Origin of the sequence: Catelliglobosispora koreensis DSM 44566 (assembly GCF_000379685.1) — a bacterium.
GTDB lineage: Bacteria > Actinomycetota > Actinomycetes > Mycobacteriales > Micromonosporaceae > Catelliglobosispora > Catelliglobosispora koreensis.
This window is the reverse complement of the sequence record NZ_KB903249.1, coordinates 1,141,204-1,198,874: the sequence shown is the minus strand read 5'-3', so window position 1 is coordinate 1,198,874 and position 57,671 is coordinate 1,141,204. Positions and strand designations below refer to the sequence as shown.

Genomic DNA, 57,671 nt, shown 5'->3' with positions numbered 1-57,671 from the left:
CTGTGGAGGTTCGTTCCAGGTCAGCGAAACGTGCGGCAAGGTGCCTGATTCCACGGATCTGAAGATCTTAAAGAAGGAGTTGGTGTCTTCCCAGGCCGCCTTCAAACCGACGGTGAAGAACTGCCAGCCCTGGTCGGCCGCGTACTGGTAGTTGCCGCGGATATCGATCTCAACCCAGCCGCCGCAGGAGTATTGGGTCGACGTGCCGTCATATGCCGCGATCCCCGGCTGGTTGGACCACCGCGTGCCCGAGTAGGCACTGGCCGTCGGCCTAAACGATTGCCAGCCACCAACACTCCCGCTGCAAACGCCGCCGGTCTGCCAAAGCTTGAGAGAAGCGGCTTGGATAACAGAACCATGCAGCCCACCGGCATGCACGTCAACATAAGACCGTGTTTGCGTCACTCCGCTGTTCTGTGAGCCGATGCGCAGTTCGCTCGACGAAGACAGGTCATAGTTGATGCCGTTTTGGGTGTAGGTGTCAAAACCGTAGAACGTTGGCACCTGATAGGGGTCGATCGTGACCGGGAACTGACGGGCCGGATCTCTCAGCCACAGCATGTCCGGGCTCAGCTTCACCTCGGGTTTGCCGCCACGGGCCTTCGCCGTGGTGACGTCGATGCCGACCTGCTTCACGTTGACCGGGTCGCCGGTCAGCGGGTCTTTGACCGCGTCCCACATCAGCGGCGCCGGGGTCCGCCCCACCACCTTGCCAGATTCATCCTTGTACGACAGGCCACCCTCCGCATCACGGACAGGCGCAGGGCCATCGAGCTTCAACGCTGCACGAACACCCTCAACATGTGGTACCGCATCAGCGTTCTTTACGATGAACAGCTGCTCGAAACCGGTCCGCGTAGTCTCAATCACCAGATCAATACCGGGCCTGACGTCCGCGTAGGTCGCCTTCGTGCCTTCGAGCACCGGCTTCGGCAGGTTCCCCGCCCAGCTCATCCCCAGGCGTTTGCCCGGATCACCAACGGCGGCAAGAGAATGCGTCCCCGCGCCAGCGGCTCCCGCGAGCTTCAAGTCCTTCGGATGCGCCTTGGGCGCCACCGTGCCATCCGGCTTGTGCTCCAGCGTCAGGTCGACATCGACCCACTTGCCATCGCGCCGGAACCGGGCGATCCCAAGACCTTGATCCGCACTCATCGAACCGTTCGGCTCCGCCCAGACCCGGGTCGTCTCCGACAACTCGCCAGCGACTTCGACACGGTTGCCGCAAAGCTTCGCCGCAATGCTGGCCGAAACACGGTCGGGCCGCGAGGCCGGGCACGGGGGGCTTGGAGGCAGGCACGGCGGACGCTAACGCCTTGGGAACGCTGAACAGCGTCAGCACCAAGACACCAGAGAGCATGAATGAGAACGCACGCGATCGACGCGACACGAAAACCCCCGTGAAGAAACTGAATGTTGAAGGGCAAAGCCACGGGAGTTTAAGACAGCCAGTCCAGCCGTTCAATAGGCCAAAACGGACCTGGGCCTTTCCCTGCGAATAGCCGTTTACGCAACCACGTCATCCCCGCCGGGGCAATTGCCGGTTTCTAACCGGGGGTGCGTCCGTGACTTAAGCTGGCGAATGTGAATCCGGTGGAGATGCTGGACGCTGCGCTCGCCGTTGCCGCCGAGGCCCTGCAGCTAGGTGAACTGCCCATAGCCGCGGTCGTGTTCGCGGGCGATGAGCTGATCGCCAAGGCCTATACGCAGGAGCGGGCGCTCAACCGCCGGCTTGTGCACGCGGAGCTGCTCGCGCTCACGGATGCCGATCATCAGTTGCGATGGCAGAAGCGGGACAAGCTGCTGCGCATGGCGACGACGCTGGAGCCGTGCCTCATGTGCCTTGGCGCGGCGGCAACCCTTGGCGTTTCGGCGATCTACTACGGGCTGGAGTCGCCGGGCGATGGCGCTGCGGGGATCGCGGCGACCTGGCAGCCCGCGACCGCGGATCTGCCGGGCTACAAGATGCCTGTCATGGCCGGAGGCATCAATCGCGCCAAGTGCCGTGAGCTTTTCCAGCGCTTCTGCGAAACCGCACCCGACAACGGCATCCGCCGCTGGGCCCAAACTCTCGCGGGCCCAGCGGCAGCGTCTTAGGAGCGGGAGCGGTGTGACGCCATGAGGGTGTCGAAGCCCGCACGGTCGACTTTGAAGCCGCGCTCACGGGCGATTTCCTCGGTTAGCTCGACCGGGAAACCGTGTGTCTCATGGAGTTTGAACACCAACTCGACCGGAAGCGAACCCCGGTCTAGCGCCCGCTGAAGGATGTTCTGTCCCCTCACGAGGGTGCGCGTGAACGCCCGCTCCTCGCGGGAGACCAGCGGATGCCCGATGAGCTGCCCGAGCACGGGATCGGTGACGCCAAGCAGGTGAAGATGGCGCATCGCCCGGCGCAGAAGCCGTCGCAGCACGTAAGACCGTCCATCGTTGCCCGGCGCCACCCCCGCGTCCAGCAGGAGCAACGACGTCCGCAAGTGGTCCACCACGATGCGCACCGAGGGAGACGATGAGCCGGTCAGTTCACGAACTTTGGGCAGTAACGGATCCAGCTCCTGCACGTGCCGGCCCCCGGAGAGAACCAGCTGCAAACGTGACAGGCCAAGGCCCGTGTCCACATGACGTCCTGGCAACGGGCCAAGGATCTCCTCGTCGGAGTTTCCGCGCACGTCTTGCATGAAGACCAGATTCCACAGCTCCAAGTAACGCTCAGAGTTGACCGACGGCCCACCGGAACGCCCGAAAGACGGCCCGCGGTCATAGAACAGTTCTGAGTTGGGGCCGCCGGGACCTGGTACACCCATGGACCAGTAGTTGTCCTCGATGCCCAAGCGCTGAATGCGGTCCGTGGGGAAACCGAGCTTCTGCCACAGCACGAACGACTCATCATCAGTGCTGAAAACGGTGACCCACAAGCGATCCCGGTCCAGACCGAAGCCGTCGGTGAGTAACTTCAGCGCCCAGGACATCGACTCGAGTTTGAAATAGTCACTGAACGCGAAGTTGCCCAGCATCTCAAACGACGTCGAATGCCTTGTGGTGTAACCGATATTGTCGATGTCGACGGTCCGCACACAGGGCTGTGACGACATCAGGCGACGGTGTGGTGGTGGCCGCTCACCTAGGTAGTAAGGCCGGAATTGGTTCATGCCCGCGTTCGTGAACAGCAGCGAATCATCACTGGAGACGACCGAACTGGGAGGCAGCAAGAGGTGACCGCGGTCACCGAAGAAGTCGAAAAAGGTCGAACGGATCTCATCCGGATTCATGGGGAAGCCCTCGCGTGTCAGGAAAGGAAGGTGGCAACAGCGGACACGCCGGGCCAGCGCACAGACTTAGACCAGCCCGGCGCTGCTAGCTCGCTTCCCTACCACTGACATGCCGGCAAGACTACCACCGTTGCCAGTGGACCGCTTCCGAGATTGGCTTGCGCCCGCCCAGCCGCGCCACCTGATGGTCGGCCGACGGATAGCCAAGAGAAACAAGGGCCTGCAAAGACATATCAGCTGGTACTCCGAGGAGCTTCTTGGCTTCCGCAGGCTGATAGATGGCTCCCAGGCATGACCCCACGCCCAGTTCGAGCGCCGATAGCTGAAGATACGAAGCGCATTGACCCAGGTCGAAGTAGGTCCACGGGCTGTCGTCCGGGGCGGCCAGCACGACGCAGGCGCTGGCTCCGGCGAGGTAGCCCAGGAAGTCGCCCAGCTTCGACAGCTGGAGGAGCACCTGCCGGTCTTCGACCACGATCAGGTGCCACGGCTGGGTGTTCTTGGAGCTCTGTGCGCGTAAACCAGCGCGGAGGATCTTCTCCAGGACGTCGCGTGGAATGGGCTCATCAGTGAACTGACGGACCGCCCGCTTGGTTCTGATCGCCTCTAACACGTTCACAGGCTCAGTCTGTCACGGCGGCGGGCAGCCCGGTGCCGGACTGCCCGCCTTGAACGCTAGTTCTTGCCCGTGTATTCGAAGACGTAAAGGCCGAAGTCACGGTCGCTGGCCAGGACGTATTCCTTGCCACCGCGCTGGAAGACCTGCACGCCCCAGAAGTCGTTGCCGTTGACGTCGAGGTAGTGCCCGACTTCTTCGATCTTGCCGCCCTTGACGGAGATCACGCGGAACCCGGCGTCGTAGTAGGACAGGTAGGCCAGGTGCGGGTTCTTGGCCGACACCGCCACCTCGTGCACGGTCAGGCTGCCGAATCCGTTCTCGTAGCCCGGATCCATGCCTTCACGGACCGCGTACGTGTCCAGCTCTTGCAACTTTCCGTTGCCGTTACGGAACAAGTGCACGTAACCCCAGCCGTCGAAGGACGCCTTGAGCGAGACATTGTCGCCCACGGTGCCGATCGGCAGGTTCAGCGTGTCGGAACTGGCCAGACAGGCCGCCTCGTTGTATCCCGCGTCAGCGTCCAGAATGGACAGTCCAGATTTGCGATTGATGGAGAAGTAGGGTTTGCTCGCCGTCACGCCCGGTGCGGTGATCCCACCACAGCCTCCGGCACCTGTTCTGTTGAAGACGAGCGTCCCCGCGTACCCCCGGGATTCTATATTTATGGCCTTTTCGGTGAAGGTGCAGCCGCCGCGTTCGACGAGGGCGATCCACGGCCCACCGGTCGCCGGAGCGGACGGTGGCGGCGACGTGTTACATCCCAGGCCAACGAAAATGGTCGGGCCGTTAACCGAGCCGCCCGTGGGCAAAGAGCCCTCTCCGCCTTGCGCACCACGGAATTCGCTGCCGTCATCGGTCTTGACGACGACGCGCGTGGCCGCGAAGTCCTCGTCGGTCGTGATGATGTACTGGTTGTTGTGCACGAATTCGGCGTAGTGGCCGTTGCCTTCCGGCTGTAGCTCTTCTCCGATGGCCTGCTTGAGTTCCGGGTCGGGGAAGGTGAAGTCGGAGTCGGCGAGATAGACCGGGTTTGCCGGGTCGCTCACGTCGAGCTTGACGTAACCCGCGTCCCAGAACGACAGCAGCATGATCTGCTGGTTGCCGTGACGGCGCACGACGACGTCGTGGAAGAAGACGGTGTCGAGGCCGGAGTTGGGCTGCAGGATCTGGGGGTAGCGCTCGGCGAGGTTGATGTCGATGACTTGCACCGGGTTGCGTGGGTCGGTGATGTCAAAGATGGGCAGCATGGGCGTGCGGCTGTCGGGCAAGACGATGTAGGCCTTGCGGTTCGGGCCGTGGCCGGTCTGCCACATGTAGGTGCTGTGAACGGTGCGCGCCCGAGTGCTGACACCCGGCTCCACAGCACCGAATCCGTTAGCCAGCACGACGGGGTGCAGCGGGTCGCTGATGTCAACGAGCGTCGCGCCGCCAACGGCCGGCGGTGCCGAGGCTCCCGTGCACAGTTCGTTGCTGTAGGCCAGGAGGTCGCCGTCGAAGGCGGGGGTGCTGATGTGCAATGGGTGCACGCCTTCTCCCACAAACGATCCCTGCGACGAGGCGATGAACCCGACTTGCCGGGGCTGGCGGACGTCGGCTATGTCCATGATGTACACGCCGCCTTGGCACGGTGAGCTGTTGAACGCACCCAGATAGGCGTAATTGCCAAGCACACCAACGTCAGACACACGGTTCTCGCCGGGATTGTTGATCTGCCCGCGGCCCACGAGCGACACGTTGCTGCTCGCTGTATCAAGGCGCCCCGCCATGTCGCCGTGCACGTGGCCGTCATCAATCAGGACGCCGCCATCGTCAAACGGGGCGTCATTTGACACCGCGGCTGAGCCGCCGGTGAATAGCGCAGCGGCCGCTACGAGTGTTGCTACCGCGATCGTTCCTGCCAGGGGTCTCCTGCGCTTCATTGCGATCACTCCAAGCACATCTAGAGGTTTAGATGCATCGTAGTGTAAGACCGGCCTGTGACTGACAGCGTGACGCTGGATCTTGTCAGGATATGGCGCAGGCACGGGGACTGGCCGCCCGAGAGCGGTCCAGTCCCAGATTCACCCGAACGATCCTCACACTCAGCGTTTGGTGGCGGTGTAGCGCAGGTATTCCCAGTCCATCGCCCCGCCGCCGAGGTCGTGCTTGCGGCCGAGCTCGGCCAGCGCCTCGTCCAGCTTCTGTGTCTTGGCGGCGTCATCGGCGATGTTGCGGTAGACCGCGATCGTCGGTCCGTAGTTCTGCTTGAAGTAGTCGCGGAACTCCTCAGCGGTCGTGAAGTGTCCAATGCGGACCTTCTTACGTTCGGCCTTCACGTCGGTGACCCGGTCGCCGAACAAGGACGCGACGTGATCCGGGTTGCCCCACAACGGTGGCGGCTGCGCCCCGGGCGGCGGCGGTGCCGCGTATGGCTTCATGGCCGCGAACATCTGCCCGATAAAGCCCTCCGGCGTCCAGTTGATCAGGCCGATCGTGCCGCCTGACTTGGTGATGCGGACGAGTTCGTCAGCTCCGCGCTGATGGAAGGGCGCGAACATGACCCCGACGCACGACATGGTCACGTCGAAGGAACTGTCCGCAAAGGACAGTGCTTCGGCGTCCTCCGCTACCCAGTCCAGTTTCAGTCCCTGCTGTGCCGCGAGCTTCTCGCCCACCTCGAGCAGCTCTGGGGTGAGGTCGCTAGCCGTGACATGGGCGCCTGCGCGGGCGGCCGGGATGGCCGCGTTGCCCGAACCAGCCGCCACGTCCAGCACCCGCTGACCTTCGTGAATGCCGCACGCCGCGACGAGGTCCTCGCCCAGCGGGGCGATCAGGTCGCTAGCCACCGCTGAGTAGTTGCCCATCGCCCACATGGTGCGGTGTTTTGCCTTAAGTGCCGTGTCTTCTCCCATGCTTCAACGCTAGGAAGACCGCTAACTGTCTGCTAGTACACGATCTGTACCACCGGTGACCGGCCAAGACGTACCGTCAGGGAATGGGAGCTCCGTATCATCAGTTCTGTCCGGTCGCCAAAGCCATGGAACTGCTCGACGAGCGCTGGACACTGCTGGTGATCCGGGAACTCATTTCGGGTAGTCAGCATTTCAACGAGTTGCGGCGAGGCTTGCCCAAGATGTCGCCCACGCTGCTTTCCCGGCGCTTACAGCAGCTCACGGCGGCTGGAATCGTGGAACGGCGGCCCGTCGGGACCGAAGTTCACTACATCCTGACGCCCGCGGGACGGGAACTGGAACCGGTCGTCATGGGCCTGGGCATGTGGGGCATCCGCTGGATCGGCGAACTCGGCGACCAAGACCTGGACCCTAAGCTGCTGCTGTGGGACATGCACCGCCAGGTCGACTTGAGCGCTATCCCGCCTGGGCGGACGGTCGTGCACTTTCGCTTCCCTGAGGTGGCGCCCCAGCTGCGTACGTGGTGGCTCATCCTGACGCCAGCCGAGGTCGATGTGTGCGATGACGATCCCGGGCACGACGTCGCCGTCACGGTAGAGACCACGCTGCGGTGCCTGACGGAGATCTGGATCGGCCGCCAAAACTGGCAGCAGGCGCAAAAGGGCGGACAGCTCACGATCACCGGGCCAGCCGAGTTGCGGCGGTCCGTGCCGAGCTGGTTCAAGAGTTCGCCGTTCGCCAGCGTGCCCCGCCCTGAGGCCGCGCTAACGGGAGCTGTAAGCCCAAAATGACGGCACGGCTATCGCTACGGCGATGACCGCGGCCATGGTCAGTAGGCCGCCTCCGGCGATCGTCCACGACGGCCCGATCGCGGGACTGAGCGTGCCGTGCAACAGGTTGGCCAGCGATGGCCCGCCCATCGTGATGAGCGTCAGGGCACCCTGCGTCCGCCCGCGCATTTCATCGGTCGCGTAGGCCTGCGTCATCGCGTTACGGAACGTTGTCAGCAGGAAGTTCGCCGCTCCCCCGACGATCAGGAACGCCATCGCGAACGGGAGGGTGTAACTCAGCCCGAGGCCGACGAGCGTGGCGCCCCAAGCGGCCACCGCGACGGTGACGATAACGCCGTGCCGCTTGAAATGCGTGAACCGGCCCGAGATCAGGCCCATGGCGAAGATGCCGATCGGCAGTCCCGCGAAAAGAAGGCCAAGCGCGCGATCGCCGCCGAACCTGTGCTCAGCGAGCTCCGGGTAAAGCGCGACAGGCAGCCCGAACACCATCGCGATCAGATCGGCGGCGAGCAGAGCGACTAGTACCGGCTGCGCGGCGAGATAGCGCAGTCCATCCACGACATTGATCCGCCTTTTAGCTTGTGTGCCGGGCGGCATCGCGGGCAACCGCCAGACGGCCCAAACCGTTGCTGTCAAAGCGATAGCGTCCACGGCGTACAGCCACTGCAAACCCGTCAGCGGAATCAGCAGCACCGCCAGTAACGGGCCGGCGATCGGGCCCAGGCTGCGCACAAGCGAGCCAAGGCTGCTGGCCGCCGTCAGGAGTTCCGTAGGCACGAGACGGGGAATCGCCGCCCCGAACGCGGACAGATGCGCACCCATGAACATCGCGTTCAGCCCGATCAGCGTGAGCATCACCGGCACGGTCGCCACGGCATACAGCGCCCAGAACAGCACCGCGGTTGCGGCGATCCCGGAACTGGTCACGAGCAGCACACGGCGCCGGTCGTAGACATCCGCCAATGCCCCGCCCCACAACGCCGCCACCCCGAGACAGCACAGCGTGACCGCTCCCGCGATACCTATGTACCGTGAGCTGCCCGTCAGGTCGTATAGCTGCTTGGGCACCGCGATGAACGAGAACTGCCCGCCGACGGCCGTGACGACGCTCGCCAGCCACAATCGCCGGAACGGGGCGATGCGCAGCGGCCTGGTGTCAACGGAGATCGGCACCCGCCCGAGACTAGCCGCGGCAACTCTTTCCGGCCGTAGTCATTAGTACCTAACCGCTACCATGCCGGGCATGACTGGACCCGTCTTCGTGCCCCTCCACGGCGGCACCCTCGCCACGTCAGTTGGCCTCGAAACCAGTGGAGGGGTCTTCACGCCGCTGCTGTTTCGCGGCGACACCGTCCCGTGCGCGGTCACCGAGGGCTTCACCACCGCCGACGACAACCAGCCCAGCATCAAGATCCGTGTGTTCCATAGTCTCGAAGACCGCATCGCGCACGCGACGTTCCTGCGCGGCTACCAGGTGATCCTGCCCGGCAACGCGCCCCGGGGTGTGCCCAACGTCGCCGTCACGTTCGCGGTTACCGCCTCCGGCGAGTTCGAGCTGACGGCCGCCGACGCCGACCGTGATCTGCCGGTGGTGCTCAGCTAGCGGCCCGTGCCAGCTCGCGATACAGCGGCGACCCCATGAACGTGCTGATGACATAGCCGGACACTGGGGTGAACGTCCGTCCATTCTGGACCTCATCACCCGGCACAAACCTGGTCACGAAACCCTTATAACGGGCGATCTCTCCCGGTACCCCATCAATGGGTATGTCTTGGTCTGTAGCCGGAGTAGCCACAGCAAAGAGGTAAGCCACCGCAGAAAGCTCGTGGATCAGACCATTCCAGGCAAGCCGCAGTTTGGTCGGCTCGACCTTCAAACTGGTCTGCTCGCGCACGATCCGCACCGCGGCCAGCTCGGGCGTCTCGCCCGCTTCAGTGCCTCCACCAGGCAAACTCCACCGGTTCGAGCGCACCACCGATCGTTCATCACGCATGCGTAACAGCACCGCACCACGCCTATTGACGAGCGCGACGACAACGATTCGGTCAGGGGTCATAAACCAACGGTATCGTCCTGACACCAGCCCCCGTGTCCTGCCAGCCCCGCGCGCGTTAATGAACTACTCTCTGGCCTCGTGACTGAAGCCATCGCAGAGGACCTCGTCCTCGACTCAGAAGCAAATGTGCTGCACAGGGTTTACCTCTCCACGATCGACGAAGTAGTCGAGCACGCTCGCGCCGCAGACACCCTCGGCTTGGGCTTCCGCATCGAGTCCTACAACGTCAAGGGCGCCGACGACGCCGACGCCGCGGAGCAATCCGAGTTCGAATTCACGCTCATGGCCGAACCGCCGGTTCGCACCGAAACCGAATACTGAAATCCGGGTTGGCGGGTTAGGTCCTCAGTGCCCTGACCCGCCAGAACGGGAAGATCAGCGCCACTAGCAGTGACAGCACCGGTGCCGGAGCCCCAAACACGAAGCGCCAGAACACAAAGTCGAAGACCGGGATCGCGATCGCGGCCAAAAACATCCACGCCGGCAGATCGGGCTTCAGCCGTTTGCGCGTCCAGGGCGTCTGCCGCCACGGTTTAGCCACGGACAGCCACGCCTGAAACGCGAACGCCCCCGCCATGAGCGCCGACCCAACCACAAGCGTTGTCGTGTCGCCAGGCTCCGCAATGGACAGTCGCGGGCTCAACAGAAAGACACCCGCATAAAGCTGCCCGATCGTGATCGTGAACTTGGCGAGCACCCACCAGTAGCGGAAGTACCCCCACTGCGTCAGCGCCGAAAGCATCAGCCCGGAAAACGCACCCGACGTCCCGAGGTGCTGCAGCAACTTAACGTCAAGAATCTCAGCGGCCGCAATACTTTCCGCCGTGCTCGTCGCGAGCAATGTGCACAAGCAGAGCGCCAGCGTCAGCCACCCGATCGACGTGATCGCGTGAAACCAGACGAGCAACTGCCGGGCTGTCCGTGCCACACCGTGCAGCCTGCCTCGGCGAGCCCCACGACAACATCCGGCCCAACCCCCAAATCAACCCTGAACTGACCCTGCGTCACGCCGGAAGTCAACGTCATACTGTCCGCTTAGGTAGCAGAACGGACGCTTCCTGCCAGTTTCGGCGTCCAAGACGGACAGACGCATCGTTGTGCCGGTCTGCTTCACGGTAATGAGATCCTCCGCCCAGACCCCGATTGGACCCTCGCGCTGGGCGGTAATGTCGTGCCGCACCAATACCCGCCCAGTGCCGAGATCCACTGCGATCATCGCGGTCGGGATAATCGACAGCGCATCAGGCGACTGCTGCCCAAGCCAAAGCCACATGATGGGTTTGTCACCGGACACGAAGAACGCCTCAGACCGCTCGCCTGGCTTGATCGCCGCTACAAGCTCGGTAAGAGGCATAGCGCTAACCGTTGCCTCGTATAGGTTCACGATTTTGACTTGCTTCCAAGCCATCCTCCCTGCCGCGTTGGCCTCGGTCGTGATCACGCGGCCGTCCGGGAGAACCGCGACAACAGGTTCTCCTTCCACTGGCTGGTAACGCGATTGGACTCTGCTGCCGTCGATGAGGCTCAACATGACGTACCTGCTGGGGCCTTCATCGAGAACTGGCTGGAACAAGGCCCATTTTGAATCTGGCGACCAGCCGTGGAAGTACGCGTCGCTGACTGCCAGCACTTCGCTGCTTGCCAGATCCCTGATCGAATAGCTAAACAGGTGAGGGCTTTCCCGGCGCAGCAGCCATCGCCCATCGGGCGATATCTCTATTCCATCGCCGGTCGGGTGGCGAGGTTGCGGAGTCACGCCAATGCTGTAGAACTCACCGCGCTCCGTCACCATGATCTTTATACCGGCATCAGAGTGATACTCGAACAACCCCGGCCCGACCGCCCGGTCACTGGGCAGCTCCGGGGCAGTCGCAGGCAGCACGATCGGCTCGACCGACGCAACGCGATCTGGCCGGCAGAACACGCCAGTCTCATGTGGAGGCCGGTGGGCGACAACATCCCCGCAACCGCCAAGCAGCAGCCCACTAAGCACGATGCCCATCCGCCGCACGCGCGCTCCCATACCCGGTGACGATACGCCTCGCCTTCCCACCCTGCGGACCTCAAAGCCTGCGCGCTATGACCCTTCCGGCAGCTCCAGATCGTCCCGCTCGTCTTCAAGTCAGCCGCCTGGCACACTCACTTCGTCCTGAATGGACAAACCCGCTCCGATGGGCATATCAACACCGACTAATGGCCCCATTGTGTGACCGACCGACTATTGTCCGTAGTGGAGCGCTCTGCTGAGCTAGTCGACATGAACCGGCTTCGATTCGCGAAGGCTGGGTTTCCGGGCGGTCTTAACGAATGAAGTGGTCGGAAATTCCTGCTGGTCAAGTCACCTTTCTCGACGGTGCACCGACCGAAGCCATCGAGCTTGCCTTAGAGCCCCTGCCGGACGAAGCACCCCTTGTCGTCACGTACTACGCACCCGCTGGCCATTCCCGGACCGCCCTTGTGGACTCAATCCTTCGCCAGCTTGAAGAGGGTGCGATCAAGCTCTTCCCGGCCTGGCTACCCGAGGCGGCAGATCTTGAGGGGCCAGGTGGCGCTGGCGTTGCCGCCGTGCGACTGCTTGCCAAACGCCGTGCCGCCGAGACAAACCATTTCGGACCGTTTCTGGCCGACCTTGCCGAACAGGCCCTTCGCGGCGGAAGCCATAGCACCGCCCGCTTCGCGCCAGAGGTCCGGGCCTCCGAACTGTCTAAAGTGTTGGCTGCCAGCTACGCCCGCACTAAGGCCGCGATACTCATCGACGTTCCGGGCGGGCTCGATCCCGCCGCGGAACGCGTCCTAAGCTCAGTCAGCGAATGGTTTGCGGCACAAGGAAACTTCGCGGTCTGGCTCGCCGGGCACAAGCTCGCCACCGCTGAGCGGATCAGCACAATCCACATTGATCTGCCGCCGCATGTCGAGCAGATCATCAAGGTCCCGCCTCCCCCGGAAGCTCCACCCACAGAACGAAACCTTGTGGTGTTCCCGCCATTACAGGGCACTCCACGCTGGAACAGCAAAGCCGAGAAACTGCTCGAATCGGAACTGAGGAAGCTCCCTTGGGCTGCCGGGCGCATTTGGAACCGGCCATATAAGCTGCTTCCCCAATACATCATCGATCTCACCTGGCTCGACGATTGGTGTGCCGTAGAAATCGACGGCGACGAACACCGGAACCCGTACCACTTCGAACGTGATCACCGGCGTGACGTGGCATTGGCAACTCAGGGGTTCCACGTTCTCCGGTTCACAAACAACGAAGTGCTCCAGGACGTCGCTGATGTCATCCGCCGAATCGAACAGTTTCTCTTGATGAAGAGAGCTCAACCGCAAGAAGGGCCAAAATGACCACCGAGAAGCAACTCACCGCCGCTCAATTCGCTTACCTCGCCCTGTTAATGGCCGAGGCCCGCGAAGTGTCCAATACAGAACTGACCGCGAAGTACGGCGTTTCCATCACCGGCAAGGACAGCACCGCACTCGTCGACAACAAGCTGGCTACCCTCACAAAGTCGGGCCGGGTGTCAGTCCACGAACTGACCGACGAGGGCTGGGCAGAGGCAAAGAAAGCAATGGCCGCCCCGTATGTGAAGGCACAGGGCGCCGCTCCAGCGAATGCCGCGCTGCACGCTGTTCTCGCTGCCGTCCATCGCTACCTCGAACGCGCCGACGTCAGCGCCGCCGATTTCTTCGCCCCTACCGAAGCACCGCCAGCACCCGTTGCTGAGGCAAAGTCGGCCGCCGGCAAGTCCAAAGCAGGTAAGGGAACCAACGTTTCACTGCGAATTTCAAATGCCTACAAACGCCTGACCAAGGAAACAGGACCTCGGTGGCTGAGCTTGACCCTCCTTCGTCGCGGCATCGATATGAAGGGCATCTCCCACGAAGAGGTCGACACCGCTCTGCTCGAAATGGTTACCAAGAAGAAGATTCGCCTCATCCCTGAGGAAAACCGAAAGATGATCACCGAAGCTGATCGCTCGGCCGCCATTTACGTAAGCGGTGAGGAGAAGCATTTGATTGGAATTGGGGTGGCATGAACGGTCTGGAAAAACATGCACTGTCGTCTCTCCGATTCGACGTAGCACCCATACCCGATGACGTCTGGCGCCCGTCGCCGTTCCATGTCGAGTCCTTGCACGCCGAGGTGCTTGAAACCATCATGGATGGCCTTGGCAACACTCGCTTAGGTGCAGATGGCAACCCGAATGGTGTGGTCGTCCAAGGAATTGCTGGATCAGGGAAAACACACTTGCTCGGCTGGGTCCGTGAGAAAGCTCAAGGCGCCGGAAGTTACTTCTTCTTGGTTAGCCTCCTTGATGGGAGCATGTTCTGGAAAAGCACGGTTCTAGCGGTCATCGATGGTCTTCAGCAGCCTCACTCCGGCCTTAACACCCAGCTCGGGGTCTTGCTTCGTCGCCTTTGCTCCGAGCTTGGCGTTCGAACTGAACTCGCGCGGACTATCTGCGACGGCAAATTGGAGAATCGCGAACAGCTCGACGAATTCATCGGAGCCCTTCACAAGCGTGCGGGCCGGGTAGCCCTTGCCAGCCAGCACACAGCGAGAGCTCTCGTATTGCTCGCGTCTGAGCGTATGAGTTTGCAGGACATTGCCTACTCCTACTTGCAGTCGATAGGTGAGATGGAAGCCGGCGAAAGAGCAGCCTGGGGCATTCATCCAGAAACGAAGATCCCACAACAGGTTGTCAGAGAACTGTTTCAGTTAATGGCTCTCACTGGATCATCGCTTATCGCTGTTGATCAGATCGACACCCTCATCGCCCAGGCCGCCACCAGTACGGATGGGCTAGGGGAAGAGAGTAAGGAACAGGTCGCCCTAGTCAATCAGGTCGCCGACGGACTGGTCTCCCTTCGTGAACTTGCCACACGCACCCTCACCGTGATTGCCTCGCTTCCTAGCACCTGGACGATTCTGACTAGTCAGGCGGCTAAGCCTTTTGAGGATCGGTTCCACCGGCCGACGACCCTGAAGCCAATCGCTAATGCGAGCGTCGCCAAACAGATCCTTGAGAAGAGATTCGCGCGGCGCTTTGAGCAGGTTGGTTTCAAACCCCCATATGCAACATGGCCCATCAGGCCTGAGGCGCTTGAAGGCGTCCATGAGCTAACTCCGCGACGCTTGATCTCTCGGGTAAACGACCACATCATGGCGTGCCTACGCGACGACACGGTCATGGAACTCCAATCTTGGGATGCACGTCCGGTGCCGACTGAGGGACCGCCAGATCCACGGCCGCCTGCTTCTCCAACACTGTCCGCTCGATTCGACGAGCTTCGCAAAGGATCACGGATCGAAGCCGCACTTAGCCCTGACACAGAAGACCTGGAAATGTCCTCGCTCCTCAACGCTGGACTCGCGGCCTGGATTCAGGAACAAGGAGCAGCAAAGCACACCTTCAAACTCGATGCCCGCCAAGGCGGCAAGCATCCTCTTCATGCTCGACTGCGACAGGTTCTCCACGACGAACGCGACGACGAACAGCACTGGTCATTCCGCGGAATCTCGCACACTCATGGCGTCTCAATCCTTTCGCGAATTCTGGCTGCGCGTACGGCGGCGGGGCTAAGCAAAGGAATCTCCAAGCGAAAGCTGGTGTTCCTGCGCAATATCGAGTGGAACAAGGGCCCGAAAAACAAGGAAGCGATTCAGGACTTCACTGACGCCGGCGGCGTGACCCTAGGGGTCAGCGAAGAGGATCTGAAGACGTTTGCGGCTCTGAAACAGATGCTGTCCGAACGAGACCCGTCGCTTGAGGATTGGCTTCGCGCGAATAGGCCCGCAAGCAAGACCACTCTGCTGCGAACGGTATTGAGCGAAGTCGCTGCCTCGCTTGAGGCGGATGAGGCAGAGCAGCAACCGGAGCCGGAGAGTCTGTTTGAACCGCCGAAAACTAAGCTCAACGGGCGGGCAGTAGTGCCTCTGGGCAATGGCGTCGACGAACCGGGCGGGCTGCATGTTGATTTGGAGTCGCTCCGGAAGCACACAGCAATCTTTGCTGGTTCTGGTTCGGGAAAGACCGTCCTAATTAGACGGCTGATCGAGGAATGTGCGCTCCAAGGCGTGTCGACGATCGTGCTCGACCCAAACAATGACTTGGCACGGCTCGGTGATGGATGGCCTGCCACTCCATCGGGTTGGGCCTCTGGTGACAGCTCCAAAGCGCAAGAGTATTTGGCGAACACGGACGTTGTGGTGTGGACGCCTAGACGCGAAGCGGGGAGACCTCTGAGCTTCCAGCCGCTTCCTGATTTCCGCAGCATTCTCAAGGATCCTGATGAGCTGGGGATCGCGATCGACGCGACTGTCGCTAGCCTGGCACCACGCGCCAAGGTTGACGGCGAGTCAGCCAAGGCGCTGAGAGGCCGTGCAGTTCTCAAGGAGGCCCTCGACTACTTCGCCAAGACTGGCACGGGCGGGATCAAGCCCTTCATCGGCGTGCTGAACTCGCTTCCAGAAGGCATCAGCCAGCTCGATGACGCGGAGAAGATCGCCTTTGAAATGTCGCAGAACCTTATGGCTGCGGTGGTTACCGATCCGCTGTTCGGTGGTGCGGGAGCCGCCGTAGATCCGGGGCTTCTGTTGACGCCGCCAGAAGGCAAGCGGGCCAGGATTTCTGTCATCAGCTTCATTGGTTTGCCGTCAGAGGAACAGCGGCAAAGTTTCGTTAACCAGCTACAGATGGCGTTGTTCGCGTGGATTAAGCAGAATCCGGCGGGCAACCGGCCTTTGGGCGGCTTGCTGGTCATGGACGAGGCGCAAACTTTGGCTCCGTCCAGTCCCATGACGGCCTGCACGATGAGCACGCTAGCTCTGGCGTCCCAAGCCCGAAAGTATGGCCTGGGCTTGGTATTCGCGACTCAGGCGCCAAAGGGTCTGCACAACAGGATCTCCGGCAACGCGGCAACCCAGTTCTTTGGACTGCTGAATGCCCCGGTACAGATTGAGGCGGCACGAGAAATGGCCCGGGCCAAAGGGGGCGATGTCCCGGACATATCCCGGCTCAAGACTGGTCAGTTCTATGCCTCTGGCGAGGGGTTCACCCTCCGCAAGGTGCAAACTCCGCTCTGCTTGAGCTACCACCCATCGAGTCCGCTGACGACAGAAGAAGTCGTCGAAAGGGCTAAGGCGCAGTGATCATGGGGGATGCCGCCGACGCGGCATCCCCCACTCCCAGGTCAGCTGCTTGTGTCGCAAAATTGACAGGTTCAAGGGGTATGAACTGTCGGTGCTAATCGCGGCTGCTGATGATCCTCTGTTTCGGACAGTGACGTTCACGTGGGTCGAGGATGACCCTGGCAACCCGGCGATGGATGTGCTGATAAGGCTTATCCGGCTTGCGGATAGGGCGCGCGAGTCAAACAGCCTCGACCGGTTTCTGATGGACCATGGCGGCCACGGGACGTGGAGCAAGGACGTCGGGCTGTCCGTGGACTTTAGGTGTTCGTATCAGCTGTGCGTATTGCGGGATGAGCCGATCAGGGGCGTGGGGATCTCAGAAGAACGGTGGATGTTGGTGTTCGCAATGACGCGAAGATTCGGCCGTGAATTTATGGGAATCCGGGGCGTGCGTCTATTTTGGAGCTTCCGCAGACTTGGGTGCAGCCGTGGCACGCGAAGCGTGAAGGGATCGAACGGGCACTGTCACGCGGGTCGAGCACGGGACGTCGGTTTTCACGTGTACGAACCGGCCGGCGAAGGGACCGGGTACCCGCTGCTGCTGATGTTTGACGGCGACGTCTGGAACGGGATTGACGGGGCGTCCACGTTGGACAATCTGATCGCGGAACGGGCGATTCCACCGGTGATCGCGGTAATGGTCGAGAGCATGTACGGCGCCGAGCGTGAGCAAAGTCTGACCCAGCCCGATATCTTCCTCAAGTTCCTGCTCGATGACCTGCTGCTGTTCCTGAGCGCAAACTACAGCGTGATGAACGATCCGGCCAAGACGGTGCTCGCGGGACAGAGCTTAGGCGGGCTGGCAGCGGCTTACGCTGGCCTGACAGCGCCACACCGGATCGGGCGGATTCTGACGCAGTCCGGGAGTTTCTGGCGTGCTCGCAAGAGCCCGGAAGAGGTTGACGCTGAAGAGATTCTGGCCGCCTTCGCCAGCAATGCGAAGGCGGACCTGAGGTTCTACCACGACGCCGGACTGCTTGAGGGAAATCTACTCGACAAGAACCGCGATCTGCACAAAGTGTTGTCCGCCAAGGGATACGACGTCACGAATCGTGAATTCCCCGGTGGCCACGACTGCGCGTGGTGGCGCGGTGGTTTAGCCGACGGGCTTATCGCACTATTGTGAAGCAGCCTGCTGGGCATGCCATTCGCTCGCGAGCATGGCGAACTGGAATTCGTTGCTCCAATCGCCTTTGAACCACTCGTTTTCGATGAGGTGGGCTTCTTGGCGCATGCCGAGGCGGCGGGCTAGGCGGGCCGAGGGTCCGTTGCGTTCGTCAATGCGGGCGATGATGCGGTGCAGGCCGAGCTCTTCGAAGCCGAGGCGCAGCATGGCGGTGGCGGCTTCGGTGACATATCCGTGGCCGCCGAAGTCGGGATTGACGACGTAGCCCAGTTCTCCGCCCTGGTGTTCACGGCTGTGCCAGAACAAGACGACGTCGCCCAGGAGTTGACCGGTCGCGGCGAGTTCGATGCCGAGGATGAGGGCCTGGCCTTCGTCGGTGAGTTCGGTTAGCGCCCACTGAGCGGACAGTCGTTCCTTGATAACGGAAGGCGTCATGGGCTCGAACGGCACGTAGCGGCAAACGTCAGGGCGGCTGCGGTAGGCGAGCAAGGCGTCGGTGTCGTCGGCGGTTAAGGGGCGAAGGAGCAGACGCTGCGTGCGGACCGGATATTTAGGGCTGAGAGACACGAGGGCAATAGTGCCACGGGCCGCTAACGTGAGCCCTATGAAGGCGGTTGTCTACACCCGCTACGGCTCGCCAGACGAGCTGAAGCTGTCTGAGGTGCCTACGCCGGAGCCGAAGGACGATGAGGTGCTCGTCAGAGTCCACGCGACTTCGCTCAACCGGTCTGACTGGGAAGGGCTGATCGGCAAACCGTGGTATGCGCGTCTCGGTGGCGTGCGTAAGCCGCGGCGGAAGGTTCTCGGGTCTGACATCGCTGGGCGCGTCGAAAAGACGGGCAGCAACGTGACGGATTGGCAGCCGGGCGACGAGGTCTTCGCGGACGCTCTGAGTGTGATGGGTGGCTTCGCCGAGCTCATCTGCGTACCAGCGAATATATTGGCTCGTAAGCCTGTGTCGATGTCTTTTGAGGAAGCCGCGTGCTTGCCTCAGGCGGGTGCGATCGCGTGGCAGGGCATTGGTGAGAAGGTGCGGGCCGGCCAGCGGGTGCTGATCAATGGCGCTGGCGGCGGCACCGGCATGTACGCCATACAGCTGGCCAAACTTCTCGGCGCAGAGGTGACGGGTGTCGACAACGCCGAAAAGCTGGAGTTCATGCGTTCCGTGGGCGCTGACCATGTCATCGATTACGAAGCCGAGGACTTCACCAGGAAACGCTATGACGTGATTCTGGATTTGGTTGCCTACAGAAACGTGTTCGCCTACAAACGCGCGCTGAACCCGCACGGGCGCTACCAGTTCGTCGGTGGCTCGGCCGGCACGCTGTTGCAAACCCTGTTGCTAGGTCCCTTGACCGGTAAGAAGATCCGCATGCTGGTCGTCAGGCAAGGCGCCAAGCATCTCGCGCCGTTCATCGAGCTGTGTAAAGCAGGCAAGATAAGGACCGTGATCGACCGGCGGTTCAGTCTGAGCGAAGTGCCGCAAGCCTTGCGCTATCTCGGCGAAGGCCACGCTAAAGGCAAAATCGTCATCAGCCCGCTAGGCTGACGCGAATGACGAGTGAGGCCCCAGCAGACTTGGTGCAGCAGGCGGCGGAGAACCCCGGCGGCTGGGTTTATGAGATCAACCACGAGTGGGTGCCAGACCCCAACGGGTTCGTGCCCAACGAGGCGATCCGCGGCGGCTGGCAGGTCGGCGACGACGGGAAGCTCACGGGTGAGTTCCGGGAGAACCCGAATTACGGGCCGCCGCATGACGATTTCAGCAAACTGCTCGAACCTGACCACTGGCTGGGCTGGCTCGGCGACGATCCGGCGCAGGCGATCCGGGAGTCCGTCGAGGAAATCATCGCCGAGCAGGTGCCGGGCGCGGTCATCGAGTGGATGAAAATCACTGACACACCAAAGTTTCTGACTGCCGGTCGGCGTGACGAGAGCGATTCGAGTCAGCTCATCGTGACCAAGACGGGCATCGCCGCGCCGTTCGCCGTTGGGGTGCGCTCGATTGTGGAACGCGACATCCTGTGGGGTGTGCACACGATCGTGATCGTCGGCATGGACGATCCTGACACGGCCCGCAGCCGGGTGTGGTTTGAATTGCGTGCCCCGCTCGACGAGGCGGAAAAGCAGTTGCCCGTCCGGTTTACGGAGCTTGCCGGGTAATCAGCATATAGGCGTATTCATCGAGCACTTTGGACAGTGGGATGCCGGGCCGCCCCGCGAGCTCGGCGATCTGCTCCGGGGAAAAGCCCGTCTCGCGGATGATGTCGCGAGCCCACTGGCGGCCCAGCCGCAGGTGCGCGGCGAACGCTGGCTCCCCACGGGACCCGTGCAAGACTGAAGCGATGGCGGCATCCCATGGCATCACGGACAACGGCCGCAGCGCGTAGAGCAGTTTCGCCGCCGCGGTCGGCCCGAGGGTCCGCTTGCCGATGCTTAGCGTCGACAGCGAGCCGTAGGCGGTCGCCAGGGCGACGATCTGCCTGTCGGTCAGCTTGTGAATGGCTGGTGTCGCGGGAAGGTTTACTGAGCTGGCCCAAACCGCCGTGCTCTCCACGAATGTGCCCGTATAGGGCAGGCGGCAGCCCCAGGAGTTGAGCCAGGCCAACGCGAGCGGGCGATGGTCGGGATTGGACAGATCCAGCCCGGGAGCCGTGACCGCCTGCAGTTCAAGCCAGCTGGCATCCACTTTGCCCAGTGTCGCGAACTCGTGCCCCGCCTTGGACAAGGCGGCCAGATCGGGCGCGTCGATGGCTGGGGTGGGCAGGCCAAGCCTTTCCGCGGCAACCTTTTTCGGCACCGTCATGCGCCACGCCTCCTGCACTAGTTCCCGCATCTCGCCGACGTCAAGCCGGTCCAGCCATGCTTCCACCCATTGGTATCGGTCATCAGGCGGGGCCGGCATGTAGAACTTGCGCGGATCGGAGGCGATCAGGGCCTCGCGCTCCTCGCGCGGGTAGCCAAAGCCCATCGTCGTCTCATCGCGGGAAAGCGACACATAGACGATCTGCCCTACCCGGAACTTGATCCGGTCGCGGATGAGGTGCTCCGAGGTGCGAGGAAGCGACATCGCCACCGCCCGGATGTCCTCAACAGTCACCATGGCGAAGATCTTAGGCCGTGGGTGGGACAGACAGCCCGGCCAAACGTGAGGCACTATTTGGTCGTGAAACTGGCTCGGTTCGGTGTGGCGGTAGTAGTTTTCGGGGCGCTCTTGAGCGGGTGCTCTGACAAACCGTCGATGCAGCCCGGTGTGGCTACCCCTTCGTCTCCCCCGGTGCCCGCGCCGGCTCCCGTGACGCTCGCGCTCACGCCGGCGGCCGAGACCAAGGACTTGCCGATCAGCACCGAGATCGGGGTGACGCTCGCCAACGGGAGCATTGATTCGGTGGTCCTGGCCGATGCCAACGGCAATCAGACCGGGGGCGATCTCCGAGACGATAAGACATCGTGGGTACCAGATAAGCCGCTCAAGTTCGGCACCAAATACACGGCGACCGTGACCGCGTCTGGCGGCGGCAAGACCGTCACCGAGACGACCAGTTTCACGACGATGTCCAAGCCGGGCAAGCGCAATGGCGTCGGGCTCTACCTGTTCGGCGACCGCGAATACGGCATCGCCCAGCCGGTCGTCATCGAGTTCACCAACCCGGTGCCCGAAAGCGCCCGTGCGGGCGTGCAGTCACGCCTATTCGTGACCACGACACCGCCCCAGCCCGGGGTGTGGAGCTGGAACAGCTCGAAGCAGGTGACCTACCGCTCCAAGGAGTACTGGAAGCCGGGCACGAAGATTGAGGTCCGCGCCGGGCTCGAAGGGCACCCGATGGGTGACGGGCGCTATGGCGACTCTGACAAAAAGGGCGTCGGCAACATCTCGCAGACCGCCATCGAGCTGATCGTCGAGAACTCGACGAAAACCATGACGGTCAAAAAGAACGGCGAAGTCATCAAGACTCTGCCCGTGAGCCTGGGCAAGGCCTCGACACCGTCAGCCAGCGGGACGCTCGTCATCATGAACAAAGAGCGCAAGACGGTGTTCCGCAGCGACCCGGGTGATCCCGACGTCTACGTGGTGGACATCGAATACGCTCAGCGCCTCACGTGGAGCGGTCAATACATCCACGCCGCTCCGTGGTCAGTTAAAGACCAGGGCGTACGCAACGTCTCGCACGGCTGCGTCAACGTCTCCATGGACAACGCCAAGTTCCTGTTCGACCTGACACGTCTCGGTGACCCGGTGACGGTGTCCGGCACGGAGGAAAAGGTCGAGTCTGGTGACGGGTTCATGCCGTGGAGCTTGTCGTGGAGTGACTACATCAAGGGCAGTGCGCTGCCCGTGCCGTCAGAGTTGCAGTGACACGCGGCTGAGCGGTTCAGTGAATCCCAAGCGCTGATAGAGCTTCAGCGCACTGGGGTTGTGGTCTTCGACGGCCAGTGCCAGCCGCCCGTGCTCAGCGAACAGCTTCTCCCCCACGCTGACCGTCAGCGCTGTCCCGAGGCCCAGACCCTGGTGACTCGGCAGCACGGCGATGCTGCTGAGGAACCCGACGTCCCCTGAACTCTTGTCGGCCAGGCAAGCCACGACCGTGCCACCGTCGAAAACGCCGTACCAGTCCCGTATTTTCGGGTCGCCCGGCTTGCCGCCCGCGTCAGGCAACGACGCGGCGAGCACGGCATTGACACCGTCCATATCGGACTCGCCGAGCCTGACGACATCGTGGCGCACCCGGCCCGCGTTCGACGGTGCTAGCTGTCTGGGTGCCGCTGCCACCACGGTCTCGTGCGACGCACCCGCCACCCTGGTACCCGGGGCGATCGGGCCGTGTGGTGCGGACAGGAAGGTCCACGGCGGACGCTGGCCGATGGGCTGGAGCCCGGCGTCCGCGATGAGCGCGGGCGTGACCTGCCACCAGTCGCGGCCGGTTTCCTTACGCAGCAACGTTATCGCGTCACGGGTTCCTTCGGCCGGGCCGAGGGCGCACCCAACCGGACCCCACGGGCCGGCCCCGACCCAGGCGGTTACCGAGCCGTCGTGAGAGCCGACGACCTCGTCGCCAGCCGTCATCGCGCGCACATAAGGGGTGTCGCCCGCGGCGCTGAGCACCGCGGCGCGACCGTTGAGCCACCCCATGGGTTTAGCGGCGGGACTTGAGCGACTTGCCGACGATCGACACCAGACGGTCCAATTCGGACCCGAACGGGTTGTCGTTGACGAGGTAGGTCCATGTGGCGCTCGGGCGGATCAGCTCCGCGCGCTCGGGCTCCCAGCCGTCTTCGAAACCGTCGGCGTCGTCGATCTCCTCGAACGTCTCCAGCGTCCGCTTCTCGATCTCGGGGATCAGCGCGTTGAACGCGGGAACGGCCGAGCGGTGGAACTCGTCGAGCGGGTCAACGCGGCCCAGAGCGCGCAGGTGCACACCCTCACGGACCTCGGCCAGCTCGGCCAGGTGCTCGGCCCACAGCCGGTCGAGGTGATAGAGCGCGATGTCGCGGCCCATCTTGTTGAGCTCGTCGTCGTCGAGGTCCTCGGTCGTCTCGGGATAGGTCGAGCGCAACAGGTCACCGGCGACGTCTGTTTCCAGGAGCCGCTTGCGGCGCTCGGCTAGCGCCTTGCGCTGCTGCTCGATCACGATGCTGTAGCGCCAGGTGTTGCGGTGGATCTCGTGGTTGACGCCTTCGGCGACGCGCTGGGCGTGCTCGACCGCCGCGGTGACACGCTCGTCTTCGACCAGTCCACCGAACTTCATCTTCGGCCAGGCCGGAATGGCGTCGGAGGCGTGGTGACGCACGAGGTCGTCTTCGAGGCTGACGAAGAAGATAGAGCCGCCGGGGTCACCCTGACGGCCGGCCCGGCCACGCAGCTGGTCGTCGACGCGACGGGAGTTGTGCCGGCCGGCCCCGATGACGAACAGTCCCCCGAGCTCGGCGACGCGGTCGTAGTCGGCCTGGTCGCTGCCACCCAGGCGGATGTCGACACCACGGCCCGCCATCTGGGTGGAAACCGTTACCGCGCCGTACTTTCCGGCTTCGGCGATGATGGCGGCTTCTTCGTCATCGTTCTTGGCGTTGAGGACCGCGCACTCGACGCCGGCCTCGCGCAGCTGGTGGGCCAGGCGCTGCGACTCGCTCACGTCGAGCGTGCCGATGAGCACCGGGCGGCCGTCTTCGTGCAGCGAGCTGATCAGCTCCACCAGCGCTTCGTCACGCTCGGCGAACGTCGCGTAGATCTTGTCCTCTTCGTCGGTGCGCACACAGGGCGTGTTGGGCGGGATGACGGCGACTTCGAGACTGAAGTATTCACGCAGTTCGTCGCCGACGTGCACGGCTGTGGCTGTCATGCCACACAGTGTCTGGTAAAGCCCGAGGAACGCCTGAACCGTAATCGTGCCAAGGACTTCGCCTTCGGCGCTGGCGCTCAGTCCTTCCTTGGCCTCGACAGCCGCGTGCAGACCGTCAGGCCAGCGGCGGCGCTGTGCCACCCGGCCACGCATCTCATCGATCAGCTCGACTTTGCCGTTGCGCACGATGTAGTCGACGTCGCGTTCCAGCAACGCTTGCGCGTGCAGGGCGACGTTGACGGCGGACAGTTGCTCGATGTGCTCGCTGTCGTAGAGGTTGATGCCGCCGAGTTCTTCTTCCAGCTTCGCCAGGCCCTTGGCCGTGAAGTTGGCGCTGCGGCCGTCTTCGGAGATCTCGTAGTCACGCTTCGGGATGAGGGACTTCACGAGCCCGGCGGCGGAGTGCACCGGGTCCTGCTCGTTGGGGATCATGCCGGCGAGCACCATCGGCACCCGGGCCTCATCGATGAGGATCGAGTCGGCCTCATCGACGATGGCGCACGTGAGCTCAGGCTGGATCCGCGCCTCGGGGTCGGTGATCAGCTGGTCGCGCAGGAAGTCGAATCCGGCCTCGCTGACCGACACATAGGTCACGTTCTTGGCGTAGGCGTCACGCCGTTCCTCAGGCGTCGAAGCCCCCGTCACATACCCCACCGTCAGGCCGAGCAGGTCGTAGACCGGGCGCATCCAGTCGGCGTCTCGTTTGGCCAGGTAGTCATTGACGGTGATGACGTGCACGGGGCCGTTGCCGAGCTGAACGTGCCCATATGCGGCGATCGCCGCCACAAGCGTCTTACCCTCACCGGTGGCCATTTCCGCCACGGTCTTGCCGATCAGGCACTGCACACCGAGCATCTGAACGTCATAGGCGCGCTCACCGAGCGCCCGGTCAGCGGCCTCGCGGCCCACGGCGCAGATCTCGACGAGATCCTTCGCCTGGCCTGCCGCCTCCGTCAGCTCTTCATCGGTGACATCCCGCAGCTCAACACCACGATCCTCGATCTCTGGCAGCAGCTTGGAGAAGGGCCGCAAATCAACTGTGGTCCCCGGCCGCTCCATGATCCGGCGGAAGGTGTTCTTCAATCGCAACGAGACGCCCATGAGCGACCAGGCTACGTCAAATCCTGGCGTGTAGTCACCCCGGCCCGTGGTATGCCCCGGCCGTCGCGGCGGCCGGGGCATACAGCGATGGGTATCAGTGGGCCGCGCGGGCCTTCTTCGGCAGGAGGAAGCCGAGCCCGAACGTCACGAGAGTCAGCACCAGGGCGATCACGGTGACAAGGGCGACGGCGTCGACCGGGTTGCCTGAACCGGAGTGCTCCAGGCCGGAGGCTCCGAAGAACACCGTCCCGAGAACCGCGACGCCGAGCGAGGCACCGAGTTGCTGGAGCGCTTCGAGACTGCTCGATGCCGAGCCGACTTCGTGATCCTCGACGTCGCCCATGATGATGTCGAACAGCGGCACGAAGATCTGTCCCATCCCGAAGCCGTAGACCAGCAGCGGCAGCGACAGCAGCCATCCGCTCACGCTCGTGCCCGCCGTCACGACGACCAGCAAGAAGATCGCGGTGCCGAGTGCCATGAACGCGAGTCCATTGTGGAGGATCCGGCGGCCCTGCTTGGCCATCGTCATCGCCGAGACCGCGCTGCCGATGAACGCACCGACCGCCCAGCCGGCCATCGTCAGGCTCGCTTTCATCGCCGAGTAACCCAGGCCCATCTGCAGGAACACCCCGACCGCCAGGCTGAAGCCCACGATCGCGCCGAAGAAGACGATCACGAACAGGACACCCGAGGAGTAGGACCGCTTGGCGAACATCGTCAGCTGCACCAGCGGGACTTTGCCTTCGGCTTTACGGCTTATCTGGTACCAGGTGAAAAGCGCGAGAGCCGGAACGGAGGCACCGAGCATGACCAAGGTCCAAGCCGGCCAGCCGATTTCGCGGCCCTGCACGAGCGGGAAGACCAGCAGGAACATTCCAGCACCCGCCAGAAGCATGCCAAGCACATCAAGGCTCTTGGAGTCGGAGACCGGCTTGCGGCGGGGCAGATAGCGGTTGCCAGCGATCAGGGTGAACAGCCCGAGCGGCAGGTTGATCAGGAAGATGGAGCGCCATCCAGCGGCTTCGGTAAGCAGGCCAGCGACGATCGGCCCGAGGATCGTGGCAAGCCCAATGGACGGACCGAAAATCCCGAACGCCTTGGCCATGTCCTGCGGAGAGAACAGGTCGCGAATCATGCCGAAGCACTGCGGCACCATGACCGCCGCGAACAGGCCCTGCGCGACCCGAGCCACGATCAGGCTTTCCGGCGACCAGGCGATCGCGCACAACAATGAGGCGACCGTGAACCCGGCGGCACCGAACATCAGCATCCGCTTGCGGCCGAACATATCGCCAAGCCGCCCACCGGTCAGCAGGCCAACCGCCAGAGCCAGGGTGTACCCGGCTGAGATCCACTGGAGGCTGGCGAACGTGCCGCCGAGGTCACGCAGGATCGCCGGGGCGGCCACATTGACCACCGTCGAGTCGAGCAAGTTCATGAGGATGGCAGATAGGACCACCGAAAGGCCCAGCCAGGGGCGCACTACCTGAATTTTGACCGTCGCCGTAGGACGTTCCAGAACCGCTGTTGTCATGAGGAGAACGCTATTAGGCTATTAGGAAGACCCCGTTCCTAATGCGAAGGCAATATCAGAAATATGTTGGAGACCTCGGCACGGCTGCTCCGCCTGCTTTCGCTGCTGCAAACTCCCCGCGAGTGGAGTGGCAACGAGCTGGCCGACCGGCTTGACGTCAGCACCCGCACCGTCCGCAACGACGTGGAACGATTGCGGCAGCTCGGCTATCCCGTGAACGCGACGCGCGGCAGCACAGGTGGCTACCGCTTGGGCGCGGGCGCCTCGGTGCCGCCGCTGCTTCTCGATGACGAGGAAGCCGTGGCCGTTGCGATGGGCCTGCGCACGGCAGCGGCTGGATCCATTGAGGGCATTGAGGAAACGTCGCTTCGGGCGCTGGCGAAACTGGAGCAGGTGCTGCCGTCACGGCTGCGGCACCGGGTCAACACCTTGCAGGCCTACACGGTTCCCGTGGTGTCAGCGTCGCGGCTTCCTAAAGTCGATGCCGCCGTCCTGACCGCACTGGCCGCGGCTTGCCGGGATCACGAGCGGCTGCGCTTTGACTACAGCGACCACAAGTCTTCCGTTTCGATCCGCAACGTGGAGCCCTACCGTCTGGTGAGCTGGGGCCGCAAGTGGTACCTCGTCGCGTTCGACATGGATCGCCAAGACTGGCGCACGTTCCGGGTGGACCGGCTAACGCCGCGCGTGCCTACCGGCCCGCGCTTCACGCCGCGCGACATCCCTTACGGCGACGCGGCTACCTTCGTTGCTAAGAAGATCCGTGGCATCTTCAACGAGTCCCGTGCCCGGATCCTCATCCACGCGCCCGCATCGGTTGTCGCCGAACGCATCACGCCCGCTGTCGGCACCGTGGAGGCCATCGATGACAACACCTGCATCCTCGACACCGGCGCTTCCAACTATGAAACGGTGGCTGTCTACATTGGAATGCTGGGTCTGGACTTCAAGGTAGACGGCCCGCCAGAGTTCGCTGAGTTCGTGCGGGCGCTTGGCGAGCGCTACGCGAATGCCGTCCGCTGAATCTTCCTACTTGCCCGTAACATCTCTATGCTGTCGCGGATGAGCCCTCTGATCGGAGATCCGTCATGAGTCTTCGCCGCACTCTGGCCTCGGCCATGCCGTTGTCCGTCCTGGGTATGGCTCTGCGTGCCGTCTATCCCCGCATCGAGCCAGAGCTCAAGCAGCTGGGCGTGATCATGCCCGGAGGAGGCGTCGCGCTTGACATCGGTGTCTGGTTCGGCCCTTGGGCTCAGCGCATGCGCGCCCACGCTAACGAAGTGATCGGAATCGAGGCGCATCCAGAACTCGCGGCTCTTGCCCAGCGCTCGTTGTCCGGGGTTCGCATCATCCATGCCGCGGTCTCCGACGACGTCGGCGAGATTGAATTGATCGTTCCTCCCGGGGGCCCAGGAGTGGGCATAGCGTCAGTTCAGGAAGGCCTGGTCGCCGGTGAAGCGGTGACGGTTCCGAAAGTTTCCATTGACAGTCTTGACCTTCACGATGTGCGGTTCATCAAGGTCGACGTGGAGGGCCACGAGTTAGCGGTGTTGCTGGGCGGAAAGAACACCATCGCCCGCGACCATCCCGTACTCCTGCTGGAGCTGGAGGAAAGGATGAAGCCTGTCTCGGAGGTCGTCGGGCTCCTGGAGAGCTGGGGCTACACCGGTCACGTCTACCACGACGGCCAGTGGGTGCGGCTAGCCGACTTCGACCTCACGGCGCATCAGGCGGCCAATGTCCACCGGGTGAACCAGAGCTTCATCAGGCGCCTGATCTCGCCAAATCCCCGATACGTGAACATGGTGCTATTTAAGTAGCCCTGTTAGGTTGTCGCGATGTCCCCGCGGCTGGCCATCCACCTCGCGGCGGCCAGCCTGAGTGCGGTCATCCTGGCACCACTGGCCGCCCCTGGATATGTGCTCAGTTACGACATGAACTTCGTGCCGCGCCAGTGGCACACCCTGGACCTCATCACCCCCGTCGATGGCGCGCCGCGGGCAGTCCCCGTCGACGCGGTGATTTCCACCCTGAACGTGCTGGTTCCGGGATGGCTGCTGCAACGGGTCATTCTGATCGCCATCATCTGGGCTGGTGTGGTGGGTGCCGCGCGGCTGGTTCCGTCGAGCCGCACCGCTATCAAGATCTTGGCAGGAGTTGTCTACGTCTGGTCGCCGTTCCTCGCCGAGAGATTGCTGTTCGGCCATTGGGCGCTATTGCTGGCATACGCCGCACTGCCCTGGCTCATTTCCGCCACGTGGGAGGCGCGGCAGGGGCGAAGACAAGCACTGCCAAAGATCCTGCTAGCGGCCGGAATCTGCTGCCTGACCCCGACGGGCGGTGTCATCGCGTTCTCGGTATGCCTCGTCATGCTCATTGGATTGCCTTGGCGGCGATGGAGTACCGTCCTCATTGGACTATTGGTTCTGAATTCCCCGTGGCTGGTCGCTGCCGTTGTGACGCGGTCGGACATGCGGACCAGCCCGTTTGGTGTTACCGCGTTCTCTCCACGGTCGGAGAACTGGGCTGGGCCCGTCATGTCGCTGCTTGGCACCGGTGGGATCTGGAATGGCGAAGCGACTCCGGCCAGCCGTGCCTCGGCCCTCATACCGCTGGCAACGGTTGTCCTATTAACTGTCGCCTGGGCGGGCTACCGTCTTTTGGCTGACCGTCAGCCTGGTGCCACACGTCTGCTGATCGTCGGCGCCGCAGGACTATTCGCTGCCATCCTGAGCACCATCCCCGCGGCCCAGCCTGGCCTGAGCTGGCTTGTTGAGCATGTGCCTGGAGCTGGAATCGCTCGCGACTCGCAAAAGTTCCTGATGCCGTTCGCCTTGCTATTAGCCACCTGCTTCGCGCTGGGGATCGAAAGGCTTGCCGGGAGGCTATCGCGGGAGGCAGGCGCCGCGCTCGTCGCCGCGGGTCTCCTGCTGCCGGTGGTGGCGATGCCCGACTTGGCCTTTGGTGGTGCCGGGGCGCTGCGGCCGGTCACCTACCCCGCCGACTGGAATACCATCGCTGAACTCGTCAGAGCCGACCCTGGCCGTATGTTGTCGCTTCCTATGGCGGAGTATCGCAGCTACCCCTGGAACCGTGGCCGGACCGTGCTCGACCCTTCCCCCAGGTTCTTCCCGGTCCCGGTCCTGGTCGACGACACACTGCAGGTGGATGGACACGTCATCGCGGGTGAAAGCCGTGAGGCCCAGCAAATCAAAGCCCTAGTCGGCGACGGGGAGCCGTTGAGCGGGACGTCTTTTCGCTGGATCATGATTCAGGGGCCCGCAGACTCGGTGTCGCCGGCTTCGCTGGCGGGCCTCGAACCGGTTCACTCCGGACAAGATCTATCTCTATATCGCAATCCGTCCCCCACCGCGCCTGATCATGACACCAGTCGGCAGCTGGCAATCATCGTGGCCATGTGCTGGGCATCTCTGCTCTATGTCGGTACAGGAACGTACTTCTGGCGCACAAGGTGACCCGGTGGTAACGTGCGCCGCATTCACCTTCGCGAGGGGAGAAACATACCCATGGAACGGTCCGGCCTAACACTGCTGCTTACGGCGGTGGCCGCAGTCGTTATTGGACTAATTGGCGTCGTCTCGATCGCCAGCCTAGCTGTCGCGACACCTACCGAGGCGGCCGCAACTGAAACAAGTTCTACCGTTCCAAAGGAGTACGGCTCGCGCTCCTGAGAAGGCGCGTCAGGCACCGCAAAGCTTGTGGCTGTACGGCTAATTTACATAGACCTAACAGGTGGCCCGCTGTAGTTTACTTGGCGGTAACCTCCGCGAAAATGCAATTCGTTCTGGCCATCCCTTGAATCCCGGCATTTTGCTCGTGGGGAGGAAGCACGTGAAACGCGTCTTCGGCACTCTGCTCTTCGGACTAGGTGTCGTGTTCATCGTCCTTGCCGTGGGACTCCCGCTCTACGTCGCCCCCGCGGTAACCAAGCTGCCGTACGACTTGGAGCCCACTAGCTCTCTGGTGGTGGCTAAAAATGTGACGTTCTTGGACGTAGATACGGGCAAGGCGACAACACCGATGGGCAATCTGGAATCCCTGACCGAGGTTGTGCCGCAGAAGAAGAAAACCAACAACCTCCAGAGTCAGTTCCAGGACAACGCCGTGGTTTGGTCGGTCTACACCACGACCTGGCGCACGGACACGAAGAAGGTCATTAGCAAGGGTTCGACTGAGCTCGCCCTCGAAAGAGTTTCTGGCGCGGCGGTCAACTGGAAGGACGCCTGGGCCGACGACCCGTCAAACAAGGTCAACTTCAGTGGCCAGGTCTACAAGTTCCCCTTCCACACGGAGAAGAAGGACTACCCGTTCTGGGATCCTCAGCTCGGCAACTCAAACTTCCCCGCGAAGTTTCAGGGCGTAGACACCGTTAAGGGTATGGAGGTCTACCGGTTCGAGCAGACCGTCCCCATGACCAAGCTGCAGGCTAAGCCTGAGCAGATCGCCTTCCTGACTAGCCAGTTCGCGCCTGCGGGCACGACCGGTGGCGAGATGTGGTACAGCAACACCCGTACCTTCTGGGTCGAGCCAACGACGGGCCAGTACCTGAACCTTCGTGAGCGCCGCAACATGGAGCTGCGCTGGAGCGGTGGCATGCAGACCTTGCTGAAGGGCGACTTCGTCTACGCGGACTCCACGGTGGACAAAGCCGTCGAGACCGCTGGGTCGAACAAGTCGCTTATCAACACCGTGCGCTTGTACGCTCCCATCGGTCTTGGGGCCGGCGGTTTGCTGTTCATGATCGTGGGCGCGGTCTTGGCCCGGAGCCCGGGCGTGCGCCGCTCACGTCACGCCGCGGACAGTGAATATCTCGACTGAACCAGACAGTCCACGTTGTGGGGCTTGCGCTTTTGCGAGCCCCACTCCTTTTTCTTCAGCGGGTGAGCCCTCATGCGGATTCTGATCCTGAACTGGCGTGATAGCAGCCATCCCGAGGGCGGCGGTTCGGAAGACTACGTCGAGCAGCTCGGCCAAGGGCTTATCAAGACTGGGCATGAGGTGACGCTGCACTGCGCCAGATATGCGGGCGCTACAGCGACCGCGCGACAGGGACAGCTTGATATTCGCCGCAAGGGTGGGCGGTTGTCGGTGTATCCGCATGGCCTGGCTGCAGTCCTGCGGCTGAAGCCCGACGTAGTCGTGGACGTTCAGAATCACCTCCCGTTCTTTAGCAGGCTCGTCCACAAACGAGTGATCACCGTTGTCCATCACCTGGGCCGGGAGCAATGGCTTGCCACCTATGGCAAAGTGGCCGGCCGTGCCGGCTGGTGGATTGAGTCCTGGCTCGCTCCGAGAATTCAGCGGGGATCACGCTATGTGGCTGTTTCGACGCCTACCCGCAATGATCTCATCGCCTTGGGGATAAAGCCTGACGCGATCACGGTCGCTTACAACGCGTCCGATCCCCCACCGCACCGCCCGATGCCGCTTTCCAAAGCGCCGCATCCTCTTATCGTGGTCGTTGGCAGGATGATGCCCCATAAGCAGATCGCCCATGCCGTCGACATCGCGGCGCGGCTGGCCGATGAGTTTCCTGGGCTGCGTTTACAGATCATCGGCGACGGGCCGTTGCGGGAGGAAATCGCGCGGCACGTGACGAGCCTTGGGGCAGAAAGTTTCGTCGAGATGATGGGCCACCTAGACGATCAGTCCAAATTGGACACCGTGGCGAAGGCTTGGCTGCTGATCTGCCCGTCCCTCAAGGAAGGCTGGGGCCGCGTCGTTATGGAAGCGGCGGCCGAGGGTGTGCCAGCGGTCGCCTACCGTCACGCTGGCGGGCTGTCCGAGTCGATCGTTCATGGTCAGACAGGGTTGTTAGCCGACAGCCTTGAGGAAATGACCGAACACGTGCGGTCACTCCTCAAGGATGACACCGCCCGCGAAGCGATGGGCGATGAAGCTAAGGCCTACGCGAGCACCTTCACCGTTGAACGTCTCGTTGCCGAGTTCGACAGTCTTTTGCGCCTGCTATGACTTCAGCCTCCCGAAGACCGTGGTGGAGGCAAGCAGACCCGCGGAAGCGGTGGCCAGCAGCTGCACCAAACCGCCCGTGCCCGAGGCTTGCCCGACAGCGACGCCGCTAGCCGCGGCGAGCAGCACGACCGCGCAAACCGCCACGGCGGTTCGTCCCCACTTTACTTTTACGGCAAACACAGTGAGCCCAACGGCCAGCCCAGCGATCCCGCCCAGCGTCCCAGCGACAACGATCAGCGCCGCGGGGATCAGCCGCAGCCAAAGGGCGTCCGCGGCTGGGTTGAACTCGTGACGTGGCCCTGGCCGCAGGCGGAGTTTCGCGAAGGCGAGCGTCAGGCCGAGGATGAGCAGCAGCCCGGACAGCCCAGCGCCGATGGCGAGGGCGGTCCGGTAGATCCCATCCGGCGCGTATCGCAAGTGGACGGTCCCGCCAGCGCCCTGTGGCACGATCCAGCCTTGGAGCCAGCCTTCAAGCCGCACCGGCTTGAGCTCCTGTCCATTCAGGACAGCCACCCAGCCGTGGTTGAAGTTCTGGCGCAACAAAAGCAACGACTGCCGCCCGGCTGAAATGTCCACGGAGCGATCTGTCGCGGTCCAGGTTCGGATGCGCGGAGCGACCACATCGTTGACACTTGTGGCTCCCGGCCTGCGCATGAACAAGCTGGTAACAGCGAACCCTTGCCATGAGTCAGCCGACAGGCGGTGTGCTCCGGCGGAAAGGAGCAGTTCGCCGCAGGCGGTGAACTTCACCGGGCGGCGGTTGAGAACGTCTGCCACCAATCCTTCGACCGAAGTCTGCACGTTTTTCCCGTCGACCACGATTACCGGGCCTTCGCCACACGGCAGGGTGAACCGCGCCTTTGGATCAACGGCGGAAACCAGATCCCGTAAGGCTGGAAACGACATCTCCGCCATGCCAGGGGGTATTTTGGCCGCGCGGCCCGAGACCGGATCGATGCTGACGACATCGCGGGTCTTCGTCATCCGCACCTCGAGGTGATCGGTTTCCAGAGCCGCGAACTCGTGTACTCCGGGCCGGTCAAGCTTTACCACCCGCGTGCCGTCAGGCGAGACGATCGTGACTTCCGTTGGCGTGGCGGCGAAGCGGCCCGGAGATGGCTCGAAGCGGAGTTCCTTGATGACGCGCTTGCCCGGCCAGCGGTACGTGATGACAGGTTCAGTGTCGAGAGGATCGGCAGCCCACGATGTCAGTCTGTCTCCATCGAAAAGGTTGCGGGCAGGCACCAGAGGCTCGCCGGCGAACGTGGAGCTGACTTCGGCACTCAGTGGCCCAGCCGAGCGGCCTATCGCCCCCTGCGCGCTCTGACCGGGCCGCAGCACCATCGTGCCGGTTACCTCATAGGCGCTTTCGCTGCGCAAGGCGAACCGGCGGTCGAACGTTGATTCGTCCACATCGGACAGCAATGCTGGATCGCAACGCAGCGAGTCTTGATAGAGCACACACGCACCCGACGGTGGACGCTGGCTCAATACGATCCCTTGGGGAGCTTGACCGGCGACACTTGCCGGTGCGTCATCTGGCAGCCGAAGACTGCGGCCGACTGTCACACCAGGCAGACTGATCTCGCGAATAGCTGCCTGCGCGATGACATGCGGCGCCATGTCCACGATGATCACGCGCAGTTTCCGGGTCAGAACTGAGGCCGTGGCGAACTTCTGCGGTTCATTTCCGGGAGCGACCGCATACAGCAGCGTTCCGGTGTCGGTTTGAATGGCGACCTTGGTGACTGGGGGCTCGATCGCGCCGAGGGCGAAGAATTGGATGGTGACCGACTCTGCCGGCACTGGCGATTCGAACTCGATATCGATCCATTGCCCGACCGGGGAACCAAAGACAGAAGACTGCCAGTACGTTCGCGGATCGTTGTCGAAGGCGGCGAACGGAGAATTCTCAGTGCGTGTCGGGCCGACGCTATCGGCGTAACCGGCCGAGCTTGAAGCGGTTATCGAGCTGACTCCCGCGTACTGGGCGATTGTTTGATGATCCGATGAAAACATCTCATATGGCTGCGCGCGATATTCGATGCGGTACTCATCTTCCAGTGACATGACCGCGCTGCTGGCGTCGTGAACGCGTCCAATGTGGACCTCACGGCGTTGCAGGGTGTCGCTGGTGAACCATCGGGAGGCCGGAGGCGCGCCTGATTCACCAGATAGAACGACAGGGGTGCCGGCCCCCAGCATTTCGGCCTCAAGTAGCCCGAGAATGGCTTCAGGACCGCCGCTAACGGCCGCTAGCGCATCCGCGTCGTAGAGGCTGACGGGACTCAGCCCGGGCTCAGTGACTTCGTAAATCTCAACCGCTGGAAGACCCGCGTCGAGGTCGTATCCCGACACTTCCGGTGCACCCAGGGCCGAACTCGCGCGCTGCGGGCCAAAGGCGGCCACTTTGCGAATCCCGCCTGAGCGCGTCAGTGCTTGGTGAACCACGGCGGGACGCGCGGCACCCGTTCGCCACCATTGCATATCGTGACGGGCGACCACGTGGCTCACACCGGTGCGCGCGAGGAATTTGCCAAGGGCCGGCGATCCCTGTCCCGACGCCAGTACCGACTCGATCGTGTCCATCCACCGAACCGAGCCGGGCTCGCCCATGGGCACCTGGTTGCGCACCGACCACGGGACGGCAGACAGCGGTTGCAACGGCTCGTCATAGGTTCTGCCCCACGTGTATTCGCCGAACCCTGAACCTGGCACGAGATGGGCCGAGCCCTTGGCGTTCTGCTTTAGCCACTCGGCGGCCTGATGCCAATAGGTAGGGATGTTGCCGAATTCGTGGCCGGTGGCCAGGTCGCCGGTGAAGGCCGGCTTCGCGACGAGTCCCACCCCGGCCAGCCCCGCCAAGGTGACCACTGACGTCACTGCCCGCATGAGCGCGTAGGACGACCGGCTGAAGTTGTTTCTTGCTAACTGCTTCTCCGCGATCCGCCGTGCGAGCCGCAACTGGACGACACCGATGAGATGCGCCAGACCCACGATCAGAGGCAACCGCAGCACCGGGTCAAATTTGTGGACGTTCCTGAAAGCAGCCAGCGGACCATCAAGCAACGACCGCCACAAACTGTCAGCCCAGGGCCCGAATTCGCCAGCGTAACCAAGGGTGAGGAACGTGAACCCCACTAAAGCGATGGCCACCCACCGAAATCTTTCCGGCATATCGCTGCGGATCAGGCCCGCCAGCCCCGCCACGCAGATGACCGCGGTTGAGGCCATGCCTAAGGGCGATCCCAGCACGTACCAAGCCGCCTGCCACCAAGGTTCACCTTGGATGGAGACCGCGGCGACCCAATGGTCCGCGCCCCGAAACGCATGCCAGGCCGAGATTCGGCTGCTTGTCGCGGCGGCCGACTCGCTACGGGTCAGAAACTCGCCGAGATAGCGCGACGTGATAACCAATAGGCTGAGCCACCACATGATCGCGACAGCGCCGAACAGGCTCCACCAGGCCAGAAGCCTGCGCCCAAACCTGTCTCTCGCGCCTGACACCAGCCAGATCAGCGGCAGCACCATGGAAGCGATGACGACCGCGCCATTGATTCCCCCGATCGCCAGAATCGCCAGGGCGGAAAGGACTGCCGGCCGCGCGGCTGTGCGCTGGCGGTCAGGCCGCATCAGCGGCAGCATCACCCAGGGAAGCGCGACCAGTGACAGTATTTCCGAGGAGATCGGGCCGACGGTCGTGATGACTCGTGGGCACAGTGCCCAGGCCAGTGCGGCGACATGTTGTGCTGGGATGGTTCCCACGCGCAGGGCACGAATGAAAAACAGAAAGCCCAAATATCCGACAATCAGCAGGAGTGCCAGCCACAAGCGCTGCACGATCCACGGCGGAAGGCCGATCGCGTCACCGGCCAGAAAGAACGGGCCCATGGGCACGAAGTAGCCGTAGCTCTGGTTTTCGACTTGGCCGAACCCGGCGCTGGCGTTCCAGAGATGCAAAGCCCGCCCTAGGAACCCAGCCGGGTTCTCGCTGAGGTCGAGTTTGGTGTCGACGACAGTCTGGCCGGGCGCTTGTGCGAACGCAAGGATCACGAGGCCAAGGCAAACAGCAAAGACGGGGAAGGGGTTCCGAGACTTCAAGATCCTGCAATCAATTCGCGCATCGACATAGTCATTACTTTATGTATTTCTTGTAAGTTACTCGCGAGACACTTACGATACCGAGATCGCTCACCTGTGGCAGTTGGGAGATCGGATGCAGCCCTTTCCCGTTGCGGTTGACGGAAACATGCCCGACCAGGCAATTGCATCCGTTCAGTTATCAGTGATCATCCCGGCGTACAACGAACAAAATCGCATATTCACATCCCTGGTTGTCATTTGTGCCTACCTGGGCCACACGCGCAACTCCTGGGAACTCATCGTCGTTGACGACGGATCATCTGACAAGACCGCCAAGATTGTCAGCGATTTCGCGCGGCGAGTGCCATGGGTGCGCCTGGTCCGGGCCAAACACGGCGGCAAGGGTCATGCCGTCCGCATTGGTGTCGAGGCCTCCCTCGGCGCCGAAATTTTGATTACCGATACTGACCTCTCCACGCCAATAACCGAGCTAGAGCATCTGTCCAGGCTCCGTGGCGACGCGGTTGCCGCCATTGGATCGCGGGGCTTGCCAGGATCAGCCATTACGCGCAGACAGGGCAGGATCCGCGAGGCGATGGGCAAGGCGGGCAACTTTCTCATCCGCCGCTTTGGCGTGCGCGGGATCGCCGATACCCAGTGCGGCTTCAAGCTATTCGACGGGCCGAGCTGCCGCGCGCTTTACTCCATGACGAAGCTGAACGGCTGGGCCTTCGATGTTGAAGTGCTCTATCTCTGCAAACGCTTTGGGTGGCCTGTCGTCGAGGTGCCCGTGCGCTGGGCGCATGTCAACGGTTCCAAGGTCCGTCCAACGGCTTATTTCGCCGTTCTCGGCGAACTGGCCTACTTGAGGCTTGCCCAGCGGCGCGCGACAGAACCCGTCGTCCTAGCGCCGATACCCGCGCAGCGGCGCGGTTAGGCTTTGCGGCGTAACACCAGCACCGCGTTCCACGACAGGATCTCGCGTGCTCCTGGGATCCGCATTATCCAGTGCGCCCACCACGGGTGGTAGCGCGGCAGAACCTGGATGACGTCAACGAGTTCGCTTTGCCGCGCCCATTTCACCGCCCGCCCAACCGAGACCGCGAACAGACTCGTCCCGAAGACATTCTTCGGCTCATGCCCGTGCTTACGGGCGTACCGCCGCCGCGCGTGGTGCCCACCGAGGTAGTGCCACGGCGCTGTCTCGTGCCCACCCCAAGGCGATAGCCACGGCGTGAAGGACATGTATACAAGCCCTCCCGGTTTCGTCACCCGGGCCATCTCGCTGAGCATGGTCTCCGGCTCCGAGACGTGTTCGAGCACATTGGACGAATAGCAAATGTCAATGCAGCCAGTAAGAAACGGCAAAGCCGTGCCGCTGGCCCTTACCATCCCTGGATCGACCGCCCCGCGGGCACCGAGCTCACCGACATCGGGATCGACGCCGAAATAGGTCGCTCCCGCCTTGCGGAATCCTTCCGCGAAGTAGCCAGCCCCGCCCCCGACGTCAAGCAGAACCTTGTCGCGCAGCTCGGTGTAGCCCAGCACCTGGCTAACCGAATCCTCGGCGAGGAGGCGGTAGAAATAGTCAGGGTCCGTTGGCTCACGCCGGAAGGCACGAAACAGGGAAACCGACCGCTTAAGCGAGGGACGTGTCTGTGTTACTCCGCGGTACATCGTAATAGATTGGCGGTTGGGAGGCTGGTTCGCAAGCAGAGGCTTTGGCCGATTTGCCGCGCCAGATAAGCGTGCCGACACAGATGAGCAGACAGACCACGGCTGACGTGGCCGCGCACGTGACGATGGCCTGAATGCTTGGAGTTGGCAAAAGCAGCACGGCGGCGGCGAACCCGCCGACGGCCAGCCATGCGGGCCATGACGGGTACTTTGCCCCGTAAGCGATCCGCGTATTGATGAACAGAAACGCCAGGGCGTACGCCGCTCCGGTCACGGCGAACATTGGCGCGTAGGACGCCAGGTGGACGTACTGTGCTCCGCCCGCGAACCGCAGGGCTAGTTCACTGAACAATGTCGCCGCGGCGACGAGGACGGCCCCGACGACGGCGATAGCGGCGGTCGCTAGCGCGAGCGCGTGGCGCCGCCGTGCGGCCAGGTGTGGCAGAGCCAGCACGGTCACGACTTGTGGTGCCCACATGGCACCCTTCGTCAGCACAGACAGCACGGCGTATTCCGCTGAGGCGACAGGGCTGAGCAAGTGCCGGGCGGCGATAACGTCCATATAGGACATCACCAACATGGCGACCATTGCCAGGACACAGGCCCAGACTTCGCGGGCGATCCGACCCGGGACAGGAGCCTCGTCCCGTGGCACAAGCAACATGATTGGCAGCACGCCCAGCATTGATCCGGCCACGCCCAGCAGCAAGATGCCCGCGACGGACTGTCCTAACAGGATGCCCGTGATGATGCCAGCGAAGCGCGCCAGCCCCAGCAGGATCATCCCGATCGCGAGCCGGCCGAACAGTTGCTGCCCCTGCAGGACACCCAGCCAGCCGCCGCACACCACGACGGGGAACACGAGCGCCGCCGTCAGGACGATGACGTTCCAGCCGAGGTAGAGATTCGCGACGAGCAGGGGGCCAAGGAGCAGCAAGACACCTGACGTGACCGCCGCTGTGGCCAGCCCCAGCCGGGTCGTGCTCATCCGCTCACCGCGAGCTACGCGCACGGCTACCGCCGTTTGCAGACCCTGACTTGGTACGCCGAAGACCGCGCACAAAGCCAAAACCGTTGCCAGTGCGCTGAAGTCGGCTGGGGCTAGCTGGCGCGCGCCAAGCAGCGGGGCGAGATAGGCCAGCAGGTTAGCCGCCGTCGTCGCGACCGTGACCACGGCTCCGGCACGGCCCAGGCGGGCAAGCAGGTTCACGCCCAGCACCCTAGCCGTGGCAGGGCTACAGGTCGATCCAGTAGCGCATCTTGTCCTGGCGGACGTCTTCGAGCACGCCGCCATTGCGTTCGATGACCAGGCGGGAAGCGACGTTGGTGTCGTCGCAGGTGACGAGAACACGGTCGATGCCGAGGTCGCGAGCGATGGGCAGGGCGGCCTTGAGCATCGCCGTCGCGTAGCCGCGCTGGCGGGCGCTGGGCCGCACGTCGTAGCCGATGTGCCCGCCGACTTCGAGCAAGTTCGCGTTCAGCCGGTGCCGGATCGCGATGCGGCCCAGGTATTCGTCACTCGCGACCCACCACAAAGTCGTGCTCGGCACGAACCGTGGGTCACGCGGGGTCTCCTCAAGCGCTTCTGCCCGCAGCCCCTCAACGAACTTGGCGAAGCCCTCCGGGGTGCCCCAGAGCGCACTGGCCGACCGGATCTCACTGCCGATCATCGAATGGTCGTCCTCGCTGCCACGCCCTTCAGCCTGAAACTCGGCCATCGCGGCCAGGAACGACTGATGGACGTGCTGCGACGGAAGCTCCAGCTGTGGTGTCATGCTCCCTATGATGGTCCGGCCCGTGCGACCAGGCGAAGCGAATTAACTATTTGAGCTGCACAAGCACACGGCGCCGTAGCACGACACGGTGGCTCGGCGCGGACGAGACGCCACGGTGCTGGTGTGCGCGCACGAGGGTCCGTCACTGATGCCGAGCGGCAGCTCGGTAGCACGATGCGGCGCTGGAAACGGCGTCGAGCAGGCGATGACAGTCCACTTCGGACAGCCCGCGCCCCGCTCACGTTGCTTATGAGCCGAACCGTTCCAGGACTGCGGCTTCGGTGAGGCCGAAGTCTGATAGCGCGTACTTGTGCGCTGGTTTGCGGCCGCCCGTTTGGCTTTCCGTGTGCAGGGCTTCCATCGCCGAGCGTGCCTCGGGACTCAACGGGACGCCAAGGCCGGCGTAGACGGATTCCACGGCTGCCAGTGGGTCGCGGACGAAGTCTTCGTATTGCACGTCGACGAACTGGGCCGGGTTGTGCAAAGCCCGGTCGGCGTTGAACTGGTTGAGCCCGCGGTCCCACAGGTCGAGCTGTGCCCGGCCGACAGCGGCTCCTTCGTAAACCGTCGACCAGCCAGCCGACGCGGTTGCGTTAAGGCTGCACACCGAGGCGATCGCCGTACGCGGATCGCGGTGCGTCTGCACGATAAGCGCATCGGGATAGACAGCGAGGATCGCGTTCAGAGCGAACATGTGGCTCGGGTTCTTCAGCACCCACCGGCGCTCAGCGTCGGGCATGCCAATGAGCTGAAGGTTGCGCTTATGCCGCGCGTACGCGGGCGTCCAGTCCTGCTGGCGCAGCCACTGCGAGTAGGACGGGATGTGCGCCAGGCACTCATAGGACACCGACATCACCGACTGACGCAGCAGCTGCCAGCACTCCTCCACCTGGGCGGCGTCCATGTAGTGCAGCCCCATGAACTCCGGGTTGTGCAAGTGGTGCTGCTGATACTGTCCCTGGATCATCGCGAAGATGGGATTGTCCTCCCATGTGGCACGCGGCGGACGCGGCTGCGGGAAGTCAGTTAGCCACAACTCCAGGCCCTGGTGAGCCGGATCGGCGGTCAGCAAACGGTGCAAGGCGGTGGTTCCGGTGCGGGGCAAGCCAAGCACGAATATCGGCCGCTCAATGCGCACCTCAGAAAACCCAGGGTTGTCCTTCCACGCTTGCTCGCTAAGAGCCCGCGCGACCAGTGCCCCGCGCAAGAACGCGCGCTGCACCTTCTCCCCCAGCTCAGTAAGTGAGGCTTCCGCCGCGTAGGACTCGACAAGGACATTGAGTCCCTCTAAATAGGACTGATCGCCGAAGTCGTCAAGGCCGGTTATCTTCACCGCCGAGGCGTGCAGTTTGTCGATCGAGATCACGCGTGGAACTCCCCGCCGTTGACGTCGAGGCACTGGCCGGTGATGGCGCGGGCCAGGTGAGACGCGAGGAACACCACCACGTCAGCGATTTCGTCGGGCTCGATGAGCCGCCGCAGGTCGATCTGCGCAGAGATCTCTTGGTAAACGTCGTCGGCCGTCACGCCACGCTTCGAGCCCAAGTAGGAGAAGTAAGCCTTGAGCAAGTCGGCCCAGATGTAGCTCGGCGCGATCGTGTTGACGCGCACGCCCTTTGGCCCGAGCTCGCTGGACAGCGACTGCGCGTAGGCGAGCAGACTGGCCTTGGCCATCTTGTAGGTGCCAAACGTGCGCCGCGAATGCCTGATGACCGCCGACCCGATGAAGATGATGGACCCCTGCGCTTCCACCAAAGCGGGAGTGCAGTGCTGCGTCAGCCTCAGCGTCGCCAGGACGTTGGTTTCAAACGACGCCCGCACGAAGTCAACGTCCACCGCGGACATGTCCTTCATCGTCGGCATCGCGAAGACGTTATTAACCAAGGTGTCGACCCGGCCGAACTCGGCGAGGGCGGTTTCCACCAGCCGCGCCCGATCTTCCTCGACCGTGATGTCGGTGCGGACACACACCGCACGGCGTCCTAGGTTACTAACAAGCTTCGCGACCTCTTCAAGCTTTGATTCCGTGCGGGCGGCCAGCACGAGATCGGCACCAGCCGCCGCGGCCTGCACCGCGATCGCCTGCCCGAGACCCGGCCCAACCCCCGACAAGACAACGACTTTATCCTTGAGCAACATGACTACCCCACCATCCGGGCGCCGACGGCAAGCTGACGGGCCGCGATCCGTTCGCGGTAAAGCTCTGGCGTGATGCGTAGCCCCGGAACGTCTTGCACTTTCATGACTTCCACTGACGGCCCGTCCTCGGCGGTCAGATCACGCGATAGCCGCTGCCATCGCAACTGGACGTATCCTCGCTTGTGCCCCAGGCACTCTAGCCAGTTCGCGACACCGGGATCGCGTTCGCTCACGACGATGCGCATCATGCCGTCGTCGTCGACGTGAGCCTGCGGAACGGTCAGCGACGTTTGGTGGTTGATGTAATCCAGCGAGATGTACCACATGCTCCCGAGCTGAATCCCTTGGTAGGGCGCGTCTTTACACACCGGAACCGTGATCACGAGCGCCTCGTCGTCCTCGAGCGCGTAGTGCCCGACGGAGGAGAACTGTGTCGTCAGCCCGCCCGGCGTCGAGCGCGGCGGCGTCAGCGTGTTCACGGGAAGCTTGAGGTAGAACCATTCCGGGAACTGAAGGAAAGTCCTGAGCCGGCTAAGCAGAATCTTCCCGGCGACACCGTAGCGTTTGGACAGTGTGTCCTGAGTCAGCCGGGCTGGCGCACCGCCGAGAGTGTCCGCCCGGTGGATCCGCAACATCCCGCGGCGTTCCGTCCAGTCGCTGTAGACCTCGCGCACCACGATCATCGCTGAGCCTTTGCCGAGCGTGAAGTAATTGCGCGCGGCGGGCCCTGGCCCGAAACGGATTTCGAACCGTCCGTTGTCGTCGATGTCAAACGACCGATCGTCAAAGGCCGCCATGCTGTCGGGAACATCGACCGGGGAATAGTCGCCCGCGAGGACTTGGAAACTTAGATCCGCGGTCGTGCCGCGTACCCCCGTCACCACGTATTCCGCGTCATCGCGAATGTAGGAATGGAAGTAAAGGGTGTCCGGGTTGTCCAGCCCCATCTTCGTGTAGGGCCCGGTGGACTGGGTGAAATACGGATAGTCACGCTCGTAGGCCCAGGCCAGCTGCATCGATGCCCTGATGCTGCCGGACAGGTAGTCGTAGCCCTCGGTCAGATCCTGTTCGGACTCAACATGTTTCGCTCCGGCGATGATTTTCTCCGCCTCGGCCATCGCTTCGGCAAACGCCTTTGTCAGCATCAGGGTGTTCCATATCTGTAATGGCGTGGTCCATACTGGCTCGGCCAGATTAGAACGTGTTCTAAGGAATGGTCAATGGTACTGGCCCGTCGTTCTCCGCCCACTGCCCGCGTCACCCAGGTGCTGGACTTTTTTGTTTCCCGCCAAGGGAAAAGGTTCGGCCTGTCGGAGATCGCGCGCAGTCTTGGCATCAGCAAACCAACGTGTCTGGGCATCCTTTCGGAGCTCGCTCACTCGGGATATTTGGTACGTGATCCTATTGTCAAGACGTATGGTCTCGGCCCGGCACTCATCGCGGCTGGCCGCGTCGCGCAGAGCAATTTCGCGGCGAGCGATCTGGCCCGCCGCTATCTCGTGGGCCTGAGCGAACAGTTCGGCTCGACGTGCACCGCCAGTGCCGTCGTCGGCGACCAGATCATGGTGCTCGAACGCACCGGCCCGCCCGGCGCGGTCAAACTCGGCCAGCTGTATCCGTTCGCTCCCCCGGTCGGGCTGATGTACGTCCTCTGGGGGCCCGACTCCGCCCTTTCGCGATGGCTGCGAAAACCCGCGACGCTGCCGATGACCATCGATGAGGGGCACTTGCGCAAAATCGTCAGCGAGGGCAGATCCAGGGGGTACGTGGTGGAGAGCCTCACCCCGGCGGGCTTACGTTTGCACGCGCTGATGGCGGGTCTCGCGGCCTACGACTTGCCCGAGCAGGTGCGGGAACTGGTCGCCGAGATGGCGATGAGTCTCGGGGAACGCATCTACCTAGACGCCGATCTGAGTTCCCCGGAGCCGTTGCCGGTCAGCCTGATCGCCGCCCCTACCTACGATCGCGACGGGCATCAGGAACTCGTGCTCACCATCCACGTTGGACAGGCGATTAGCAGCACCGAGGTCGCCTTGCGCGGCAAGGCTCTCGCGGCCGCCGGAGCCGCCGTCACCCAAGCTCTGCACGACAGATAATTCTCCTCTCCCGCGAGCTGAGCAAGAGAAGATCGCGGCTGGCTTTTCGTTCGCTGACTGTCGCAACCCCGGCAAGTGGGTTGAGCCGTTCAGTTAAGCAGGTCTATTGATAGATAGTGCCGACGGCGTGCTCTGCCACGGGGAGAGCACGCCGTCGCGTGTGGACGCGGCTTTCAGATGCCGAAGGCGCGCGCCATCTTCATGTACGTTTCGGCCTCCGCGTGCCGGCTCTGCCGCTGCAACGTGCGGCCCAGCATCAGCAGGGCGTAGTTCTCGGTCGGGCACTGGTCGATGATGTGGCGCAGCTCGCCTTCGGCCTTCTTCAGCTGGGCCGAGTGGTAGTAGGCCCGGGCCAGCAGCAGCCGCGGCGCGAGGTCAGCAGGTGCGTCCGCGACGACGGCAGGCAGAATCTGCGCCGCCGTGATGTAGTCACCGGCGTCGAAGAAGAGCTGAGCGCGTTCGTATTCTTCGAAGGTCGTCACAGTCCCAGCCAACAAATGCCTGCGTAACATAATTCCCTTGAGTCTCCAGCGGCTGGAAGGTTGACCCTAGGACCCGTGAACGACCGCATAAGTATCGGGCAGCTCGCCCAGCGCACGGGTGTTTCCGTGCGGACTATCCGTTTCTGGTCGGATTCCGGGGTCATCCCGGAGCCGGAACGGTCAGCCAAGGGTTACCGGCTCTATGACGCCGAGGCGGTGGCACGGGTCGATCTCGTGCGCACCCTACGTGATCTTGGATTTGACCTGGTCACCGTGAAACGGGTGCTCGACCGGCAGGAATCGGTGACGGGCGTCGTCCGGGCACACATCCGTGCCCTTGACGGTGAGATCCGCGCGCTGACCCTGCGCCGGGCCGTGCTGCGTGCGGTCGCTCAACGTGCAGGAACGACCGAGGAGATGAGGCTGATGCATCAGCTAGCGAAACTGTCCGCTGTGGAACGACAGCGGATCATGGACGATTTCGTCGAAGAGGTGTTCGCGGGCGTCGACAGCGATGGGATGGGCAAAGGTCTCGCGCAAGCCATGCGCGGCTTGCCGGAAAATCCAGCCCCGGAACACATCGATGCCTGGATCGAGCTCGCCGAACTGGTGGCTGACGAGAGTTTCCGGCAGCGGGTGCGCCAGATGGCCACGGCACCGGACCCTGGCTTGCCGCCGTATGACCACACCCGCGTCGGCGAGGTGGCCGGAGCCGCACTCGAGGAGGGCGTCGCGCCCGAGTCGTCTCGTGGCCAGGAGATTCTCGAAGGGCTACTTGATCCACCAATGGACGCTGAGCAGCGGCTTAAGCTCGCTGACACGCTGGAAACGTTCACTGACCGGCGCGTCGAGCGGTATTGGCAGCTGCTCGGAATCCTTAACAACCGTCCACCGTTTGGATCAGCGGTGGCACCGTTCGAATGGATGATCGCGGCCTTACGGGGAGCACCGTCCAACTAGTAGTGTGATCGGCATGTCCGAAATAACTAGGCGCATGCTGCTCCAGAGTGCGGGTGCCGCCGGTGTCGGCGCCGTCCTAGCGGGTTGTGCGTCCGATGAGGACCTGAACCCGACACCGGCCGGCACCGGTGCCCCGCAGGAGACTTTCACCGAGCCCACTCGCAAGCTGTCGGGCGAGCTGAAAATCCTGCTGTGGAGCCATTTCGTCCCCAGTCACGACACTTGGTTCGACCGGTTCGCCCAAGACTGGGCCGCCAAGACCGGTGTCAAAGTGACGGTCGACCACATCGACCAGGCACAGATCCCGACCCGCATCGCCGCCGAGATTTCGGCAGGCCAGGGCCACGATCTGGTTCAGTTCATCGCCTGTCTGTCGCATCTGGAGGAAGGCGTCCTCGATCTCAAGGACGTCACCGAAGAAGCTTCCAAACGCTGGGGCACTCAGCTGGAGCTTTGCCGCAAGTCCAGCCTGAATCCGAAGACCGGCAAGTTCTACGCCTACTCGCCCGGGTGGGTGCCCGACCCCGGCAACTTCCGCAAGACGCTGTGGACACAGGCCGGCTTGCCGAACGGTCCGTCCACGTGGGAAGAGCTGCTCAAGGGCGGCACCGAGATCATGAAGTCGAAGAACATTCAAATGGGGCTAGGCATGTCCCAGGAAATCGACTCCAACATGGTGCTGCGCGCGCTGATGTGGTCGTTCGGGGCGTCCATTCAGGACGCGTCGGAAAAGGTTTCCCTCAACTCGCCGGAAACCATTGCGGCCGTTGAATATATGACGACACTGTTCAAGCAGACCATGACCAACGAAGTCTTCTCGTGGAACGCCGCGAGCAACAACCAGGGCCTCGTCGCCGGCAAGCTGTCCTATGCCGTGAACTCCATCTCGGCTTACCGCACCGCGCAGACCCAAAGCCCGGAAGTGGCCGACGACATTCACTTCGTACCAGCGCTCAGCGGCCCGCGCGGTGCGCTCGCCGCACAGCACGTCATGTACAACTGGATTGTTCCGAAGCACGCGAAGAACCCTGACGCGTCAAAAGAATTCCTGCTGCACTACACCGCCAACTACGCCGCGGCGACCTACGCCTCGAAGCTCTATGACTTCTGCGCGTGGGACAAGCTGACCCCGCAGCTCAACACCTGGCTGGCCACGGATCCCTTCGGCTCCAAGCCCGCTGACAAACTCAAGCTGCTCGGCGATGCCACCAAGTGGAGCACCAACATTGGGCATCCCGGCCCGGCTAACCCGGCCGAGGGCGAGGTGTTTAGCACCTTCATCATCCCGAACATGTTCGCCCGCGCGGCCCGTGGTGAGGTCAGTGCCCGGCAAGCCGTGCTCGACGCGGAAAACCAGATCAATCCCATCTTCGCCAAGTGGCGGGCCAAGGGCCTGGTGGGTGGCTAATGGCGATCGTCGAGGTCGCCGGTCTGGTCAAAGAGTTCGACTCCGGCAAGGTTCGCGCGATCGACAGCGTGGACCTTGCCACCAAAGAAGGCGAATACCTGGTGCTGCTCGGCCCCTCGGGCTGTGGCAAGACCACCTTGCTGCGCACGATCGCCGGGCTGGAGCAGCCGACCTCGGGGCAGGTGCTCATCAACGACACCGTCGTGACGCACCTGCCGCCCCGGGCCCGGCAGATCGCCATGGTGTTCCAGAGCTACGCGCTCTATCCACATAAGACAGTGCTGGGCAACATCGTCTTTCCGTTGCGGGCCGCGCGCGTGAATCCGCAAGAGCGGCAACGCAAAGCCGAGTGGGCCGCCGGGCTCCTCGGCATCGAGCACCTGCTGGCACGCAAGCCGCGCCAGCTTTCCGGCGGGGAGCGGCAGCGTGTCGCGCTAGCGCGTGCCCTGGTTCGCGATCCTCAGGTCTTCCTGCTCGATGAGCCACTGTCCAACCTGGATGCCAAGTTGCGCGCGTCAGCACGTGACGAACTCAAGCGCTTTCAGCAAGAAGTCGGCACGACCACCATCTACGTCACACACGACCAGGTGGAGGCGATGGGGCTCGGCGACCGGATCGCCGTTTTCTCACAGGGCAAGGTGCGCCAGATCGGCCCGCCCACGGAGGTCTACGACGATCCGGCGGACACCTTTGTCGCCACGTTCATCGGTTCACCGCCGATGAATCTCGTGCCCGACGGGGAAAAGCTGGTCGGCTTCCGCCCCGAGCACCTGCTGCCCGCGACCGTCCTCAACGGCGATGCCATGCGCATCGAGCTGGCCGTGCAACGGTTGGAATACCTCAGCGGCGACCGCCACCTCTACGGCACGGCCACCGGCATCGGGGAACCCACGCGTGTCATCTCCCGCCTTCCCGCCACCGTGACCGAGCCGGTCGAGCCCGGGCAGACGTATGACTTCGCCGTCAACCGCGACAAGGTGCGCTACTTCGACGCGGCGAGCGGATTGCGTACCACGTCATGAAAGCGAAAATCGCGGACCGTGACGGCGCTTTGGCCTGGATCTTCCTGATGCCTAGCGTTGTCTATATCCTCGCTCTCGTCGCCGTGCCATTCATCCTGGCGGTCGGGCTCGCGGTCTCGGACGTGACGGCCGGTGATCCGAGCTTCAACTTCGTGGGCGGCAAGAACTTCGAGGCGGCTTTCAGCGATCCGGTCTTCTGGCGGTCGTTAGGCAATACGTTCCTTTTCACTTCCGTGTCCATGGTGCTGATCGTCATTCTCGGCAAAGTGGTCGCCAACATTCTGATCGCTGACTTCAAAGGCAAGTGGTTCGTGCGCTTCCTCGTGCTGCTGCCGTGGACGACGCCGGTGACCCTTGGCGCGATCTCGTGGCTGTGGCTGCTCGACTCGATCTACTCCCCCATCGACTGGGTGCTGCGGCAGCTGGGTTTCCTTGCGCCCCAAGGCAACGGGTCGAACATGTACTGGCTGGGCGAGCCCGGTCTGGCCATGCTTTCCGTTATCGCCGTGCACGTTTGGCGCCTGACACCGCTGGCTGCCGTCATCATGATGGCCGGGCTTGTCGCCATCCCCAAGGACATGGACGAGGCTGCCCGCATTGACGGTGCTGGCTGGTGGCGGCGCATGTTCGAGGTGACGATCCCGATGACACTGCCTGTGATCGCGGTCGCGGCTTTGTTCGGCGCCATCTTCACCTTCACCGACATGGCCGTCGTTGACGTGCTTACCAACGGCGGGCCCAACAACGCCACGCAGGTGCTCACGAGCTGGGCCTTCTTCCGCGGCATCGACGGCGGTGACATCGGCCAGGGCGCGGCCGTGGCCTTGTTCCTGTTCCCGCTACTCATGGCTGCCGCGATCGCGATCCTGCGTGCCGTGCGCAAGCTGGAGGTGCACTGATGGCCGCCAAGGGATCGGCGCGCCCGGTCATGCCACGTGTGGCGCTTTACCTCGCCGCCATCACGGTCGCGTTCTGCAGTGCCGCACCGTTTTTGTGGAGCGTCATCACCGCTTTCAAGCAGAACCGCGATCTGTATAACCCGGACAACAACCCGTTCCTGTTCAACCGCCCGCCGACACCCGATCACATCGCCTATCTGTTCGAGAAAACGGCCTTCGGCACGTACCTGTGGAACACGCTGTGGGTCGGGGTCCTCGTCGTGCTCATCACCCTCGTGTTAGGACTCCCGGCGGCTTACGCGCTGGCCCGGCTCGACCGTCCGTGGGCGGGCTGGTTCGGCATCGTCATCTTCCTCGTCTATCTCGTTCCGCCCAGTCTGCTGTTCCTGTCGCTGTCACGGATCGTTGTGGCGCTGGGGCTTCAGGACTCGACGTGGTCGCTGGTCGTGATCTATCCGACGATCACGATCCCGGTGTCGATATGGCTGCTGATCGGCTTCCTCAAAGCCGTGCCGCGCGACATCGAAGAGCAGGCGATGGTCGACGGCTACAGCCGCCTGGGCGCGTTTTGGCGTGCCGTGGTGCCGTTGACGTTCCCCGGCATCGTCGCGGTGGTCGTGTTCGCGTTCACCCTGACCGCCAGCGAGTTCATCTACGCCCTCGCCTTCGTCTCCCCATCGTCGGAAAAGGTGCTCTCGACGGGTGTCCCCACGGAACTCGTGCGCGGCGATGTGTTCTTCTGGCAGTCATTGCAAGCGGCGACCATCATCGTGGCCCTGCCGCTCGCGTTCGTCTTCAACCTCTTCCTCGACCGCTTCATCGCCGGATTCACTCAGGGAGCCGTCAAAGGCTAGTCGTCGCCCTCGCCGTATTCGTCTTCATCGTCGGGTGCGGCAAGTTCCCAGTCCTTGATGTTGTTGCTGGCGACCAGCTCGGCCGCCTCGGCTGACGACGGATCCTGGGCGAGCAGGGCCCGGGTCAACAGGACGTGCACGTCACGCTTTTTCTTGTCCGGGGTGGCGGTCAGCAATTCCCGGGCCCTGGTTTCGGCTTCGGCGGGACGGTTCGTGACGAGAAGCAGCTGACACACGAGATGGGCCGCGCGAGGTTGCCGCTTGGCACCGGACTGCGCCACCTCCAGGGCAAGCGGCAGCGCCTGCTCGTGAAGGTCATGGTAGGCAAGGGATTCAGCGGCCCGCATCGCGAACTTGAGCCAGTTGCCTTGCTCGCGCAGGGTTTCGGCCCGCTCAAGCAGAGCCAGATCACCATTGGCCGCAAGGGCTTCACCGAGCGCCCGCAGTTCCCGGTCGGGGTCGCCCGTCTCGCGGTAGAGGTCGGCCGCGGCGATGAAACGTTCCGCGCGCTCGTCTCCCCAGTAGAGCTTGGCGCTCTGCTCGGTCAAGCGCGCCTTTTCCCGTGGCTCGGCATCGGGCAGCAGCTCATCGAACAGGCTCTTGGCCGTGTCGCGGTAGGCGTAGGCCTCCCGGTACAAGTCCCACAGGAGCAGTTTCGCCTCGCGCACCAGGCCCGTCAGGCCAGCGCGCTCAACGGCGATAGCCGCTTCTTCAGCCGCCGCGATGGCTTCTGGGTGGTTCTTCTTACTCATCGCGATAGCGGCGTCGAGCCGTGCCCGGGCAGCGCCTTCGACGTCTCCGGCCTGAGTGTGCTCCGCGATGCGTTCTTGAAGAGCCACGATCGCTTTCTTCTTGGTACCAAGTGAGTCCATCACGCTCAGCGAAACGTGCTCCGCCACCGGTTCGGCGGTCATCCTGCGTTCGGCGAGTTCGCTTTGATGGCTGGTGCCATTGCGGGCGTCGAACTTGGCGGCGAGGTCACGGGCGAAGGCAGCCAGCTCGCCGCGCAGCGCGTCGACCGTCGTTTCCTGACGGCGGCCCGTGGCGCTGGCCCGGCCCAGGAGTGTCGTGTCGCCAAACCCGTTGGCGGACAGACGGTTGAGCACGAGCGCCGCGGGCGCGGCGAACTGCAGTGAGTCGGCTGGGGACGGTGAGACTTCCAGCCACGGCAAGTGTTTCTCGACCACTTCGAGACCGCGGGTCTCGTTGCCACTACGGCCCAGGAACGTCAAGTGCAACCCGATCCCGCCGAGGTCGGTGTGATCGGTGCGCATCTGGCGATAGGAGTTGCGGTGTGCCTCAGCGGCTTCCGCGTGCTGGCCCGTGTTGAGGTAAGGCAGCATGAGATAGGCCTGCACCCAGCGCGGCTGCCGCCGGCACCAGCCCCGCTTGACCGGCCCGCCCACCTTGACGGCCTCTTCGAACTTGCCGATTTCGCTGAGATAGCGCGTCTGCGCAGAAGGCACGCACACCGAGCAGTTGGCCAGACTGTCCATCTTGGACGTCACCATGTCGTGGTAAGACCGCGCGGCCGCGTCGAAATCGCCGACGTGCATGGCGATCTGCCACCGTGCCTGATGCACGGCATGCAGGCTGTGCCCACCGAGCAGATAGCGGCGCTGCATGTCATCGAGCACGGCATAGGTGCGGTCGAGCGGAATGTCGGGGAAGTCAGGCAGCGCGTTGACGACCCACTTGAACTGCCACAGGATCGTGTGTTCGCTGTAGTCGTCGGCGACCGTGGGATCGCGGTCATAAGCGGCCAGGCTCTGTGAGAAAGCCAGAAACGCGCGGCGATCGTCACCACCGAACGTGAACGTCTCAATGGACTCGTGCCTGAACTCGAACGCCAGCTTCGCATCTCCACTCGCGTCGGCATGGCGGATCGCCATATCGAGCGCCTGGAACTTCGCCGGACCGTCCGGCATCGCTTGCGCCTGCGCGAACATGTCCCGGAGCTGCTGTTCAGAATGCATGGCTACACCGATCCGTTTCGCATCGCCCGAGCGAGCAGGCCCAGGAACGACTGGTTCATCGCCGCCGTGTCCGCGGGGCGCATCGGCTGATGTCCCAGCAGCAGAGCCTGAATGTAAAGCCCTTCCAGCGCAAGGGTTAGCAGCTCTGGCTCGGCGATGCCGGCCGCCTGGCGCACCAGTGGATTGCGGAAGTTCAGCACGAGCTGTGGGCGCTCTGTCTTGCCCGCGGTAAAGGAGCCGAGGATGGACGCCCAGACGTCGTCGACGTTTTCCTTGCCCCGCTCCATATCCAGATGGAAGGCGGTGTCGCTGTCGAGAAGGTATAGGGCGGGCAGACCCGAAGGGTCGAAAGCCCGGACGAGAACCTCAACGCCGAAGCGGTCGAGCGTTCGCTGCGCTAGCGACAGGAACGGGCGCAGGCTCAACTCCGTCGCCGGCTCCAGCTCCTCCAGCTGTGTCGCCAGATCACCGGCGCCCAGCGGCTCGATGATGGTTTCCTTGTCCAGATCGGGCAAGCGTGAGACCAGCTCAGCGTCATAGACATATCCGGCGTTGACGACCGGAATCCCCTGAGCCGAGGCGACCGCGACGATCTGGCGGAACTCGTCTAGTGACGCCGCATAGCGAATGACACCATGCGTGGCACGAAATTCCGCGAGCGTCATCGGGCCCACGGTCGTTTCGAACGGCCACCACTGCTCGACCAGGCGCAGCATGTCATCGTCGTGCACGGCGAGCGCTTTGACGCCAAGGTGATGGATGCGCAGGAACGCGGAGAGCTTGCGCTCATCCATGGCTCCGAGCCGCGCGATCCAGCCGCGCAGCTGATCGCCCAGTCCATCGCGTACTTGTTCGAGCAGCCCATCGTCATAAAGCGCTTCACGGCTGGCCGTCGGGCGCAGCTCGGTCGTGTCGACGACGCAGCGCACGAAGAACGCCCACTCCGGCAGCAGTCCCTCGATGCCCTCGCTCAGCAGCATCTGCTTGAGATAGACGCGATGCGCGGCACGTGAAGCCGGGCTCGACTGCATCGGCAGCACGAACGCGACCCCACGCAAGCCAGCTTCGGCCACCGACAGGTCAATCACGTCAAACGGGGTGAAGCCGAAGACATCCTCGGCATAGGACAGCAGCCGGGCCCGGCGCGCTAGCGGCGATTCGCCTTCGGCGGTCTCCCACGGCGGCAGCCCAATCGTTACCAGTTCGCCGTCAACGGTCACCGGAATCGGCAGCATCGAGCCGTAGAGACCCGCTAGTTCGCGGACGGTGTCTGCCTCGACCCACTCCTGAGCGCCGTGGCGCGGGTCGAGTGTGACCACCGTACCGGCCGTGGGCAGCCATTCTTCCTCTGGCAGCACGCGAACCTGATAGCTGCCGTCAGACGATCCGATCCACTCCACCGTTGGCGCGTCGCCGCACCGGCTGTGCACCTGAATGCGGTCTGCGACAAGGAAACACGACAGCAAGCCGATGCCGAACTGTCCCAGGAACTCGTGCCGGGCGAACCCGAGATCGTCGCGTTTGGAGCTGCGCCCGATCGTCGCGAGCAACTCGTGCACCTGTGCCTCGGTCAGGCCGATCCCGTTGTCGGTCACCCGCAGCGGCCCGCCCGTGTGCGCGGGAGTCTCAATCGCCACCGCCCCAGCGTGTTCGGGGTGGTGCGTGCGCAGCGCCGTGATCGCGTCAACGGCGTTCTGCATCAGCTCCCGGACATAGACCCGGGGGCTCGCGTAAAGATGGTGGCTGAGCAGATCGACAATGCCACGGAGATCAACCTGAAACGTGAACGACACGGCAAAGCACGTTACCGGCACCGGATGAATTCCGCTGCTCCATTGCTGTCGCCCACCTGACCGCTCTAGCGACGCAATCTCATACTTTGCCCGCTTTCATGGTGCGGCGGCCTAGTGACGATGGCGGATGAGGCAGAATTCGTTGCCCTCGGGATCGGTGAAGACGGTCAGGTTCTCCTGCTCGCGCACGAGGGTCGCGCCAAGGGCGATGAGCCGGTCCTGTTCCTCGGGCGAGGCGACGATGTCGAGATGGATGCGGCCGACGGGCCGCAGATCGTGGGCGACGGCGATCCAGACGTCGACCTGATCGCCTGACGGGTCGTGCAGGAGACAGGACTCGAAGGGCTCGAGGGTTCGCGTGGCGACTTTGGCGTGGTCTTCCTCCACCAGGGGCAGGCCTGTCGCGGCGGACCAAAACGGTGCCATGACGTAGGGGTCACGGCAGTAAATCACGACGGACGATATCTTCGGCACAGCGCCAACATAACCAGGACGTCAATGGATTTCGCCGTGGAACGGGGTGACCCCGGGCCGGCTGAGGGCGGCCCGGGGTCGTGAGGGGGATGGGGCTAGGCCGCGGAGACGTTTAGCTCCGCGAGCGAGGTCCAGGCTCCACCGTTCACTTCGGACAGGGCACGTAACCTGACGTACCGCCCGGTTTTGGCGGTGAAGCAAGCGGACTGTTCGGTGGCGCTGTTGGCCCACGTTCCGGTCGCTACGGCGGCGCCCCAAGTGGTTCCGTCGGTGGAGACGTAAACCTCGTACCCGGCGATTCTGCCGTTGGTGCCGGTTTGCCTGGGCAGGGCGTAGACGCAGTTGACCGCGTGGGTACCGCCGAGATCGATGCGAATTTCGTGCGGGTGCACCGGATCAGGGTCAACCGTGGACCACGCGGTGTGCCACAGTGTCGCCGGATCGCCATCGAGCACGTTGGCGGCCTGTCCCCCACTGGCGTCATCGGCGCTGGAAGCGAAGGTGACGGTCATGGACGATTGGGGAAGACGTGACTGGACGCCAACGTTGATTTCGGCGGCCGAACTCCAGGCGTTGCCGCCCACTTCGGACAGTGCCTTCAAGCGCACGTAACGGCCCGTCTTAGCGGCGAACGTGACGGTCTGTTCAGCGGTCGAGCTGGGCCAGGTGCCGGAAGCCACCGCCGTGCCCCAGTTCGTGCCGTCGGCCGAGACGTAGACCTCGTACTGCCCGATCCGGCCGTTGGCGCTGTTTTGGCGGGGCAGGTAGTAGAGGTTGGTCACCTGGTAGGTGCCGCCGAGATCGAGGTCGAGCGTGTGCGGCAGTGGTGCGGTTGAGTTGTACCACTGGGTGTGCCAGATCGTCGCGGAGTTGCCGTCCAGGACGTTGGCCGCGGCACCGTTCTCGCCCACGGTTTCCTGGCTGTCCACGGCACGGATGGACATTTGCGACTGCGGGAGCCGGTTGCCCACGGGCGTTCCGCCACCGAGGTCGTCGACGGCCAGATTGTCGATGATCAGATCACGGTCCTGATTGGACGTTTCCGGGGTCAGCTTCTTCATGCCGATCCAGGCGTCGGTTCCGGCCGTGAACGTCTTGGTGAAGGTTGTGGTGGTGTGGGCCTGCGCCAGTGAATCCGTCGAGACTTCAGAAGCGCCAGCGCCTAGGACAAAGCCGTAATCGCCGCCGACGGACTGCTGATAGCTAAACGTCACGCGGTATTGCCGGCCGGGTGTGAACCGCAGCGTTTGCGGCAGCGTCCGGTAGATCAGCCCTTGCCGCTCCTCGTGGGCTTTGAGGGACTGCTGACCGGCGATCACGTCGTCGATGAGCTTGCCGTTCCAGCCCTTCTGCGTATATGGCGCGTGGATCTGGGCGAGGTGGGTGCGGGGATCGGTGGCTGACCCGCCCGCGTTGCCGACCACGAACGGATACCAGCCCTGGTCCACATTCTCAAAATCCTCGAAGAACATGTGGGTACCTTGCGGAGACCGCACCGTTTTCACGACGCGCACATCGTCGAACGTGACAGCCGCCGTGCCAGCGTCGGCTTGCAGCGAGAGCGCCGCGGCCGACTGTCCTGACAGGACGTCGAAGAGCACGCGCATCCGCTGCATGGACGAACCGTTCTTTTCGTCTCCGCCAACGTTGTTGGTGTAAGGCGAGTTGGTGGTGTAGGCAGACTGGCCACCCGCGGTCAGGGTGGCGCGGCGGCCGGAAGACGTTGACACGTAGACGGATGCCGCATAAGTGCCGGGAGTCAGGCCGGTCACGGTCTGGGTAACCGAGGCGGCTCCAGAACCCATGACCAACTGCGACTGCCCTAGCGCGTTGCGGGTTACCGAAGCCGCCCCGGAGACTGTCCAGTCATTCGTACCCCCGAAGAATCCTGGATTCTTAACCGGACCGCCCTCGCCCCAGTTCGGGGATGAGTGAGCCGGTGCCGTGGCGGGATAGACGACATATGGTGTCTTGGCCGTGGCGTTGATGGTGACCTGCCCGCCGGAGACATTGAGATCAGAAACGAAGACGCGCCCGGTGTCCGTGAGGCGATACAGCTTCGCGGTGGTTGCGGTCCAGCTAGTGGGTACTCCGAAAGTGCTCGGCCCGCCGCCATCGTTCCAGTGATACAACTTGGCGTCGTTGTCCCACGGCAGCAGATAAGCGTTGCCCGACAAGACCGTGCGTCCGTCGCGCGTGATCGTGCGGGTGGAACCGCTCACGCTGGCGGTGACACCACCCGTGAAGGTGATCGTGTTGCCGCTCCACCTGCTGATCGTCTGGTGCTGCAGGAACTTGGTCGGCACGTTGACGCCGAAGGTGGTGTTCACGAAAGCCGTGAAGTCTTTCTTACCCTGCCAGCCTTCGTAAGCCGTGATTTCGGCCCCGCCGAGCACGGGATGGCGGGCGATCCAGTCATCGCGCTGGTGGTTGCGAATGAACCGCGCGATCTGGGAGTTGATGCCCTTGTAGTCGGATCCGCCGTAGTTGACGTCGGTGGCCCAGTGGTTCCAGAGCGTGTTCTCCTCGAACTTGTCCGGGAACTCTGTGGTGACCTGATAGCCGAGGCCGTTGATTTCGCGGGCGAACTTGCGCGTCTCCCAGCCGTCGCCATACCAGACATCCACATAGAGGAAGTCGAGGTTTGGCACCTCATTCTTGAGCTGCTGCAAGCGGTTGAGCCGGTTGCCTGAGTTGGCGTCGAAGCGGCGGTCGATGTAGTACGACTGGTCGAGCCAGTCCCAGCCCTTTGAGCTCTCGTCCACGAGCGTGTCACTGAACGTCTTCGCGACCGGGTATGCCTCTGTCGCCTGCATGTGCACACCGAAGTCAGCGTTGTAGGCCGAGCCCTGATTCACGAGAGTATTCAGATCGGTGAGACCACCGGCGCGGGTGTTCATGTTGCCGCCGTAGTCGGGGTGTGCGGAGTCATGACCCTCTGAGGCGTAACCCTTGAGCAGAACGAACTGGCCGAGGTTGTCCGTGGCTAGCGCGACACGTTTGGTCTCATCCAGTGTGCGCAGGAACGGATGGGTGGCCTGCGACGCGAAGTTGAACGGAATCCGTTGCACGACCCGGTCTTTGGTTTCCTGCCAGCCGAGCGGGTTGGTCATGATGTCGCGGA

Annotated in this window: 49 protein-coding genes (2 of these 49 only partly in view); 23 read left to right on the top strand and 26 right to left on the bottom strand. The window is 63.2% G+C overall.

Going from position 1 to position 57,671, the window contains the following annotated elements:
• On the bottom strand, positions 1–1,152 hold the beginning of the coding sequence (locus A3E1_RS44450; RefSeq protein ID WP_020519735.1) for a ricin-type beta-trefoil lectin domain protein. The gene continues 2,331 nt to the left of window position 1, outside the view; the window shows 1,152 of its 3,483 coding nt (coding positions 1–1,152); the start codon lies at positions 1,150–1,152; its stop codon lies off the left edge, out of view.
• Positions 1,153–1,581: 429 nt separating this feature from the next.
• On the opposite strand from A3E1_RS44450, the gene A3E1_RS0105445 reads away from it, so the two are divergent.
• A complete protein-coding gene (locus A3E1_RS0105445) occupies positions 1,582–2,094 on the top strand; it encodes a deaminase (RefSeq protein WP_026208117.1) in 513 nt (170 codons plus the stop codon).
• On the opposite strand, the gene A3E1_RS39060 is transcribed toward A3E1_RS0105445, so the two are convergent.
• The 4 genes from A3E1_RS39060 to A3E1_RS0105425 form a co-directional block, all read right to left on the bottom strand.
• A complete protein-coding gene (locus A3E1_RS39060) occupies positions 2,091–3,263 on the bottom strand; it encodes an alanine--tRNA ligase-related protein (protein ID WP_020519733.1) in 1,173 nt (390 codons plus the stop codon). The two genes, A3E1_RS0105445 and A3E1_RS39060, sit on opposite strands and share 4 nt — an antisense overlap.
• A gap of 121 nt (positions 3,264–3,384) precedes the next feature.
• Complete coding sequence (locus A3E1_RS0105435; RefSeq protein ID WP_020519732.1) at positions 3,385–3,882, bottom strand: nitroreductase family protein; 498 nt, start codon at positions 3,880–3,882, stop codon at positions 3,385–3,387.
• Between the two features lie 56 nt (positions 3,883–3,938).
• Positions 3,939–5,801: a PA domain-containing protein gene (locus A3E1_RS0105430; RefSeq protein ID WP_020519731.1), complete on the bottom strand. Its 1,863-nt coding sequence runs from the start codon at positions 5,799–5,801 to the stop codon at positions 3,939–3,941.
• 162 nt (positions 5,802–5,963) lie between these two features.
• The gene (locus A3E1_RS0105425) at positions 5,964–6,773 is read right to left on the bottom strand and encodes a class I SAM-dependent methyltransferase (RefSeq protein ID WP_026208116.1); all 810 of its coding nucleotides are present in this window, start codon (positions 6,771–6,773) and stop codon (positions 5,964–5,966) included.
• A gap of 83 nt (positions 6,774–6,856) precedes the next feature.
• Between A3E1_RS0105425 and A3E1_RS0105420 the strand changes: the two genes are divergently transcribed.
• Positions 6,857–7,564: a winged helix-turn-helix transcriptional regulator gene (locus A3E1_RS0105420; protein WP_020519729.1), complete on the top strand. Its 708-nt coding sequence runs from the start codon at positions 6,857–6,859 to the stop codon at positions 7,562–7,564.
• On the opposite strand, the gene A3E1_RS0105415 is transcribed toward A3E1_RS0105420, so the two are convergent.
• Positions 7,538–8,737 carry an MFS transporter gene (locus A3E1_RS0105415; RefSeq protein WP_020519728.1) on the bottom strand — a complete coding sequence of 400 codons (1,200 nt, stop codon included), beginning with the start codon at positions 8,735–8,737 and terminating at the stop codon, positions 7,538–7,540. The two genes, A3E1_RS0105420 and A3E1_RS0105415, sit on opposite strands and share 27 nt — an antisense overlap.
• A gap of 70 nt (positions 8,738–8,807) precedes the next feature.
• Here A3E1_RS0105415 and A3E1_RS0105410 point away from each other — a divergent pair, with 70 nt between their 5' ends.
• On the top strand, positions 8,808–9,167 hold the full coding sequence (locus A3E1_RS0105410; protein ID WP_026208115.1) for an Hsp70 family protein: 360 nt from the start codon (positions 8,808–8,810) through the stop codon (positions 9,165–9,167).
• Here A3E1_RS0105410 and A3E1_RS39055 read toward each other — a convergent pair.
• Positions 9,160–9,621, bottom strand: a complete 462-nt coding sequence (locus A3E1_RS39055; protein WP_020519726.1) for an NUDIX hydrolase — start codon at positions 9,619–9,621, stop codon at positions 9,160–9,162. The genes A3E1_RS0105410 and A3E1_RS39055 overlap by 8 nt on opposite strands.
• A 78-nt stretch (positions 9,622–9,699) precedes the next feature.
• Here A3E1_RS39055 and A3E1_RS0105400 point away from each other — a divergent pair, with 78 nt between their 5' ends.
• The gene (locus A3E1_RS0105400) at positions 9,700–9,942 is read left to right on the top strand and encodes a hypothetical protein (protein ID WP_020519725.1); all 243 of its coding nucleotides are present in this window, start codon (positions 9,700–9,702) and stop codon (positions 9,940–9,942) included.
• A 16-nt stretch (positions 9,943–9,958) separates the two neighbouring features.
• Here A3E1_RS0105400 and A3E1_RS39050 read toward each other — a convergent pair whose 3' ends face one another.
• Together A3E1_RS39050 and A3E1_RS0105390 are read right to left on the bottom strand one after the other, a co-directional pair.
• Positions 9,959–10,549: a hypothetical protein gene (locus tag A3E1_RS39050; protein WP_020519724.1), complete on the bottom strand. Its 591-nt coding sequence runs from the start codon at positions 10,547–10,549 to the stop codon at positions 9,959–9,961.
• Positions 10,550–10,603: 54 nt separating this feature from the next.
• Positions 10,604–11,644 carry a TolB-like translocation protein gene (locus A3E1_RS0105390; protein ID WP_020519723.1) on the bottom strand — a complete coding sequence of 347 codons (1,041 nt, stop codon included), beginning with the start codon at positions 11,642–11,644 and terminating at the stop codon, positions 10,604–10,606.
• A gap of 284 nt (positions 11,645–11,928) precedes the next feature.
• Here A3E1_RS0105390 and A3E1_RS39045 point away from each other — a divergent pair, with 284 nt between their 5' ends.
• From A3E1_RS39045 to A3E1_RS46985, 4 genes are all read left to right on the top strand, one after another.
• The gene (locus A3E1_RS39045) at positions 11,929–12,963 is read left to right on the top strand and encodes a DUF559 domain-containing protein (RefSeq protein ID WP_020519722.1); all 1,035 of its coding nucleotides are present in this window, start codon (positions 11,929–11,931) and stop codon (positions 12,961–12,963) included.
• Positions 12,960–13,655, top strand: a complete 696-nt coding sequence (locus A3E1_RS0105380; RefSeq protein ID WP_020519721.1) for a hypothetical protein — start codon at positions 12,960–12,962, stop codon at positions 13,653–13,655. Before A3E1_RS39045 ends, A3E1_RS0105380 begins: the two co-directional genes overlap by 4 nt.
• The gene (locus tag A3E1_RS0105375) at positions 13,652–16,771 is read left to right on the top strand and encodes an ATP-binding protein (RefSeq protein WP_026208114.1); all 3,120 of its coding nucleotides are present in this window, start codon (positions 13,652–13,654) and stop codon (positions 16,769–16,771) included. The genes A3E1_RS0105380 and A3E1_RS0105375 overlap by 4 nt, the downstream gene beginning before the upstream one ends.
• A 172-nt stretch (positions 16,772–16,943) precedes the next feature.
• Complete coding sequence (locus A3E1_RS46985) at positions 16,944–17,939, top strand: alpha/beta hydrolase (RefSeq protein ID WP_322786252.1); 996 nt, start codon at positions 16,944–16,946, stop codon at positions 17,937–17,939.
• Here A3E1_RS46985 and A3E1_RS0105365 read toward each other — a convergent pair.
• Positions 17,931–18,506 carry a GNAT family N-acetyltransferase gene (locus tag A3E1_RS0105365; protein WP_020519717.1) on the bottom strand — a complete coding sequence of 192 codons (576 nt, stop codon included), beginning with the start codon at positions 18,504–18,506 and terminating at the stop codon, positions 17,931–17,933. The two genes, A3E1_RS46985 and A3E1_RS0105365, sit on opposite strands and share 9 nt — an antisense overlap.
• 37 nt (positions 18,507–18,543) lie before the next feature.
• On the opposite strand from A3E1_RS0105365, the gene A3E1_RS0105360 reads away from it, so the two are divergent.
• Positions 18,544–19,488, top strand: a complete 945-nt coding sequence (locus A3E1_RS0105360; protein ID WP_020519716.1) for an NAD(P)-dependent alcohol dehydrogenase — start codon at positions 18,544–18,546, stop codon at positions 19,486–19,488.
• Between the two features lie 5 nt (positions 19,489–19,493).
• Positions 19,494–20,102 carry a hypothetical protein gene (locus A3E1_RS0105355; protein WP_020519715.1) on the top strand — a complete coding sequence of 203 codons (609 nt, stop codon included), beginning with the start codon at positions 19,494–19,496 and terminating at the stop codon, positions 20,100–20,102.
• Here the strand turns inward: A3E1_RS0105355 and A3E1_RS0105350 are convergent.
• Positions 20,083–21,042, bottom strand: coding sequence for an MmcQ/YjbR family DNA-binding protein (locus A3E1_RS0105350; RefSeq protein ID WP_020519714.1), 960 nt, complete (start codon positions 21,040–21,042; stop codon positions 20,083–20,085). The two genes, A3E1_RS0105355 and A3E1_RS0105350, sit on opposite strands and share 20 nt — an antisense overlap.
• 69 nt (positions 21,043–21,111) lie before the next feature.
• Here A3E1_RS0105350 and A3E1_RS0105345 point away from each other — a divergent pair, with 69 nt between their 5' ends.
• The gene (locus A3E1_RS0105345; RefSeq protein ID WP_157631377.1) at positions 21,112–22,296 is read left to right on the top strand and encodes a L,D-transpeptidase; all 1,185 of its coding nucleotides are present in this window, start codon (positions 21,112–21,114) and stop codon (positions 22,294–22,296) included.
• Here A3E1_RS0105345 and A3E1_RS44445 read toward each other — a convergent pair.
• The 3 genes from A3E1_RS44445 to A3E1_RS0105330 form a co-directional block, all read right to left on the bottom strand.
• Positions 22,282–23,070, bottom strand: coding sequence for a GNAT family N-acetyltransferase (locus A3E1_RS44445; protein ID WP_020519712.1), 789 nt, complete (start codon positions 23,068–23,070; stop codon positions 22,282–22,284). The two genes, A3E1_RS0105345 and A3E1_RS44445, sit on opposite strands and share 15 nt — an antisense overlap.
• 4 nt (positions 23,071–23,074) lie before the next feature.
• Entirely contained in the window at positions 23,075–25,378 is a 2,304-nt protein-coding gene (gene secA2 / locus A3E1_RS0105335; RefSeq protein WP_020519711.1) for an accessory Sec system translocase SecA2, read from the bottom strand.
• A gap of 94 nt (positions 25,379–25,472) precedes the next feature.
• Positions 25,473–26,915, bottom strand: a complete 1,443-nt coding sequence (locus A3E1_RS0105330; RefSeq protein ID WP_026208113.1) for an MFS transporter — start codon at positions 26,913–26,915, stop codon at positions 25,473–25,475.
• 63 nt (positions 26,916–26,978) lie between these two features.
• On the opposite strand from A3E1_RS0105330, the gene A3E1_RS0105325 reads away from it, so the two are divergent.
• From A3E1_RS0105325 to A3E1_RS39025, 5 genes are all read left to right on the top strand, one after another.
• Positions 26,979–27,938, top strand: coding sequence for a helix-turn-helix transcriptional regulator (locus A3E1_RS0105325; protein ID WP_020519709.1), 960 nt, complete (start codon positions 26,979–26,981; stop codon positions 27,936–27,938).
• Between the two features lie 65 nt (positions 27,939–28,003).
• Positions 28,004–28,735 carry an FkbM family methyltransferase gene (locus tag A3E1_RS0105320; protein ID WP_040390337.1) on the top strand — a complete coding sequence of 244 codons (732 nt, stop codon included), beginning with the start codon at positions 28,004–28,006 and terminating at the stop codon, positions 28,733–28,735.
• Positions 28,736–28,753: 18 nt separating this feature from the next.
• On the top strand, positions 28,754–30,391 hold the full coding sequence (locus tag A3E1_RS0105315) for a hypothetical protein (RefSeq protein WP_020519707.1): 1,638 nt from the start codon (positions 28,754–28,756) through the stop codon (positions 30,389–30,391).
• A 376-nt stretch (positions 30,392–30,767) separates the two neighbouring features.
• Positions 30,768–31,754, top strand: coding sequence for a DUF3068 domain-containing protein (locus A3E1_RS39030; RefSeq protein WP_020519706.1), 987 nt, complete (start codon positions 30,768–30,770; stop codon positions 31,752–31,754).
• A gap of 72 nt (positions 31,755–31,826) precedes the next feature.
• Positions 31,827–32,909: a glycosyltransferase family 4 protein gene (locus A3E1_RS39025; protein WP_020519705.1), complete on the top strand. Its 1,083-nt coding sequence runs from the start codon at positions 31,827–31,829 to the stop codon at positions 32,907–32,909.
• On the opposite strand, the gene A3E1_RS0105300 is transcribed toward A3E1_RS39025, so the two are convergent.
• The gene (locus tag A3E1_RS0105300; protein WP_020519704.1) at positions 32,904–36,962 is read right to left on the bottom strand and encodes an alpha-(1->3)-arabinofuranosyltransferase domain-containing protein; all 4,059 of its coding nucleotides are present in this window, start codon (positions 36,960–36,962) and stop codon (positions 32,904–32,906) included. The genes A3E1_RS39025 and A3E1_RS0105300 overlap by 6 nt on opposite strands.
• 163 nt (positions 36,963–37,125) lie before the next feature.
• Here A3E1_RS0105300 and A3E1_RS39020 point away from each other — a divergent pair, with 163 nt between their 5' ends.
• Positions 37,126–37,929, top strand: coding sequence for a dolichyl-phosphate beta-glucosyltransferase (locus tag A3E1_RS39020; protein ID WP_020519703.1), 804 nt, complete (start codon positions 37,126–37,128; stop codon positions 37,927–37,929).
• Here the strand turns inward: A3E1_RS39020 and A3E1_RS0105290 are convergent.
• The 6 genes from A3E1_RS0105290 to A3E1_RS0105265 form a co-directional block, all read right to left on the bottom strand.
• Positions 37,926–38,669 carry a class I SAM-dependent methyltransferase gene (locus A3E1_RS0105290; RefSeq protein ID WP_051104785.1) on the bottom strand — a complete coding sequence of 248 codons (744 nt, stop codon included), beginning with the start codon at positions 38,667–38,669 and terminating at the stop codon, positions 37,926–37,928. The two genes, A3E1_RS39020 and A3E1_RS0105290, sit on opposite strands and share 4 nt — an antisense overlap.
• Positions 38,632–39,879 carry an MATE family efflux transporter gene (locus tag A3E1_RS46980; protein WP_157631322.1) on the bottom strand — a complete coding sequence of 416 codons (1,248 nt, stop codon included), beginning with the start codon at positions 39,877–39,879 and terminating at the stop codon, positions 38,632–38,634. Before A3E1_RS46980 ends, A3E1_RS0105290 begins: the two co-directional genes overlap by 38 nt.
• 25 nt (positions 39,880–39,904) lie before the next feature.
• Positions 39,905–40,444 (bottom strand): GNAT family N-acetyltransferase, encoded by a 540-nt coding sequence (locus A3E1_RS0105280; RefSeq protein WP_020519700.1) that lies wholly within the window; start codon positions 40,442–40,444, stop codon positions 39,905–39,907.
• A 247-nt stretch (positions 40,445–40,691) separates the two neighbouring features.
• Positions 40,692–41,810 (bottom strand): sulfotransferase family protein, encoded by a 1,119-nt coding sequence (locus tag A3E1_RS0105275; RefSeq protein ID WP_020519699.1) that lies wholly within the window; start codon positions 41,808–41,810, stop codon positions 40,692–40,694.
• Entirely contained in the window at positions 41,807–42,583 is a 777-nt protein-coding gene (locus tag A3E1_RS0105270; RefSeq protein ID WP_020519698.1) for an SDR family oxidoreductase, read from the bottom strand. Before A3E1_RS0105270 ends, A3E1_RS0105275 begins: the two co-directional genes overlap by 4 nt.
• Before the next feature lie 2 nt (positions 42,584–42,585).
• Positions 42,586–43,728 carry a hypothetical protein gene (locus A3E1_RS0105265; protein WP_020519697.1) on the bottom strand — a complete coding sequence of 381 codons (1,143 nt, stop codon included), beginning with the start codon at positions 43,726–43,728 and terminating at the stop codon, positions 42,586–42,588.
• 75 nt (positions 43,729–43,803) lie between these two features.
• Between A3E1_RS0105265 and A3E1_RS0105260 the strand changes: the two genes are divergently transcribed.
• Positions 43,804–44,679, top strand: a complete 876-nt coding sequence (locus A3E1_RS0105260) for a helix-turn-helix domain-containing protein (protein ID WP_020519696.1) — start codon at positions 43,804–43,806, stop codon at positions 44,677–44,679.
• 173 nt (positions 44,680–44,852) lie between these two features.
• Here the strand turns inward: A3E1_RS0105260 and A3E1_RS0105255 are convergent, their stop codons facing one another.
• Complete coding sequence (locus A3E1_RS0105255; RefSeq protein WP_020519695.1) at positions 44,853–45,161, bottom strand: tetratricopeptide repeat protein; 309 nt, start codon at positions 45,159–45,161, stop codon at positions 44,853–44,855.
• A gap of 75 nt (positions 45,162–45,236) precedes the next feature.
• On the opposite strand from A3E1_RS0105255, the gene A3E1_RS0105250 reads away from it, so the two are divergent.
• Genes A3E1_RS0105250 through A3E1_RS0105230 form a run of 5 tightly spaced genes read left to right on the top strand, consistent with a single transcriptional unit; the run spans position 45,237 to position 50,304 of the window.
• Complete coding sequence (locus A3E1_RS0105250) at positions 45,237–46,121, top strand: helix-turn-helix domain-containing protein (RefSeq protein ID WP_020519694.1); 885 nt, start codon at positions 45,237–45,239, stop codon at positions 46,119–46,121.
• Between the two features lie 13 nt (positions 46,122–46,134).
• A complete protein-coding gene (locus tag A3E1_RS0105245) occupies positions 46,135–47,529 on the top strand; it encodes an ABC transporter substrate-binding protein (RefSeq protein WP_040390556.1) in 1,395 nt (464 codons plus the stop codon).
• The gene (locus A3E1_RS0105240) at positions 47,529–48,551 is read left to right on the top strand and encodes an ABC transporter ATP-binding protein (RefSeq protein WP_020519692.1); all 1,023 of its coding nucleotides are present in this window, start codon (positions 47,529–47,531) and stop codon (positions 48,549–48,551) included. Before A3E1_RS0105245 ends, A3E1_RS0105240 begins: the two co-directional genes overlap by 1 nt.
• Positions 48,548–49,450: a carbohydrate ABC transporter permease gene (locus tag A3E1_RS0105235; RefSeq protein ID WP_020519691.1), complete on the top strand. Its 903-nt coding sequence runs from the start codon at positions 48,548–48,550 to the stop codon at positions 49,448–49,450. The genes A3E1_RS0105240 and A3E1_RS0105235 overlap by 4 nt, the downstream gene beginning before the upstream one ends.
• Complete coding sequence (locus A3E1_RS0105230) at positions 49,450–50,304, top strand: carbohydrate ABC transporter permease (protein ID WP_020519690.1); 855 nt, start codon at positions 49,450–49,452, stop codon at positions 50,302–50,304. The genes A3E1_RS0105235 and A3E1_RS0105230 overlap by 1 nt, the downstream gene beginning before the upstream one ends.
• Here the strand turns inward: A3E1_RS0105230 and A3E1_RS0105225 are convergent.
• The 4 genes from A3E1_RS0105225 to A3E1_RS0105210 all read right to left on the bottom strand — a co-directional run.
• The gene (locus tag A3E1_RS0105225; protein ID WP_020519689.1) at positions 50,301–52,280 is read right to left on the bottom strand and encodes a tetratricopeptide repeat protein; all 1,980 of its coding nucleotides are present in this window, start codon (positions 52,278–52,280) and stop codon (positions 50,301–50,303) included. The two genes, A3E1_RS0105230 and A3E1_RS0105225, sit on opposite strands and share 4 nt — an antisense overlap.
• A 2-nt stretch (positions 52,281–52,282) precedes the next feature.
• Positions 52,283–54,073, bottom strand: coding sequence for an HSP90 family protein (locus tag A3E1_RS0105220; protein ID WP_020519688.1), 1,791 nt, complete (start codon positions 54,071–54,073; stop codon positions 52,283–52,285).
• A 111-nt stretch (positions 54,074–54,184) separates the two neighbouring features.
• A complete protein-coding gene (locus A3E1_RS0105215; RefSeq protein ID WP_020519687.1) occupies positions 54,185–54,547 on the bottom strand; it encodes a VOC family protein in 363 nt (120 codons plus the stop codon).
• Between the two features lie 95 nt (positions 54,548–54,642).
• On the bottom strand, positions 54,643–57,671 hold the 3' portion of the coding sequence (locus tag A3E1_RS0105210) for an endo-alpha-N-acetylgalactosaminidase family protein (RefSeq protein ID WP_020519686.1). Its footprint extends 796 nt past the window's final position; 3,029 of the gene's 3,825 nt are visible here — the last part of the coding sequence; the start codon falls outside the window, past its right edge — the gene reads right to left on this strand; it ends in the stop codon at positions 54,643–54,645.

What these genes read in the sequence shown, in the direction of transcription:
- A3E1_RS39045 (WP_020519722.1), top strand. Translation starts at nt 11,929, where the DNA reads ATGAAGTGGTCGGAAATTCCTGCTGGTCAAGTCACCTTTCTCGACGGT.
- A3E1_RS0105410 (WP_026208115.1), top strand. Translation starts at nt 8,808, where the DNA reads ATGACTGGACCCGTCTTCGTGCCCCTCCACGGCGGCACCCTCGCCACG.
- A3E1_RS0105430 (WP_020519731.1), bottom strand. Translation starts at nt 5,801, where the DNA reads ATGAAGCGCAGGAGACCCCTGGCAGGAACGATCGCGGTAGCAACACTC.
- A3E1_RS0105390 (WP_020519723.1), bottom strand. Translation starts at nt 11,644, where the DNA reads ATGGGAGCGCGCGTGCGGCGGATGGGCATCGTGCTTAGTGGGCTGCTG.
- A3E1_RS0105225 (WP_020519689.1), bottom strand. Translation starts at nt 52,280, where the DNA reads ATGCATTCTGAACAGCAGCTCCGGGACATGTTCGCGCAGGCGCAAGCG.
- secA2 (WP_020519711.1), bottom strand. Translation starts at nt 25,378, where the DNA reads ATGGGCGTCTCGTTGCGATTGAAGAACACCTTCCGCCGGATCATGGAG.
- A3E1_RS39025 (WP_020519705.1), top strand. Translation starts at nt 31,827, where the DNA reads ATGCGGATTCTGATCCTGAACTGGCGTGATAGCAGCCATCCCGAGGGC.
- A3E1_RS0105315 (WP_020519707.1), top strand. Translation starts at nt 28,754, where the DNA reads ATGTCCCCGCGGCTGGCCATCCACCTCGCGGCGGCCAGCCTGAGTGCG.
- A3E1_RS0105360 (WP_020519716.1), top strand. Translation starts at nt 18,544, where the DNA reads ATGAAGGCGGTTGTCTACACCCGCTACGGCTCGCCAGACGAGCTGAAG.
- A3E1_RS39060 (WP_020519733.1), bottom strand. Translation starts at nt 3,263, where the DNA reads ATGAATCCGGATGAGATCCGTTCGACCTTTTTCGACTTCTTCGGTGAC.
- A3E1_RS44445 (WP_020519712.1), bottom strand. Translation starts at nt 23,070, where the DNA reads ATGGGGTGGCTCAACGGTCGCGCCGCGGTGCTCAGCGCCGCGGGCGAC.
- A3E1_RS46985 (WP_322786252.1), top strand. Translation starts at nt 16,944, where the DNA reads ATGGATGTGCTGATAAGGCTTATCCGGCTTGCGGATAGGGCGCGCGAG.
- A3E1_RS0105245 (WP_040390556.1), top strand. Translation starts at nt 46,135, where the DNA reads ATGTCCGAAATAACTAGGCGCATGCTGCTCCAGAGTGCGGGTGCCGCC.
- A3E1_RS0105355 (WP_020519715.1), top strand. Translation starts at nt 19,494, where the DNA reads ATGACGAGTGAGGCCCCAGCAGACTTGGTGCAGCAGGCGGCGGAGAAC.
- A3E1_RS0105375 (WP_026208114.1), top strand. Translation starts at nt 13,652, where the DNA reads ATGAACGGTCTGGAAAAACATGCACTGTCGTCTCTCCGATTCGACGTA.
- A3E1_RS0105240 (WP_020519692.1), top strand. Translation starts at nt 47,529, where the DNA reads ATGGCGATCGTCGAGGTCGCCGGTCTGGTCAAAGAGTTCGACTCCGGC.
- A3E1_RS0105350 (WP_020519714.1), bottom strand. Translation starts at nt 21,042, where the DNA reads ATGGTGACTGTTGAGGACATCCGGGCGGTGGCGATGTCGCTTCCTCGC.
- A3E1_RS0105280 (WP_020519700.1), bottom strand. Translation starts at nt 40,444, where the DNA reads ATGACACCACAGCTGGAGCTTCCGTCGCAGCACGTCCATCAGTCGTTC.
- A3E1_RS0105425 (WP_026208116.1), bottom strand. Translation starts at nt 6,773, where the DNA reads ATGGGAGAAGACACGGCACTTAAGGCAAAACACCGCACCATGTGGGCG.
- A3E1_RS0105235 (WP_020519691.1), top strand. Translation starts at nt 48,548, where the DNA reads ATGAAAGCGAAAATCGCGGACCGTGACGGCGCTTTGGCCTGGATCTTC.
- A3E1_RS0105325 (WP_020519709.1), top strand. Translation starts at nt 26,979, where the DNA reads ATGTTGGAGACCTCGGCACGGCTGCTCCGCCTGCTTTCGCTGCTGCAA.
- A3E1_RS0105320 (WP_040390337.1), top strand. Translation starts at nt 28,004, where the DNA reads ATGAGTCTTCGCCGCACTCTGGCCTCGGCCATGCCGTTGTCCGTCCTG.
- A3E1_RS0105265 (WP_020519697.1), bottom strand. Translation starts at nt 43,728, where the DNA reads ATGCTGACAAAGGCGTTTGCCGAAGCGATGGCCGAGGCGGAGAAAATC.
- A3E1_RS39055 (WP_020519726.1), bottom strand. Translation starts at nt 9,621, where the DNA reads ATGACCCCTGACCGAATCGTTGTCGTCGCGCTCGTCAATAGGCGTGGT.
- A3E1_RS0105420 (WP_020519729.1), top strand. Translation starts at nt 6,857, where the DNA reads ATGGGAGCTCCGTATCATCAGTTCTGTCCGGTCGCCAAAGCCATGGAA.
- A3E1_RS0105380 (WP_020519721.1), top strand. Translation starts at nt 12,960, where the DNA reads ATGACCACCGAGAAGCAACTCACCGCCGCTCAATTCGCTTACCTCGCC.
- A3E1_RS0105260 (WP_020519696.1), top strand. Translation starts at nt 43,804, where the DNA reads ATGGTACTGGCCCGTCGTTCTCCGCCCACTGCCCGCGTCACCCAGGTG.
- A3E1_RS39020 (WP_020519703.1), top strand. Translation starts at nt 37,126, where the DNA reads ATGCAGCCCTTTCCCGTTGCGGTTGACGGAAACATGCCCGACCAGGCA.
- A3E1_RS0105230 (WP_020519690.1), top strand. Translation starts at nt 49,450, where the DNA reads ATGGCCGCCAAGGGATCGGCGCGCCCGGTCATGCCACGTGTGGCGCTT.
- A3E1_RS0105270 (WP_020519698.1), bottom strand. Translation starts at nt 42,583, where the DNA reads ATGTTGCTCAAGGATAAAGTCGTTGTCTTGTCGGGGGTTGGGCCGGGT.
- A3E1_RS0105290 (WP_051104785.1), bottom strand. Translation starts at nt 38,669, where the DNA reads ATGTACCGCGGAGTAACACAGACACGTCCCTCGCTTAAGCGGTCGGTT.
- A3E1_RS0105330 (WP_026208113.1), bottom strand. Translation starts at nt 26,915, where the DNA reads ATGACAACAGCGGTTCTGGAACGTCCTACGGCGACGGTCAAAATTCAG.